Below are 50,940 nucleotides of genomic sequence, written 5' to 3'. Positions count from 1 at the left end.
CCCTGCGCGCAGAGCTCCGCGACCAGGCGCAGCGCGCTCGCCAGCCGGCGCTCGCCGATCGCATCGGTGAGCTCGTAGAGCGCCCGCGGCCGCACCTGCCCGACCAGCTCGCCGACCGCATCCACGTCGATGCTCCGGCTCTCTCCTGCATGCAGGCAGAGCTTCTCGATCTCGAGCGAGAGCCGGTCGAGATCCGGGCCCACCAGATCGAAGATCGCGGCGGCCACGCCGCCTCCGCAGCGCAGGCTCCGTTCGGCGAGGCGAGCGTCGATCCAGCGTCGCACGTCGGCCGGTCGGCTCGGTCCGGTACAGTCGATCACCTGCCCGATCTTGGCGATCCGCTTCACCCAACGCTGGCGCTTATCGACGCTCGCCGCCTCGAGCACGAGACAGGTGCTCTCGAGCGGCGCCTCCAGGTACTCGAGCAGCGCGCCCTCGGTGAAGGCCTGCGCACGCTTCTCGCCGATGCCGCGCACGAGCACCAGACGCGTCCGCGCCATCATGGGCAGCGTGCGCGCGGCGCCGACGATCGCGGCCGGCTCGGTCCCCGAGACGGTGAAGTCGAAGCGGTCCTCGTTGAAGTCGCGTGGCGCGTCGGCGAGAGCCCGCTCGCGAAGCTCGGCGAGCGCAGCATCGCGCAAGCTCGCCTCGGGACCCTCGATCAGCACGACCGGGGCGATCGGCGCTCGAGCCCCCGGAGGCTCGGCCCCAGGGGAGGACTTCGATTCAGAACCTCTGGAAGAGCTCATCGTGCACGCGCTCTGCGATCGAACTCGCGACCCGGCGCAGCGCCTGCTCCTTGTTGCTGGCGGAGACCTGCGGATCGGCGCTCGACTGAAAGATCTCGCGGAGACGGAAGTCCGGATGACGATAGACGACCTTCCCGGATTCCCGCTCGCGAACGCTCACGTCGAAGACCACCTCGACGCGCTGCTCGAGAGCGAGGCCCCCGGCCGAGTACGAGTTCGAGCGCACGTCCGCGCTGCGCAGCCGTCCGGTCATGATCAGGTCGGGGCGCACGACCTGGCCCTGGAGCACGGGCTCGAGCCAGGCCCGGCGCGCGAATTCCTCGACCATGGCGTCGGCGACCTGCTGCTCGAAGCCGGGCTCGCGCGAGGCGTTCTCGAAGGCGTAGAGCTCGATCGTGCGCACGCCCGGCCCGAAGGCGGATCTGCCGTCGAGCGGCCGATAGCCGCACGCGGAACTTGCGAGCAGACACGCGATCGACACGGCGATCGCACCGCCCGTTCTGTCCCACCTCGACCGCTCGCGCATCGCGGCGGATTCTAGCGGGAGTCGCGCGCGTCCCGCCCGCCCGGACTCAGGCCTTGCGCTGGGCCGCGCGCCGTTCGAGCTCCTCGCGCAGGAAGTCGCGGTTCTGGCGCACGATCGGCGAAACGCGCGAGTTGAAGTGCTGCCGCGCCTCTTCGAGCTCGGTCGCGAGCGCCTTCGCCGCGTTTCCAGCCTGCGCTGCGGCCGCGAACTTCTGCTCGTTGTAGAGGATCACGTCCGAGACGGCGATGCGCGCGAGTCGCTCGGCGGCCGCGATCTCGGGATCGCTCGAAGGTGCGGGACGCGTCGGCTTCGCCGGCGCGGGCGGCGCGGGCGCTGCGGCGGCCGCAGGCTGCGGAGCCGCGACGGCTACGGGCGCCGGCTTCAGCGGCGCCTCGACCGGCTTGGCGCCGATGCCGAGCCGCTCCAGAACGGCGGCCAGGCCCGCGGGCAGATCCGCGGGCTCGAGCATCGCGTCGGCTTCGAAGCCGGACACGGGCGGCTCCGAGGCCACCGCGACCTGGACCAGCTTCGGAGCCTCGGGAGTGCCGGATCGCCGCACGATCTCGCACAGCTTCTCGGCCGAGAACGACGGAAGCCCGGCGCCGAGCAGCGCGAGCTTGGGCGGGCTCCGGAAGATCGCGAGCAGCGCGTCTGCACCATCCTCGACGATTTCCGACGAGATGCGCCAGCGCGCGCAGAGATCGGCGATGCCTTTCGCGAGCTCCGCATCCGGCTCCGCGATCAGCGCGTGCGCGATCGGGGGCTGCGGTTTCGGGGGCGCAGGTGGTGCCGCCGGCGCGGGCGCGGCCGGCGCAGCGACCGGACTCGGCCGGGACTCGGCGGGGGTGAGCGGTCCTGCCGCATCGGGCGCCTGGACGCGGAACACCGTCTGGCACTGGCTGCAGCGGATGCGCGCGCCCTGCGGGCCGAGCTTCTCCCGCGCGAGTCGGAAACGTGTCTGACACTGGGGGCAGGCTGCGATCAAGCGCGACTCCTCGGTGCGCAAGTCCCAAGCGAATACGCCGCACCTATCGGACGCGGAGCCGAGGCGCTTTACGCACGGCCGGTGAGCGCGCTCTCGACTTCCTCCAGGAACCTCTGCTGGTCGCGCTCGCTGGCACCCTGGGGAGCGGGGCGGGCCACGACCGCAAAGCCGGGCGCAGCGACGCGCTCGCCCGACCGCGCGACGATGATCACGCGCGCCCGCGGGGCGATGCCGAGCACCCGTCCGGCGAAGCGCCGCCAGCCCAGCCCTCGGTGCGCCTCGAACGGATCGTCGATCATGCTTCCGACGATCAGAGCGGGCGTCTCTCCGCTGGCGAGATACTGCTTGAAGCGCTTCAGCGCGTCCGCCGCGCTCTGAAAGATGTGGATGCGCGTGCCGTCGGATTGCAGGCCGCGCTTCAGGCGTTCGAGCACGGGAAGCTCGGCATCGACACAGATCAGCGAGGACGGGCGCGCAGTCGGCGCCGAGACCGGCGAGCAGACCGCCTCGGGAGGTGTCGCGCGCTCGAGCTCGCGTGCGCTCGCCGCTGCGCTCGAGCTCTCGTCCTCGAGCCTCGCGCCCTCGAGCGCGAGGAAATCGGAGGAGAGGGGGCTGCGCAGGATCACGCCCGCCGGCCCGCGCCACGAAAGCGTGGGGTCGGCGAGCGGCTCGAACGTGAAGTCACCATCGGTCCATTCGAAGATGCGCAGGGTCGCGTGGACGGCCGCCTCCCAGAGCGCCGCCTCCACGAGATCCGAAGGCGCATCCTGCGCCAGACCGGCTCGCTTCAGGATGGGCTCGCGCTCGAGATCCCCCGAGCCGAGCGCCACCCGCACGATGCTGCCGGAGCGCACGCCCAGCCACGCCACGCCGCCGCGCTCGGAGCAAATCTCCAGCGCCCCTGTCTTGCGAGACATGGCGATCACCTGCAGCAGCTCGGGCAGGCTCAGATCGGAGAGATTCCCGGCAAGGCTCATCCCCGACTATCGATCGGATCGGACGGGCGGCGACCTTACGCCCGCTGCGGAATCGGCAGCTCCTCGCCATCCACGTCGACCCACGAGACGTTCACCGAGATACCCCAGCTGTGCGCACCGGGCACCACCTCCGAGAGCGCCGCCAGAAGCGCCCGTTCCTTGCTCGCACCCTGCGGAAGCACCAGGTGCAGCCCCGCCTCGGTCTGGTTCTCGGCCAGTCCGTGGACGAGGCCTCGAAGCAGGGGCACGGCCTCCTGGCAGAAGTCGACGGAGCCCGGACACGCCAGCAGCGCCACCGGGCTGCGCATCATCAGCAGCTTCGCCGCGGCGCTGCGCATCGCGCGGAGCACCGGGCGGCCGCCGCGCGCGGTCTGCGCGCCGGCGCCGACGAGCAGAATTCGCGCGGGTGAGAGCGGTCGATCGCCGGGAAGCAGAACGGCCTCGCCGAGCTGACCGGTGACGTAGCCGCTCCGGAGGTGCTTCGAGATCAGCCCGCAGAGGCGCCAGTCGACCAGGCCGGCGTCGCCGCGAAGCGGGCGCTCGTCCTCCGGGACCAGAGCCAGGATCGTGTTCGCGGGCGCCTCGGCGACCGAGCCGGGAAAGAGCGAGAGCTCCAGCCGACTCACGCGCGCGACTCTCGCGCGCCGTGAACCTGCCGCGCGATCACGTCGAGCACGCCGTTCACGAACGCCGGCGAGCGCTCGCCGCCGAAGCGGCGCGCGATCTCGACCGCCTCGTCGATCACGACCTCCGGCGGAGTCTCGGGCTCGTGGAGCAGCTCGTAGGTCGCGATGCGCAGCACGGCGCGGTCGACGGCGGCCAGGCGCTCGACCTTCCAATTCTCGCTCGCGCGGCCGATCGCCAGGTCGATGTCCTTTCGGTTGCGCGCGACGCCGACGGCCAGCTCGAGCGCGCGCACGTGCGTGCGACGCGGCAGCTTGAACTCCTCGCAGACCTCCTCGAACGCGCTTCGCGCGGCCTCGACTTCGAGCTCCGGGTGGACGTGGTCGGCCGCGAAGAGCACCTGCAGGGCTGCCTCGCGCGCCATGCGCCGCGGACCGTGCGTGCCCACGCCTAGCTCCTTCCGCCCAGCGCTCGACCCAGGCTCACCAGCTCGACCGCGACCTCGGCCGCTTCCGCGCCCTTGTTGCAGCCGGCTTCGCCGGGCTTCACCGCGCGCACGAGCGCCTGCTCGACCGTCTCGGTGGTGAGGACGCAGAACGCGATCGGCACGTTCTCGGAGAGCGCGACCCGGCCGACGCCGTCGGTCACACCCTGGCAGACGTACTCGAAATGGGGTGTGTCGCCCCTCACGACCACGCCGATCGCAACCAGAGCGTCGTAGCGTCCGCTGCGCGCGGCGCGCTGCGCGGTCCATGGGATCTCGAACGCGCCGGGCACCCAGAGCACGTCGACGCCATCGCTGCCGAGCTCGGCGAGCCGCGCCAGGCAGCCCTCGAGCAGGCGCAAGGTGATCAGGTGGTTGAAGCGCGCGACGATCACGCCGACGCGGACGCCGCGTCCATCCAGGCGTGTCTCGAGCGTTTGCATCATGGCCTTTCTACCACTCCGCGAGGCAGTAGAGATCCGGCCCGACTCGGCGCGCGCTGAAGCGCTTCGGGCGCAGCGCCTCGGAGAGCCGGCCGACCCCCAGGCCGGCCAGCACCGCGCGGCCGTCGGCCCCAATAAGTAACGGAGCGAGAAAGAAATGCATACGGTCGACCAGCCCGGCGCGAAGCAGCGCGGCCGCGAGTCCTCCGCCGCCCTCGACCAGGCACTCGTTCACGCCGAGCCGGCCGAGCTCCCGCCAGGCAGCACCGAGGTCGAGGTGGCCGCCGCTCCGGCGCACGTCGATCGTACGTGCTCCGGCGCGTTCGAGCCGTGCGCGCCGGCGAGCCGGCGCATCGCGAGCGCAGAGGATCCAGGCGCTCTCCGGCCGCTCCACGTCCAAGATGCGCGCCTGCGGCGGCGTGCGAAGGCGCGAGTCGACGACCACCCGAAGCGGGCGGTGGACCACGCCCCCTGCCCGCCGCGCGGCGAGCTCCGGGTCGTCGGCCAGGAGTGTTTCCGAGCCGACCACGATCGCGTCGGTGCGCGCGCGCAGGCGCTGCACGAGGGCGCGCGAGGCCCCGGAGCTGATCCAGCGCGACTCGCCGCTCGCGGTCGCGATCCGACCGTCCAGGCTCGCGGCGAGCTTCAGGCTCGTGAAGGGTCGGCCGCGAAGCACGCGCGAGACGAAGCCCTCGTGGTGGCGCGCGCACGCGTCGGCGAGTACGCCGGCGCTCACGTCGATTCCGGCGCGCGCCAGCGCCCGGATGCTCGCGCCGCGCGTGCGCGGATCGGGATCGACCAGCCCGATCACGACTCGCCTGGGGCGTGCCGCGATCACGGCCTCGACACACGGCGGTGTGCGCCCCCAGTGCGCGCACGGCTCGAGCGTGACGTAGAGCGTGGCGCCGCGCGCGGCGGAGCCTGCGCGGGCGAGCGCGATCGCCTCCGCATGCGCCTCGAGGCCCCGCGTCGCGCCCCGCGCGATCACGCGGCCGCCCCGGACCACGAGCGCCCCTACCGTCGGATTGGGCGCGGTTCGCAGGCGCGCGCGCGCGGCGACCGCGAGCGCCTCGCGCATGAAGCGCTCGTCCGCATCGGCGCTAATTGCCGTCCTCGGGATTGAGCTCGCCCATCGCCCTGCGGAAGTCCTCGATGGTGCGGAAGTTCAGGTACACCGACATGAAGCGCAGCCAGGCCACCGGGTCGAGCACGCGCAGCTCCGCCTGCACCTCGTCGCCGATCTTCGTGCTCGGGATCTCGCGCTCGCCCGAATCGAGCACGAAACGCTCGATCCGGACCACCGCCTGCTCGATCGCGTCGGCCGAGACGGGCCGCTTCTGACACGCCTTCTGCATTCCCGTGATGATCTTCAGGCGGTCGAAGAGCTCGCGGCGGCCATCGGTCTTCACCACCATCGGCAGCAGATCCTCGATGCGCTCGTAGGTCGTGAAGCGGCGCTGGCACTCGGAGCACTCGCGGCGGCGCCGCTTCACCGGCGTGTCGCGCTGGTTCCGGGCGTCGATCACCTTGGTGTCGGGGTGATCACAGAACGGGCAACGCATCGGCCCCTCGTCCCGTCAGGCCGGCGGCTGGTACGGCAGCGGGAAGCGCCGCCCGAGCTCCGCCACGCGCCCGAGGATCCGCGCGGCGAGCGCCTCGTCCTCGGGCCGCTCGAGCACGTCGGCGATCCAGCCGCCGATCTCGCGCATCTCCGGCTCGCGCATGCCTCGCGTGGTGACCGCGGGCGTGCCGACCCGGAGGCCGCTGGTGATCCAGGGCGAGCGCTTCTCGCCCGGCACCGTGCTCTTCGAGGTCGTGATGCCCGCGCGGTCCAGCGCGTCCTGCGCCTTCTTGCCGGTGATGTTGCGCTCGCTGAAGTCGATCACGAAGAGATGGTTGTCGGTGCCGCCCGAGACCAGCGTGAAGCCGCGCGCGAGCAGCGCTTCGGCGAGCGCCTGCGCATTGCGCACGATCTGCGCGGCGTAGTCCTTGAACTCCGGGCGCAGCGCCTCGGCGAAGGCCACCGCCTTGGCCGCGATCACGTGCTCGAGCGGGCCGCCCTGCGTCTGCGGGAAGACGGCCTTGTCGATCGCCTCGGCATGGCCGCGATCGCACAGGACCATGCCGCCACGCGGGCCGCGAAGCGTCTTGTGCGTGGTCGTCGCGACGACCCCGGCGTGTCCGACCGGCGAGGGGTGCACGCCCGCCGCGACCAGCCCCGCGATGTGCGCGATGTCCGCGAAGAGCACCGCGCCGACCTCGCGCGCGATCGCGCCGAAGGCCGCGAAGTCGATCGTGCGCGAGTAGGCGCTGTAGCCGGTCTGGATCAGCTTGGGCCGGTGCTCGCGCGCGAGCCGCCGCACCTGGTCGTAGTCGATGCGCTGGTCCGCGCCCACGACGCCGTAGCGCACGAACTCGAAGAAGCGGCCCGAGAAGTTCACCGGCGAGCCGTGCGTGAGGTGCCCGCCGTGCGAGAGCTCCATGCCCAGGATCCGGTCGCCGGGCTCGAGCAGCGCGAAGTACGCCGCCATGTTCGCGTTCGAGCCGGAGTGCGGCTGGACGTTCGCGTGCTCGGATCCGAACAGGCGCTTGGCGCGCTCGATCGCGATCGACTCGGCCTCGTCCACGAACTCGCAGCCGCCGTAGTAGCGCTTGCCCGGGTAGCCCTCGGCGTACTTGTTGGTGAGCGCGGTGCCCATCGCCTCGAGCACCGCGGGCGAGGTGAAGTTCTCGCTCGCGATCAGCTCGATCCCCGACTGCTGGCGCTCCACCTCGCGCGCGATCACCGCGGCGATCTCCGGATCCGAATGCAGAAGCTTCACGTTTCCCCCTACGGCTCCGCGTCCCAGCGCGCGATCGCGAGCGTGCCGTTCGTCCCGCCGAAGCCGAACGAGTTCGAGATCGCCACGCGCACCGGAGCCTCGCGCATGACGTTGGGCACGTAGTCGAGATCGCACTCGGGGTCGGGGTCGGTGTAGTTGATCGTCGGCGGGATCTTGCCCTGCGCCACGGTCAGCGCGCAGAAGATCGCCTCGATTCCGCCTGCTCCTCCGAGCGCGTGTCCGGTCATCGACTTCGTCGAGGATACCGCGAGCTTTGCCGCGTGAGCTCCGAAGACCTGCCGGATCGCGTGGCTCTCGATCTTGTCGTTCAGCTCGGTGCTGGTGCCGTGCGCGTTCACGTACGCGACGTCCTCGGGCCGAAGCCCCGCGTCGCGAAGCGCCGCTCGCATCGAGAGCTGCGCGCCGATCCCGTCTTCGGGCGGCGCGGTCATGTGGTTCGCGTCTCCGGACATTCCGTAGCCGACGACCTCGGCGTGGATCCGCGCGCCGCGCGCGAGCGCGTGCGCAAGGCTCTCGAGCACGACGACGCCCGCCGCCTCGGCGATCACGAAGCCGTCCCGGCCGCGGTCGAACGGGCGGCTGGCGCGCTGCGGATCGTCGTTTCGTGTCGAGAGCGCGCGCATGCTCGCGAAGCCCGCGAGTCCGAGCCGATTCACCGGCGCCTCGACGCCGCCCGCGATCATCACGTCCGCCTCGCCGCGCTGGATGATCCGGAAGGCGTCGCCGATCGCGTGCGTGCCCGTGGTGCAGGCCGTGACCACGCATGTGTTCGGGCCGCGCGCGCCGTAGCGCATCGAGACGATGCCCGAGGCCATGTTCGCGATCGTGTAGGGCACGAAGAACGGCGAGACCCGGCGCGGGCCGCGCGTCACCAGCGTCTCGCAGTCCTCGAGCATGGTCGCGAGCCCCGCGATTCCCGAGCCGATCAGCACGCCGGTCCGCTCGCAGCGCTCGGGTGGCACCACCCAGCCCGAGTCGGTCATCGCCTCGACGGCGGCCGCCATCGAGAACTGCAGGAACGGGTCGTATCGGCGCGCGTCCTTCTTCTCGAGCACGCTCTCGGGATCGAAGCCGCGGATCTGCCCGCCGAAGCGGACGGCCAGGTCGTCGACCTGGAAGCCCTCGAGCGGGCGGATGCCGGATACGCCCTTCAGAAGCGCGCTCCAGCTGGTCGGAACGTCGTTTCCGAGCGGATTCAGCGTTCCCATCCCCGTGATCACCACGCGGTTCAGATCGATCGTGCGCGAGGTGAGGCGCGGCATCGGCCTAGTCGTCCCGCTCCGCCGTGCGCTCCTCCACGTAGCTGATCGCGTCGCCGATGTTCTGCATGCGCTCGGCGTCCTCGTCCGGGATCTCGAGCCCGAACTCCTCCTCGATCGCCATCACCAGCTCGACGATGTCGAGCGAGTCGGCGCCGAGATCGTCGATGAACGACGCCTCGGGAACGACCTCCTCGGCGGCGACGCCGAGCTGCTCGATGATGATCTCCCGGATCTTGTCCTCGACCGCCATATCAGTCCAGCCCCCCGTTCACGTGGATTACCTGGCCGGTGATGTAGGCCGCCGCGTCACTCGCCAGGAAGTGGACGACGGCGGCGATCTCGGCGACCGAGCCGAGCCGGCCGAGCGGAATGCGTTCCAGCAGCGCGGACCGCACCTGCTCGGAAAGCTCGCTCGTCATGTCGGTTTCGATGAAGCCCGGAGCCACCGCGTTCACGGTGATCGCACGGCTGCCGATCTCGCGCGCGAGCGAGCGCGTGAGCGCCTCGAGCCCGCCCTTGCTCGCGGCGTAGTTGGTCTGGCCGGCGTTGCCCATCTCGGCGACCACCGACGAGAGATTGATGATCCGGCCGGCCCTGCGCTTCATCATCGGCCGCACCACCGCGCGACACACGCTCCACGCGCCGCGCAGATTCGTGGCCAGCACCGCGTCGAAGTCCTCCGGCTTCATGCGCAGGATCAGCTGATCGCGCGTGATGCCCGCGTTGTTGACCGCGATGTCGAGGCGATCGTGCTCCTGCACGACCTTCGCCACGAGCGCCTCGACGGCCTCGTGGTTCGAGACGTCGCAGAGGCTCCCGCGGGCGCGGCCGCCTGCCTCGGCGATCGCCTTCTCGGTCTCGGCCGCGGCGGCCGGATTCGAAACGTAGGTGAACTCGACGATCGCGCCGGCGCGCGCGAGCTCGCTCGCGATCGCGCGGCCGATGCCGCGCGAGCCGCCGGTCACGAGCGCGACCCTGCCGGCGAGCGAGAGATCGGTCATGCGCAGGCCTCAGCAGCGCGCGCGAGCGCCGGATCGAGATCCTCGAGCTTCTCCACGTTCGCGCGCGCGAAGCTGCGGTCGATCTTCGCGGCGAGCCCCGAGAGCACCTTTCCCGGACCGACCTCGAGTTCGAGCTTCGCACCGGCGGACATCAGCCGCTTCACGCAATCGACCCAGCGCACCGGCGCGCAGACCTGCTCGCGAAGCCTCGAGCGCGCGGTCGCCGCGTCCGCGTAGGGCTCGGCATCGACGTTGGAGACCACCGGAATCCGCAGCGCGGAGAAGCGCGCGGCCTCGAGCTCGGGCGCGAGCTTCTCCATCGCGGGCGCCATCAGCTCGCAGTGGAATGGCGCCGAGACGTCGAGCGCGACCACCCGCTTGGCACCGGCGGCCGTCATTCGCTCGCAGGCCGTCGACACCGCCGCGTGTCGGCCCGCGATCACGGTCTGGACCGGGGAATTGAAGTTCGCGGGCGCGACCACGCCGTCCACCTCGGCGCAGATCCGCGCGACCTCGGCCGGGTCCAGACCCACGACCGCGGCCATTGCGCCCTCGCCTGCGGGAACCGCTTCCTGCATCAGCGCCCCGCGCCGTCGCACCAGCCGGATCGCGTCCGCCAGCGGAAGCCCGCCCGAAGCGACCAGCGCCGAATACTCACCAAGGCTGTGCCCCGCGAAGAGCAGAGGCTGGCAGGGCAGGCGCGGCTCCACGACGCGCCAGATCGCGATCGACGCGGCGAGGATCGCGGGCTGCGTGATCTCGGTGCGGGCGAGCTCCGATTCCGGCCCGCTCTCGAGCAGCTGGCGCAGCCCGCCGCCGAAGGCCGCGTCGGCTTCGTCGATGGCGGCGCGCGCCTCGGCGTGCGCCCGCACGAAGTCCATCGCCATGCCGATGGCCTGTGACCCTTGCCCCGGGAAGACGACGGCCAGCATCCGCGCAGCTCGGGCCTGGACGGACCAGGCCTAAACCTCTTCCTCCGCCGCGACCTCGACGATCTGCCGGTCGCGGTAGTGACCGCACTCCTTGCAGACGCGGTGCGGCAGCTTCACGGCCCCGCACTTCGAGCAGGTCGAGCGCGCGGGCTCGCCGAGCGCGTCGTGTGCGCGCCGCTGGCGGGTCTGCGACTTGGACATCTTCTTCTTCGGTACGGCCATGAATCGATCTCCTACGTGCCCCTGCGGACCTTCTTCCCGGATTCCTCGAGCAGCCGGCCAAGGCCGGCGAAGGGCCGAGTCGTTTGGCGAGTCTCGCACGAGCAGACCTGCCGACTCCGCACTGCTCCGCAGATCGGACACAGCCCGGCGCAGTCCTCCGAACAGAGCGGCTGCACCGGCCAGGCGAGCGCCACGATCTCCTGAATGACGGGGGCGAAGTCTAGCTCGTCACCCGCATATCGCCCGAGCTCCAGGTCCTCCGCGTCCAGCTCGATTCCACCCTCTGGAATCGACGCGGGATTCTGCGCGGGCTCGAGCAGGAGTTCCAGCGGCTCCGAGAACGCGATCGCGATCGGCTCGCCGCAGCGGGAGCAGAGAAACCGCCCGGTGCCTGTGATCCTGCCGCGAAAGAGCAGCCGCATTCCCAGGCGGTAGGCCTCGACCTCGGCCACGAACGGCTCGACCAGCTCGGCCTCGCGGTCCCGGAAGGCCGTGCGCATGCCCTCCCAGAAAGCGGCGTCGGAGACGAGTTGGAACGGCCGCGGGGTCTCGTCGATGCTCTGGATCCGGATGTGGAGCCCGGCCATGCGGAAATCCCCCGCCCCGACGCGAACTTGTCGCAGGTCCGACGAGCTTCCGGGACGATTACGCCTCGCCTCCGGGCTTGTCAACGCGCGCCTGCGGCTGCGCGGGACTTCGCGTAGATTCCCGGCCCATGACGGTGGTCACCCGCTACGCTCCGAGCCCGACCGGCGCGCTCCACATCGGCGGCGCGCGCACGGCGCTGTTCAGCTGGGCGTTCGCGCGCCACCACGGCGGCCGTTTCCTGCTGCGCATCGAGGACACCGACCGCGAGCGCTCGACGCTCGAGTCCGAAAAGCTCGTGCTCGAGGCGCTGGCCTGGATCGGCCTGGACTGGGATCCGGTGCCCGGGTTCGCCGGGAACCCGCGCCAGTCCGAGCGCGGCGCTCGCTACCGCGAGGCGGTCGACGAGCTGCTCGCGAACGGCCACGCCTACCGCTGTACCTGCAGCGAGGCGGACGTCGAGGCGATGCGCGAGCGCGCGAAGGCGCAGGGCGCGAAGCCCCGCTACGACCGAAGCTGCCGCAGCCGGAACATCGGCGCCGACAGCGCCAGGCCCTTCTGCGTGCGGCTTCGCGTGCCCGACGTCGGCGGCCTCACGCGCTGGGACGACCTGATCTCGGGCCCCGCCGGCGAAGATGCGAGCGAGCTCGACGACTTCGTGATCGCACGGAGCGACGGGTCCGCGATCTACCACTTCGCGGTCGTCGTGGACGACCACGACATGGGCATCACGCACGTGATCCGCGGCCGCGAGCACATGACCAGCACGCCGCGGCAGCTGCTGCTCTACCAGGCGCTCGGCTGGGAAGCCCCGCTCTTCGCGCACGTGCCGCTCCTGGTCGAGCCGGGCGGGAAGAAGCTCTCCAAACGACAGGATTCTGTCTCGGTCCAGAGCTACCGCGACCGCGGCTTCACGCCCGAAGCGGTGCTGAACTACATCGCGCGCCTGGGCTGGTCGCACGGGGATCTGGAGATCTTCTCTCAGAAGGACCTCGTCGAGCTCTTCACGCTGGAGGGCGTGGGCTCGTCGCCTTCCCAGGTTCACGACGACAAGCTGCTCTGGCTCTCGCAGCACTACATCAAGACGCTCCCGCGCGAGGTGCTGCTCGGCCACCTGCAGCGCTTCCTCGACGCCGAGGCCGGCGCGCCCGTGACGGTCGACGAGGGGCTGCGAAGACTCGTCGACCTGCTGCGCGAGCGGAGCAAGACGCTGGTCGAGATGGCGCAGCTCGCGCGCTTCTATTTCGTGCACGAGCTCACGCGCGACGCGAAGGCCAGCGCGAAGTTCCTGCGCCCCGAGATCACAGCGGCGCTCGGCGAGCTTCGCGCGGCGCTCGCGGAAGTTCCGAGCTGGGAGCGCGGCGCGCTCGAGTCGGCCTTCCACGCCGTGATCGAGAAGCACGGCCTGCAGCTCGGCGCGCTCGCACAGCCGGTGCGCGTCGCGATTACGGGAGGGACCGTGAGCCCGCCGATCTTCGAGACGCTGGAGGTGCTCGGCCACGAGCGCTCGATCGCCCGCCTGGCCGACGCTCTCGCGGCGATCCATTGAGCCCGGGCAATCGCCCGGTATATTGCGAGCCGGCTCTGGCGGATCGTCTAACGGCAGGACGACGGGTTCTGGCCCCGTTAATCTAGGTTCGAATCCTAGTCCGCCAACCACGGCGCCCCGTCGGCGCCCCATCGAATAGGCCCCGCGGGGCCGGCGTCGTAACGATCGGCGACACGCACCCACCCGGGTCCGCGAGCCCGCAGAAGGCGCAAGCCGGACGCGGTAGGCCGGTCAGACTCCCACCCTCCTTACCGGTCGAAGCTCGCGGGCCCCCCGGGTACGGTCTTCCGATCTGACTCTCCCTCCAAAACACGAGAGCGGGAGATCCGGGGTTCATCCCGGGTCTCCCGCTTCTTGTGTTTCAAGGGTCCGTGCCGCGGAGGGCGTCGGGTCAGTAGCCCGAGGAGACCGCGACGCACTGCCCGAGCGGCCGCACGAACGCGAACTTCGCCGCGGGCACGACCATCATCGAGGCGAACTGCGGTGTGTCCTTGTTCACGACCGGCAGCCAGATCGGGGCGAAGGCGACCAGGCTCCCCGCACCGACGAGCATGGTCGCGAACGAGAGCGGCCGCATCACGAGCGCGTCGAAAACCTTCGGGTACGCGCAGTCGTCGAGCGAATCCTCGTAGCCGACGGCGCCCGCGTGGCTCGGAACCAGCCCGAGAGCGGCGACGAGTGCAACGGCTGCGAACGTAGAGCGGATCAGTTTGCGCATGGGGTCCTCCTGCGTCACCGACCCGATCGGCCTGCAGCCGCGCGCACTTGAACGCCCATTCGGTAGATCGCTTCGAGCTCGAGAGCGGGTCCGAGAACCAGCAGGTCCGCGTCCGCGCCCGCGAGAAGGCTGCCCTTCTTGTCCGAGAGCCCCAGCACCGCGGCTGGGGTGGCGCTGGCCATTCGCAGCGCGGTCGCGAGCGGAATACCCGCCAGCCGGACCGCCGCGCGAACGCAGTCGAGCAGCGTGACGACGCTTCCGGCCAGCGATTCACCGGTCGTCGCGTAGCCCTCGGCGCGAATCTCGGCGTCGAGCCCGCCCATCCGGTACCGGCCCGGGGGAAGCCCCGCGGCGGGAGTCGAGTCCGAGACCAGCGCCACGGCTTCCGGCCCGCGAAGCTCGACCAGCGCGCGCGCGAGCTCCGGGTGCAGGTGGTGGCCGTCGAGGATCACGCTGCCGCGAAGCCGGCGCTCGACCAGGAACGCGCCGACGACGTTCGGCTCGCTGCGCCTGAAACCCGCCTGCGCGTCGAAGGGCCGGCTCGGCCAGTCGCTCGCGTTTCCGACGTGGGTGACGAAGGAGAGGCCGCGCGGGATCGCCTCGCGAAGCTGCGCGAGCGTGGCCAGCGAGTGGCCGGCCGCGACCACCGCGCCGCTCGCGGCGAATTTCGAGATCGCCTCGAGCGCGCCCGCGCGCTCCGGCGCGAGCGTGACCATGCGCAGCGCGGGCCGGGCCGCGGCGATCACCCGCTCGACACGATCCGGTGTCGGATCGCAGAGGTCGGCGCCCGCGTGCGCACCGCGCTTGGGCTCGGCCAGGAACGGGCCCTCGAGGTGGATGCCGAGCACCGGCCCGTCCGCCGCTACGTCTGCGCGCAGCCGCGCGAGCGCTCGCTCCAGGTGCGCGAGCGGAGCGGTCACCAGCGTCGCGAGCAGGCCGGTCGTGCCGGAGCGCAGGTGGTAGGCGGTCGCGCGCGCGCGGGTCGCGGCGTCGGCGTCGTCGTAGCTCGCGCCGTCGCCGCCGTTCACCTGCAGGTCGACGAGGCCCGGCGCGAGCGTCGCATTCTCGTGTCGCACGTCGCCGGCGCGCGGATCGACGCCGGTCTCGATCGACGCGATCCGGCCCGCCTCGCAGCGCACGCGCACGCGCGCCCGCTCGCCCTCCGGCAGCAGCGCGGAGGCGGCCCAGAGCGAGACCGTCACGCGCCCTTCGCCAGCGCGATCATCGCGTCGGTCGCCACGCCGATGCACGCGTCCATGTTCTTGTCGATGTCGAGCTCGGCCGGCCCCGGCCACGGCGCGCGATCCGACACCACGCAGATCGATCCGGCCGAAAGCCCGAACAGCCCCGCCAGCGTCAGCAGGATCCCGCTCTCCATCTCGCAGTTCTGCACCCGCGCGGCGCGCATCTGCGAGATGCTCTCCGCGAGCCCCGGCGGCCGGTACCCCGCAAAGCTCATCGTCCCGATCGTCCCGTCCGCTTCGAGCACGCCGTTCCGCGCGTAGAACGCGTCGAGCGACCAGGTCACGCCGACTGCGTGTCGCACGCCGCGCGCGCGCGCCGCGGCGACGAGCGCCGCCACGACCGACCAGTCCGCCACCGCCGGATACTCCGGCTGCACGTAGCTGCGCGAGGTGCCGTCGTCGCGAACCGCGCCGGTCGTGATCACCAGGTCCCCGAGTCCAAGCTCCGGCTGCAGCCCGCCGCTGTTCCCGACCCGGATCATCCGCCGCACGCCGATCTTCGCCAGCTCCTCGACCAGGATCGCCGTGCTCGGCGCGCCGATCCCCGTCGACGCCGCCGCGAGCCGGACGCCGTCGCGCTCCCCCACGGCCACGCGGTACTCGCGCAGGTTCAGCACCTCGCGCACGTTCGACCACGACTTCGCGATCCGCGCCACGCGCGCCGGATCCCCGCAGAGGAACACGTTCTCGCCGACCGCCCCGCGCCGCAGCCCCGTGATCGGCTGCCCCACCTCGTCGCTCTCGCCCATCGCCCTCCCCTCTTCGCCTCTTCGGCCACCATGCTAGCCGCGCGAAGTCCGGGCTCCAGCGCGCGCGCAGCCGCCGGATCGGCGCCCCTCTGGTTGACGCCCGCCACCACCCCACCTAATCTGCGCGACCTCTGGTCGGTCCCTTCGTCTAGTGGCCTAGGATGTCAGGTTCTCACCCTGGAGACACGGGTTCGACTCCCGTAGGGACCACCAAGACTTACGCGATTCGGTGTCGCTGGGTCCGCTCGGGAATCGCGGCGACGGGGGCGAACCCCGACGCCGCGGGCCGCGGCTAGCCCGCGAGCGGACGCGCGTAGGGCGCGATGTAGGCGAAGGCCATGATCCAGTGGCTGGCGCTGCCGGCGACGACGAAGACGTGGAAGACTTCGTGGTAGGAGAAGACGCGCGGCCAGAGACGCGGGCGCTGCGTGGCATACGCGATCATGCCGACGGTGTAGAGCAGGCCGCCCGCGACGAGCAGCGCGAGGGCCGGGCCCGAGAGCCGGTCCGAGAGCGGCAGCAGCAGGGGAAGCGCGAGCCATCCCTGCAGCACCTGCAGCGACACCGAGCAGGCGTGCCCCAAACGGGGCCAGAAGAGCTTCTGCGCGGCGCCAAGTGCGGCGATGCCCCAGACGGCGGAGAGGGCGACGGTGCGCAGCGCGCCTTCGAGCACGATCACGGCCACCGGGGTGAAGGTGCCGGCGATCAGCAGGAAGATCATGGCGTGATCGAGGCGCTGCAGGCGCTGCTTCCAGAGCGGACGCCACGGCACGGAGTGGTACAGGCTGCTCGCGGTGTAGAGGCCCACGAGGGTCAGCCCGAGGACGAGCAGTGAGGTGCGCGTCGAGAGGTCGCCGGAGCTGTGCATCCACAACAGCGCCGCGCCCGCGATCGACACCAGCGCCGCCGCGCCGTGGAGCAAGCCCCGCACTGGGTTCTGCATGCGGCCGAGAGTCATTCGCGCGCCGGCTTCGGTCACGGCGGTCGAGGCTACGCGAACTGCGCGCCCGCGGGAATCCGAAGTCTGTCGAAGTTGTGTGAATACGAACGCTTCGACCCGGAGATGATCCGAGAACGCCGAGCGGACCCTGTTACGATGGCGAGTGAAGCACCGACGGAGGACTCCTTGGCCCTGTTTCTCTACGACCATCCGTTCAGCCCGTACGCGCAGAAGTGCAAGATCGCGCTGCACGAGAAGGGAGTGCCGTTCGAGGCGGGCATGCCGAACGCGATCGGCAGTGGACAGGCGGACGACGCGTTTCTCGCGGCGAATCCGCGCGCGGAAGTGCCCGCGCTGGTGGTGGACGGCGGCTTCACGCTCTTCGACTCCACGATCATCTGCGAGTTCATCGAGGAGCGCTGGCCGGATCCGGCGCTCCTGCCGAGCGATCCCTTCGCGCGCGCACGGGCGCGCACGCTCGAAGACGTGATGGACACGCAGTACGAGGCGATCACCTGGGCGATGGGCGAGGTCGGCGTGTTCCGGCGCGCTGAGGGCCGCAAGGCCGAAGAGCTGCAGGCGCGCGCGAGAGAGCAGCTCGACGGAATGCACACCTGGCTCGAGCGCCAGCTCGGCGACCGTCCCTGGTTTGGCGGCGACGCCTTCGGCTGGGGCGACCTCGCCGTCATCCCGTTCGTGAACGGCGCTAGCTCCTTCCACGGCCCGGCGAAGGGCTCGAAGCTCGAAGCGTGGCACGCGCGCGCGAACGAGCGGCCGAGCGTGCAGAGATGTGTCGAGGACATCCGCAACGTGAAGATCCCGATGACCGACGTGGCGGCGCTGGTGAAGCAGGGCCTGTTCAAACGCGAGTACCGCGACCACCGGCTGGAGTGGATGATGCGCTCCGGCGGCGCGGAGATCGTGCTCGACGGCATGAAGAACCGCTCGATCCGGTTCTCGTTCGAGTTCAAGTAGGGCGGCGCGATGTCGGAGATCATCTTCCACCACTACTGGACGTCGCCGTTCAGCGAGAAGGTGCGCAACGTCTTCGGCATGAAGGGCATCGCGTGGCGCTCCGTCGAGCAGCCGACCATCCTGCCCAAGCCGCACCTGATCCCGCTGACCGGCGGCTACCGCAAGATCCCCGTGCTGCAGATCGGCGCCGACGTGTACTGCGACAGCCAGCTCATTCTTCGCGAGATCGAGCGGCGCTTCCCCGGCCCGAAATCCGAAGCGAACGGCCTCTCGGCGCCGCTCGGCTTCTGGGCCGATCGCGCCTTCTTTGCGGCGGGAATCCCGCTGATCTTCTCGGCGCTGGAGGACTCGGTCGGCGAGGACTTCAAGAAGGACCGCGAGGCTCTGTCGGGCGCGCCGTTCGACACCGAGCGCATGGCGCGCGCCGTTCCGATCATGCGCGAGCAGTTCCGCGCCCACACCGGCTTCATCGAGGAGCAGCTCGCGAAAAACGGCGACTTCCTCACCGGAACGCCGAGCGTGCTCGACGCGCAGGCCCACATGAACATCTGGTTCCTCACGAGCTTCGTACCGCAGGTGGCGGAGCCGCTGCTCCGCGAGTTCGCACGCGTGCGCGCTTGGGCCGCGCGGATGAAGGCGCTCGGCTACGGCCGGCCCGAGCCGATGGCGCCGGAAGCCGCGATCGCGGTGGCCCTGGCCGCGACGCCGGCGACGCGCGAGCAGGTCGATCCGAACGAGCCCAACAACCTCGTGCCCGGGCAGAGAGTCAGCGTCGTTCCGGACGACTACGGCAAGGACCCGGTCTCGGGCGTGCTGGTCGCGTCCTCGGCTCACGAGATCGCGATCCGCCGCGAGCATCCCGACGTCGCCGAGGTCGTGGTGCACTTCCCGCGCGCCGGGTTCTGGGTCGTTCCCGCGTGATGCCGTCTTCGTGTGACGGGCGTCCTAAACCCGTCCCGCCCGGGCACCGATACTTCGAGGCATGGCGCGATATCTCGTGGCGCTGCTGGCCGTGGTCTGGGTCGGATACGCCGTCTGGGACGCGCGTCCCATCGCGCGGTCGCCGGGGGTGCTCGCGCCCGGCGAGCCGGTCCAGCAGAACCTGACCGAAGGACCACACTGGCGGCTCGGCGGGTACGACGTGCAGGCGCTCGCGCGCTTCGAGCTCGAGGCGCGGGTGCTGTCCGCGGAGCGCTACCGGTTCGACCGCGAGGCGGAGCTCGCGCCGGTGGACCTGGCGCTGGGCTGGGGGCCGATGTCGGCCAACGCCGTGATCGACACACTCGACATCTCGCAGGGCGGGCGCTTCTTCCACTGGTGGAGTCGCGAGCCGATGATCGCGCCGGGCGAGATCTCGCGGCACAGCGCGAACATGCACATGGTTCCGCTCGACGACGACGTGCGCGCGACGCTTCTGGACGCCCGGCGCGGCAACCTGGTGCGGCTCGCCGGTTGGCTGATCGAGGCGCGCGCGAGCGACGGTTGGAAGTGGCGCAGCTCACTCTCCCGCGGAGACTCCGGAGCCGGCGCGTGCGAGCTCGTGCTCGTGGAGCGAGTCGAGCTTGACTAGCCTGATTGCTCACGCCATGGGACGAGTCGGGATTGGAATCGCCGCAGCTCTGCTGCTCTTGCAGGCCGCGCGTCCGGCAGCGGCCGCCGAGCTCCACGTCGCGACGAACGGAGACGATCAAGCGCCGGGAGACGCCGCTGCGCCGTTCCGAACCATCCGCCGCGGCCTCGACGCGGCGCGCGCCGGCGACACCATCTACCTGCACGCGGGAGTGTACGCGGAGGGCGTGAGCACCGAGGACGGGCCGATCCAGGGCGGCACCTCCTGGGCGGACGCGCTCACGATCGCGGCCTGGCCCGGCGACACCGTCGTGCTCCGGCCTCGCAAGGGCACGCCGCGCGTGATCACGCTGGCCCGTCCGGAGGCGAGCTTCATCGTGTTTCGCGGGCTGGTGCTCGACGCGCGCAGTGTGAAGTTCGATGGCGTGAAGATCACCTGGTCGACGTTCGGCCCGAGCAACGCGTCCCACCACATCCGGATCGAGAACTCCGAGGTGATGAACGCGCGCCGCCAGGGAATCCTCGTCGGCGGCCACCACAACGAGTTCCTGCGCCTGCGCGTTCACGACAACGGACGCAGCGACTTCGACCACGGGCTGTACATCACCGGCGCCGACAACCTGATCGACGGTTGCGACGTGTACCGCAACGCCGGCTGGGGCGTGCACGTGTACGACGGCGACGCGAGCGACGCCGATCGCAACGTGGTGCGGAACAGCCGCATCTACGACAACGCGCGGATCGGCCGGCGCGGCGCGGGAGTGATCCTCTCGAGCGGCGAGGAGAACATCGCGCTCAACAACGTGATCTTCGGCAATCGCGTCGGTGTCCAGATCGGGCGAACCGCGCGTCGCGCGCGCGTCTACAACAACACCGTCTTCTCCCAGAAGGGCGCGGGCATCGACGTGAACGACGGCGCGGTCGACACCGAGATCCGCAACAACCTGGTCTTCGCGAATCCATCGGCGATCCTCGACGCGGGCGAGGCCACCGTGATCTCCTCGAATCTCGTGAACGTCGATCCCGGCGTGCTCGACGCCGCCACCTTCGACGTTCGGCTCATGGAGTCGAGCGCGGCGATCGACGCCGGCGAGCCGCTCGACGCGGCGCCGTTCGACCACGACGGAAACCCGCGGCCGCAGGGCGCCGGCTACGACGTCGGTGCGTACGAGCGGCGCTAGCCGCTACTTCGCGGCCGCCCTGCGCCGGACGCCGAGCACGTTCGGGATCGGCCAGGCCGTGGCTCGGGTCTTGCCCGACGCGGTCTCGCTCCCCTCGAAGAGCTCGAGCTCGACGTCGCCGAGCTTCAGGTAGAGCTGCGCCAGGCGCCCGCCTTCGAGGTGCTGCGCCGCGACGATCCCGATTCCGGAAGCGAGCAGCACGCGCACCAGATCCGGCATCGAGTGCTGCGTCTGCGCGTACACGAACAGGATCCGCCCCGCCTCGTCCTCGCCGAGCGCCGCCTCGCTCCACTTCTGGTCCTGCTCGCTCCAGCGGTTCACACCCGGGCGTTTGATCAGCCGCAGGTTCTGCAGCAGCGACGCGTAGTCCTTGCGGATGCTCGCGACGCTCACGCCCGGCTCGTCGAGGTCGAAGATCCGGAACGGCGGGTGCTTCGCCGGGTCGTGCGGGTCGAATGCCGCGACCGACTGGTATGGGTTGATCCGGCTGCTGTCGATCCTCCCGCGGTACTCCATGTACCCCACGTGCGTCGTGTAGTCCTGGCCGAACATCCCCGCGTTCGTCGCGATCGCGAGCTCGTGGCCCTGCGCCCACTCCCGCGCCGAGAGCCCGGTCGATTCACCCGTCGCGGCCTGGCCGACGAGCACGAGCTCGAACGAGCGCGGATCGACCCGGACCACGACGATCCGGGCTGCGCCGCGCGGATCGGACGGCTCGATCGAGATCCGCAATGACTCCACACCGGGAGCGATCGGCCGCCAATCGGCGCTAGCGGACGCCGGATCGCCGGCGACGAGCCCCAGAAGAACTGCAATCAGGAGCATCGCCTTCCCGTCTACAGGTAGCGACCGCTCGCGACCGGCAGCCGGCCGGTCGCCTTCTTGAAGCGCGCGACCTCGCTCATCAGATCCTCGGTCGTCACCACGCCGGGCTTGTCGTCGGCGGCGTCGCAGCGCGCCTTCCGGCGCAGCACCGCGTGCACCAGCCGCACCCAGTTCCCGATCGAGGACTCGCGATTCTGCTCGATCACGCGCGTCCAATCGACGCTCTCGAAGAGCTTGCGCCCGGCGCGCTTCTCGGCCGCCATCGAGTGGATCGCCATCGCCGCAATCACGTCGCCCGGCACGATCGGATTCACCGAGACGATCCGCTCGAACCGGCCCGGCTCGAAGTAGATCGGCGAGAGCGTGTCGGGCCGGCTGGTCGAGCCCAGCATCAGCGTCTCGGTCACGCCGATCGTGACGTCGATCAGCTCGAGCAGGAAATCGCCGAGCTGAGAGGCCGGCAGGTCGGGCCGCGGCGCACCGAGCGACGGGTCGTGCGCGAAGTCGAGCTCGTCGAAGTAGACGGTGATGCGCCGGATCTCGGCCAGCGTCTCCTGCCAGGCCTGGAGCAGGTCGCCGATCTTTCCGCCCGCGTGCAGGATCTGCAGCGCAAGTCGCGGGGCGCGAATCACCAGGAACGGTGTCTCGGTGCGCGTGGCGAGCGCCGCCGCGAGCAGCGTCTTGCCCGAGCCGTTCGGGCCGATCAGCAGCAGGCCCGATGGAGGGAACGTGCCCCAGCGCTCGTAGACGTCGGGGTCGGTCGCGGCGCAGGCGTAGGTGAGCAGCTCGTCCTTCGCCTCTTCCAAGCCGCCGATGTCGCCGAAGCCGATCTCCGGCGACGCGGTGAAATCGCAGGACTTCGCCACCGGCGGGAACTTCCGCACGAACGGCTCCCACAGGTTCGCCGCCCGCTTGCGCTCGATCTCGTTCATGGCTCGCATCCCCTCGCCGGCCCATTCTAGACGTTGTCGGCGAGCCTTGTGCCCCCGATCCGCCTGGGGCACGGTCCACGCATGACGGACAACTCGCAAGCCCTGGCCCTGCTCGTCGGTGGCGGACCGGCCCCCGGGATCAACGGCGTGATCTCGGCCGCCACGATCGAGGCGCGAAACCGGGGCGTCCGCGTGCTCGGCGTGCTCGACGGCTTCCAGCACCTGGCCGAGCTCGACACCTCCAAGGTGGCCCCGCTCGAGATCCGCGACGTCTCGCGCATCCACTTCCGCGGCGGGTCGATCCTGCGCACCTCGCGCTCGAATCCGACCAAGGACGCGCGAAAGCTCGACAACGTGGTCGCGTCGCTGCGCGAGCTCGGCGTGCGCTGGCTGGTGACGATCGGCGGCGACGACACGGCGTTCTCCGCCAGCCGCGTCGCGGCACAGGCCGGCGGCGGGCTCTCGGTCGTGCACGTGCCCAAGACGATCGACAACGACCTGCCTCTCCCGGGCGGGATCGTGACCTTCGGCTTCGAGACGGCGCGACACGTCGGTGTGTCGCTGGTCGAGACGATCATGGAGGACGCGCGCGCGACCAGCCGCTGGTACCTGCTGGTCGCGATGGGCCGCAAGGCCGGGCACCTGGCGCTGGGCATCGGCAAGGCCGCGGGTGCCACGCTGACTCTGATCCCCGAGGAGTTCGCCGGCGAGCGGCTGAAGCTCGCGCGCCTGGCCGACGTGATCGAGGGCTCGATCATCAAGCGCCGCGCGCTCGGCGACGAGAACGGCACGGTCGTGCTCGCGGAGGGCATCGCCGAGCTGCTCGACCCCGCCGACCTGGAGGGCATCGAGACGGCGGAGCGCGACGACCACGGCCACGTGCGGCTCTCCGAGCTGCCGCTCGGCAACGTGCTGAAGAACGAGCTTCGCGAGCGCTTTGCCGCGCGCGGCATCTCGGTCAAGCTCGTCGCCAAGGACATCGGCTACGAGCTGCGCTGCGCGGACCCGATCCCGTTCGACAGCGAGTACACGCGCGACCTCGGCTACGGCGCCGCGCGCACGATCCTCGAGGGCGGAAGCTCCTGCATGATCACGCGCCAGGACGGCAAGATCGTCGCGATGCCGTTCGCCGATCTGATGGACGCGAAGACCGGCCGCACGCGCGTGCGCCTGGTCGACATGCGCTCCGAGTCGTACGCCGTCGCGCGCCAGTACATGATCCGGCTCGGCCCCACGGACCTGGCCGACCCGCTCTGGCTGCAGACCCTCGCCGACGCGGGCAAGACGACGGCGGCCGATCTGCGCGCGCGCTTCGGGGGATGAAGCGAGGCCCGCACGTGCTCGGCATCGACGAGGGGCCGTTCGTGAAGGGCCAGAGCGAGCGCGTGCCGGTGGTGGGCGCGCTCTGCGAGGGCGCGAGCCTGCTCGAAGCGGTCGCGCGCAGCGACTTCCCGGTCGACGGCGCGGGCGCGACCGAGTTCCTGATCGAGTGGATCGGGGCCTTGCGCGCGGCGGCTTCGCTGCAGGCGATCGCGCTCGGCGGGATCACGTTCGCCGGGCTCGGGATCATCGACGTGCGCGCGCTGTCGGACGCGCTCGCGACGCCGGTCCTGGTCGTGACGCGGCGCCCGCCCGACAACGCCCGGCTGCAGCAGGCGCTCGCGGCCGCGAACCTGCTCGAGCGCTTTCCAATCGCGGAGCGATCGCCGGCGGCGCTGCGCACCGACGACGGGCTCTACCTGGCGCACGCGGGCTGCGATCCGGAGCAGGCGCTGGAGTTGCTGCGCGCGACCCAGGGCAAGGCCAAGCTCCCCGAGCCGCTTCGCATCGCGCACCTGATCGCGACCGCGTGGGTGCGCGGCGAGTCGCACGGCCGCGTCTAGGCCGGAGCGCGTGGCGCCTGGCGCTAGCGCGTCGCGATCGCGGCGCGCAGCCGATCCCACTCCTTCAGGTACCGCGCCAGGTGCGGCTTGCCGCCGGTCGTGCTCTCGCGCTCGATCAGCGCCTGCACGTGCTGCTGCTCGCGCGCGTACTGCTCGGCGGTGAAGAAGCCCGCGAAGTGCGCCATCCGCAGCCAGACCAGATAGGTCGTGAGCGCGTCGAACTCGTTGTACGCCACGATCTCGGCGAGCCGCCCGCGCAGCCACATCTCGGCGACGTCGTTTCCGTCGACGCCGAGCTTGCCGGGGATTCCCGCCTGCACGGCGATCTCGTTCAGCGACGGGACGGACTTGCCCCAGCCGCCGAGGATCTCCTTCAGGTCGACGTTCCAGTCGCTGCCGCGCGCGAAGTAGTCGATCCCCTCCCAGGGCTTCTCGGGCCGGCGCGCGAACCCCGCCGCCTGCACGCCCAGGATGACACCGCGCTGGATCAGGATCTTGAGGTCGGAGTCCTGCGAGTTGAAGCCGACCAGCTGCGGCCGGTGCTTTCCGACCGCCTCGAGGAAGGTCGCGACCAGGCTGGCCTCGCGCGCCTCGTCGTCGCTGCGCGGGTCGCGCGGCAGCGAGAGCAGCGCGAGCGTCGGCTCCTCGTCCTCGCCCTTCACGCGCCGCTCGACGACCGCGATCGACACGATCCGGCACAGCACGGTCTTCAGGAACGGCGTCGGGTCCTCGTCGCTCGCGCCGCCCGCGCGCCACATCGCCTGCATGATCTCGCGCGGCGACTCGACCGAGTCCGGAATGCCGTGAAGGAGGCGGCCGGCGAGCGGATCGGGGACCCACTCGAGGTCGAACGCCCAGACGCGCTCCTTCACGTTCTTGATCACGCCAGGATGGCCTCGATTCGCGCGAGCAGCTCCTTCTCTTCCTTGGTCACGCGGCCGAAGCCGAGAAAGCCCCCGGCGGAGCGCGCGACCTTGGTGGTGCGGTCGAGGATGTCCTTGCGCAGCGCCGCGTAGGCGGGCGCGGAGAGATTCGTTCGCAGCGCCCCGACGTAGCCCTTCCAGGCGGCGACGAGCTCGTCGCCCGGGCGCTCGTTCAGCCACTTCTCGAGCAGCTGGTACGCGGTGCCGGAGTGCGAGACGCCCTGCTCGTCGGCGGCGCGCAGGATCGCGTTCCGCTCGCGGTCCTCGAGCACGCCGTCGCGCCACGCCAGCAGGATCAGAGGCGCGAGCGCCAGCGCCGCCAGGGTTTCCGGCTCGACGCCAGCGCCGAGAAGATCGTCGAGCACCTTCTCGTCGCGGATGCCGGTCTTCTCGGCCAGCCCCTTCTTCCGCTGCGCTGCCGCTTCCTTGGCGCGCAGCTTCGCGAGCAGCTCGTCGTTGTACTTGTTGAAGAACGCCTCTTCGAGCGCGCGCCGGCGCCGCTCCAGCTCATCGGACATGCACAGATCTCCTTCCGTTCGCCCCAACCATGCCACGGGATCTCGCGACGGGCACCCCTGCCCGGCGTAACCTATCGTCGCCGGTCGGACGATGAAGAAATCCGTGCGAATCCTGGGATCGAGATCGAAGCGCGAGCGGGACCCGCTCGCGGAGCGGCGCAGTCGCCTGCAGGCCCGCGTGCCGTACCTGGCCTCGGTGCTGGCGCCCGGCGAGCCGCGCGAGAGCCCCGGCCCGAGCGACGTGCTCGAGGTGGCGACCTACAACGTCCACCGCTGGACCGGCCCGCGCGGGGGCACCGCATGGGCGCCAGAGATGGCTGCCGAGGTGATCGCGGAGCTCGACAGCGACGTGATCGCGCTCCAGGAGGCCCTGCGGCCGTTCGAGGCCGAGGATCCGCTGCCGCAGCTCGCGGACTCACTCGGGCTGTACCTGGCCTTCGTCTCCACGCGCGTGCACCGCCGAGGCGAGCTCGGCAACGCGATCCTCTCCCGTTGGCCGCTCACTTCGGTCTTCACGCTCGACCTCTCCGCCTCGCGCCTGGAGCGCCGCTCCGCGATCGCCGCGCAGTTCGCGCGCGACGAGAACCACGTGTCGGTGGTCGCCACCCACCTGGCGCTCGTCGACCGGACGCGCGAGCGGCAGGTCCACCAGCTCCTCGATCACCCTCAACTCCAGGGGCCGACCGTCCTGCTCGGCGACATGAACGCCTGGCGCCGCTGCCCCGCGACCCGCAGGCTCGAGGACGAGCTCACCCAGCGGCACCACAACGAGGCCTGGCCGCCGACCTGGCCCGCGGCGCGGCCGGTGCTCGCGCTCGACCGGATCTACGCTCGCGGCGTGCTGGTGACACACGTCCGCACGCACCAGAGCGCCGCGGCCCGACGCGCCTCCGACCACCTTCCGGTGGTCGCGAAGATCGAGATCAAGCCCGACTAGCGAAGGCTCTCCGCTGCGAGTGTGGCCGATCGCCACTCTCGCGCGCGTTCGCGAGTCCGCTACTACAACTCTCGGCAAGGGAGGGAGAGGGATGTCCATGAGAGTTTCTTCGCTGCTCCTCGCGCTCGCGATCTCGGCCCCGTCCGGCGCGCTCGCCGCGTCCGCCGCGGACGCCGAAGAGGCCGCCCGCCTGCGCGCGACGATGGGACAGGTTTTCGAGGCGCTCTCGCAGCTGCTCCCCATGAGCCTCGACGACGAGCGCTTCGCCTCCCCCGCGGCGCGGCCCCGGATCGAGGCCTGGCTCTCGACGCTGGCCGCGGCGTCGAGCGACGTCGAGCGGCACACGGGCGCGCGCGACCCGGGATTCGGACAGATCTCGCGCTCGCTCTCCCGCGACGTCGCCGAGATCCGCCAGCGCTTCGCGCTCGGGCGCATGGTCGAAGCCCAGTTCTACGTCTCGCAGCTGACCGAGAACTGTGTCGCCTGCCACTCCCGGCTGCCCAAGGCGCGCGACTTTCCGCTCGCGGAGAAGCTCACGGCCGATCCGGCCGTTGCGACGCTCGAGCCGCGCGCCCGGGCCCGCCTGTACGTCGCGACCCGGCAGTTCGATCCGGCCCTCTCGCTCTGGGAGTCGCGCTTCGCCGACCCGTCGCTCGCGCCCGCGGAGCTGGACCTCGACGGCGAGCTCCTCTCGTACCTGGTCGTCTGCATCCGCGTTCAGCGCGACTTCGAGCGGGCGCGCGGCACGCTCGCCAAGCTGGCCGCTCGTCCCGACATGCCGCGCTACCTCGCCAGCGACGTGCGCGCCTGGATCGCGCAGCTCGGAGAGATCGCCGGATCCGGAAAGGCGGAGCCGACGCTGGCCAGCGCGCGCGCGCAGCTCGAGCGCGGCCGCACGCTCTCCGAGTTCCCGGCCGATCGCGCGGCGCTGGTCTACGACCTCTCGGCCTCGAGCGACCTGCACCGCCTGGTCGCGCGCCATTCCTCCTCGCGCGCCGAGCTGGCCGAGGCCTACTACTTGTTGGGCGCGATCGAAGCGCGGCTCGAGCAGGGAAGCTGGGTGTCGGAGACCGAGCAGCACCTCGAGAGCTCGATCCGCACCGATCCCGGCGGGCCGTTCGCGGAGAAGGCCTACGTGGTGCTCGAGCAGTACACTGTGCTGGCGTTCGGCGGCGCATCGGGCGCAACCGTTCCGCCCGACGTCGAGCGGCGCCTCGGCGAGCTGCGCCAGCTCGTCGATGCGAGCCAGCCCGGGAGAGCCAGACCGTGAGCACGTTCCTGGTCGCGACGGATTTCTCCGAGCACGCCGAACGCGCTCTCGCGCACGCCTGTGCGCTGGCCAAGCTCCTCTCTGCGCGAATCGAGCTGTTCAGCTCGGCGTACATCCCTCCGTATCTCGTCGCCGCGGTCGCGACCGGAATGTCTCCGAACTGGCTCCAGGAAGCGCGCGACCAGGCTTCGCAGCAGCTCGAGGCGCTCGCCGCGCGACTCGGGGCCGAGGGCGTGTCGGTCACGACCTCGAGCTCGACCGAGGAGCCCGCGACCGCCATCTGCGCGCGTTCGGACGAGATCGCCGCGGATCTCGTCGCGACCGGCACCCGCGGCAGGACGGGCGTCGCGCACGCGGTCTTCGGCAGCGTCGCGGAGCGCGTTGCGCGCTGCGCACACAGTCCGGTGTTGACGGCGCACGCGGACTCGCCCGCGCCCGGCCTCTACCGCCGCGTGCTCGTGCCCAGCGACTTCTCGCCGGACGCCGACCTCGCGCTGGCCTGGGCGCGCCTGCTGGTGGAGAAGACCGGCGGGACCCTGATCGTCCAGCACAGCTGCGAGATCCCCCCGCTTCTGTCGGGCAGCGCAGAGCTCACGCGCGCGGCGATCGAGAAGGCGCTCGATCGCTCCGCGCGCGAGAAGCTCGAGCGGATCCGGAGCTCGATCGCGGGCTGCGCCGTCGAGACGATCGTGGCGAGCGGCCGCGCCGATACGGCGATTCTCGAGGCCGCGCAGACCGCCAGGGCCGAGCTGATCGTGATGGGCACGCGCGGGCGCACGGGCCTTGCGCACGTGCTCATGGGCAGCACCGCGGAGCGCGTCCTGCGCCGTTCGCAGCTGCCGGTCGTGACGCTGAAGACGCGCCCCGATCCCGCCTGAATCAGGCGAGCGCGGCGAACCAGGCCAGCGCGATCGCGCCGATCGCACCGAACGCGAGCGCCGCCTGCGCGGTCGCCGGCGGGCGCTCCGAGATCGCGCGCGCCGAGAGCAGGCCGAGCGCAGCGCCCGCGAGCAGACCCAGCGCGTGCGCGGTCAGGTCGCTGCCGGCGCCCGTGCCGAGCATCGCCAGCAGCCCTGTTCCGCCCGCGAGCGGCAGCCAGGCGCGGCTCCAGCCGAGCTTCTGGCGCCGCCGGCGCACCAGCTCGGTGGCGGCGAGCGCGCCGATCGCGCCGAAGAGCGCGGTCGACGCGCCGACCGATCGGTGCTGTGAGCCGTGCCAGAGCGCGGTCGCGAGATTTCCGAGCGTGCCCGAGCCGAGCAGGATCCAGGCGCCGACCCCCACGCCCCAGCGGCGCAGCAGCAGCGTTCCGAAGACCCCACACGAGAATGCGTTGCCCAGCACGTGCGCGGCGTCGGAGTGCAGCGTGAGCGCGGTGACGCTGCGCCAGAGCTCGCCGTTCACGATCCGCCGCGCGTCGGCGGTTCCGCGCGCGAAGTAGGGGCTGGTCTCGCTCCAGGCCCCCGTGACCGCGAAGAACGCGGCGAGCGCGAGCCCGATCCAGATTCCCGCGTTCGTCGGCAGGTCGGGCTCGGGCTCGGGCGCGGCTCGCGCGGGCGGCTCGTTCTCGCGGGTCCAGCTGGCGATCAGCGCCTCGGCGCGCGCGCCGAAGTCCACGTCGATCGCGACGGCGAAGCGCCCCTCGCTCGCGACCAGCGCGTGTGGAATGCCCTCGGCGGCGAGCACGAGCGCCCACGCCTCGGCCTGCGCGCGGCTCGCGGCCTCCAGCCGGAGCTCGGGGCCGCTAGCCTCCACCGGGCTCGCCCGCGACGCCGCGCAGCTCGCCGCGCAGCACGGCCATCGCCAGCATGTCGATCGGCGCGCCGTTGCGCAGCCGGTGGGCGCGAAGCACGCCCTCGTGGCGGAAGCCGCACTTCTCGTAGCAGCGGATGCCGCGGGCGTTGTCGGCATCGGTGATCAGCATCACGCGGCGCAGGCCGAGCTCGGCGAAGGCGAAGCCGACCAGACACCGGATCGCGTCGGCGCCGAGACCGCGAGACCAGTACTCGCGCTCGCCGATCAGGATCGAGAGCTCCGCGCGACCGTGCGGATGGATGCCGAGCAGCGCCACCTGGCCGATCGGAACGCCTTCGGCGGTCTCGATCAGGAAGCGCAGATCGAGCGGGCTCGCGAGCCCCTCCGCGATCTTGCGCGCCACGGAGGTCCGGGTCCGTTGCTCGGGGCCGTCCTCGGAGCGGTGCAGCCAGTGACGCACCTCTGCGTCGGAGAGCCAGCCCGCCTCGAGCTCGGCGTGCTCGACGCGGAGCGGCCGCAGCCGCACCGACCGCCCCTCGAGGCTTCGCGCCGCGATCAACCGGATCTCACTTCCAGCCGCTCCGCGCGCCTTCCACCATCGCGAACGGGCCGACCGGCCAGCGAAAGCAGTCCACCATGAGCGCGTTCACCTGCTCGCGCGTCGCGACGCCCTCGTCGACGACCCGCTGCGCCTCGCGAATCATCGCGAAATAGACACGGTTGGCGACGAAGCCCCAGGCCATCGGCGTGTCCTTCACGACCACCGGGTTCTTGCCGCAGGCGTTCGCGACCTCGACGACGGTCTCGATCGTGGTCTGGCTGGTGTGCTCGGCCGCGACGATCTCCGCGAACTTCATCACGGACGGCGGCGAGGCCCAGTGCCAGCCCACCACGCGCTCGGCGCGATCCGTCGCGGCCGCCAGCGCCGCGATCGGGAAGCCGGAGGTGTTCGAGGCCAGGATCGCGGTCGGCTTGGCGAGCCGATCGAGCTCGCGGAAGATCCGGATCTTCAGCTCCAGACGCTCCGGGACGCACTCGATGATCAGGTCGGCGACCGCCGCCATCGCGAGCGAGTCACTCCAGGTGAGCCGCGAGAGCGCCGCATCCATCGCCTCGCGCGAGAGCTTCCCGCGCGCGACCGCCGACTCCATCCCGAAGCGCCCCGAGACGACGCCGAGCTTCGCGCGTTCCAGCGCGGCCGGCGCCGAATCGCAGCAGACCGTCTCGTAGCCCGCGACCGCCAGCGTCTGCGCGATGCCGCTTCCCATCACGCCCGCCCCGATCACACCGACGTGCAGCTCCGTCATGCCCCGTCCTCCGCTCAAGGTCGTTCGCTGCGAGAATATCAGCGCGGCAGCCGCGTCATCAGGAAGCGGTCGTGCTCGCGAAATCCCGCTCGCAGGTACAGGTTCCGCGCGCGCTCGTTCACCCGGTCGACCTCGAGGTGCAGCGCGCGGACTCCGAGCTCGGCGCAAGCCGCCTCGACCGTCGCGAGCAGATGCACGCCGTGGCCGTGATTCCGATACGCGGGAGCGACGTAGAGCTCGTCGATGAAGGCGTCCCGGCCGAAGAACTCCAGGCTGTAGCCGAAGCAGAGCGCGAGGTAGCCCACCGCGCGCCCGGCGTCCTCGGAGATCCAGACCCGGCCGAGATTCGCGTCGCCGAGCAGCCGCAACAACGCCTCCGGTGTGCGCTGCTCGTGCCATTCCATGTGCTCGTGCTTCCAGAGCTCGCGCACCAGCGGAAGCAGCACGTCGAGGTCCGCAGGCGTGGCGATGCGCGCGCTGAACGACACGCCCGATCGTGGCATGATGGGCGCGCACCGACAAGGAGGACGCAGATGAACCGCCTGCAGGGGAAGATCGCGCTGGTCACCGGAGCGGCGCGCGGAATCGGGCTCGCGATCGCAAAGCGCTTCGTCGAGGAGGGAGCGAGCGTCGTGATCAACGATCTCGATCCGGTCCTGGCCGAGAAGGCCGCCGCGCCGCTGGGCGGGATCGCGATCGCCGCGGACGTCTCGGACTCGGGCGCGGTCGCGCGGATGTTCGAGCAGGTCGCCCGGCGCTGCGGCCGGCTCGACGTGCTCGTGAACAACGCCGGCATCAACGGCGTCGAGAGCGATCCCGCGCGCGCCGCGCTGTTCCGCGACCGTCAGCTCGCGCAGGGCATGGAGATGGCCGCGGGCGGGCCGATCGCGACGCACCTCGACTCGACCGTGACCCTGACCGACGAGGACTGGCACCGCATGCTCGGCGTTCACCTCGACGGCACGTTCTTCTGCTCGCGCGAGGCGCTCAAGATCATGAACCCGCAGCTCTCGGGCGCGATCATCAACATGGGCTCGATCATGGGCACCGCGGGCGGCGCGGGCGCCGCGTCCTACTGCGCTGCCAAGGCGGGCATCCTCGGCTTCACGCGCTCGCTCGCGCGCGAGGTCGTGACGCGGAACATCCGCGTGAACGCGATCGCGCCGGGCTGGATCGACACCGACCTGACCGCGTTCCTGGGCGACATGAAGCGGCTGATCGCGATGCAGACGCCGATGCACCGGCTCGGCGAGTCCGACGACATCGCCTGGGCCGCCGTCTACCTGGCGAGCGAGGAGGCGAAGTTCGTGACCGGCCAGGTGCTCTCGCCGAACGGCGGCTGGCACATGAGCCAGTGAGTCAGGGCTGCGCGCCGAGCTGGGCGAGCGCGCTTCGCGCTCCGTCGAGCGACGCGTCGAGCTCGAGCGCGCGCCGGAGTTCCGTCTCTGCGTCGCCCGCGCGTCCGAGTCGCACCAGCGCGATGCCGAGCCGGAAGCGCGCGATCGCGTAGTCGGGGCGCGCATCGACCGCGCGCTCCAGGTAGGGGAGAGCGCGCGCGTCGTCGCCCGCGTCGACGAGGAGCATGCCGAGGTTGAAACACGCCCCTGCGTGACCGGGACGCGCGGCGAGCACCTGCTCGAGCTCCGCGATCGCCGTCGCACGGTCCCCCGCGCGCGCGTGCACCAGCGCCAGATTGATCCGCGCGCTGGTGTGATCGCCGCGTCCGGCGAGCGCGGCCTCGAACTCGGCCTCGGAGCGCGCGAGCTCGCCGCGCCCCAGGTAGAGCACGCCCAGGTCGTTGTGCGCGGCGCCGTTTGCGGGATCGAGCTCGATCGCGCGCGCGAAGTGCTGCTCCGCCAGGTCGATCCGACCCAGGGCCTCCTGCGCCAGACCCAGGCCATTGTGCGCATCCGCGAGCTCGGGTGAACGCGCCAGCGCGGCCTCGAAGTGCGCGATCGCTGCCGCCCAGTCCCCGGCCCGGTAGGCGAGCTTGCCGAGCGAGAGGTGCGGCTGCGCGCGCTCGGGATCGCTCTCGATCCAGCGCGCCAGGAACGCCGCGTCGTCGGCGAAGGCGCTCGCTCGCTCGATGCTCACGGTCGCGGCAGTCGCGATCCCGGCGGCGAGCCCGACGGCCGTGATCGCGCGCCCCGTGCGCGCCCGGCCGAGCGGCTCGAGCGCGGTGAGCGCGAGCGCGACGAGCCCGAGAGACGAGAAGAACACGTAGCGCTCGTCGAAGCGCGCGTCCTGGACGAAGACGTTGGCGGTCGGGAGCAGCCCGAGCGCGATCCAGGCCAGCCAGAAGAGACCACGGCGCTGCGCGTCCGGATCGCGCGCGGCGATTCCGAGGCCGATCGCGGCGCTCGCGGCGAGCGCCAGCGCGAGCCGAACCGGCGAGATCCAGACCGCGGCGATCGGCTCGTAGACCAGATCGCGCGTCGGAGCGAAGAAGACCTGCAGCGCGTAGCCGAACGAGAGCAGCGGCCCGAACGGCTGCGAGAGCAGCGCGAGCTCGGCGCGAGGCTCGCCCGCGAAGATCAGCTGGCGAACGCCGAAGTAGCCGAGCACGAGCAGCGCGAACCGCGCGTGGCGGCGCAGCCACGCCAACGGTTCGCGCCGTGGCGCGCGCGACAAGCCCAGGAGATCCGCCGCCACGAAGACCAGCGGCAGAACCACCGCGTGCTCCTTCGAGAGCAGCGCGGCCCCGGTCGCGGCGAGACAGAGGCCAAGCGAAGGCCCGCGCGGCCGCAAGTACGCGATCACCGCCAGGATCTCGAAGAACGTCGGCCAGAGTGTCTCGCGACCCGACGCGATCGGGTAGACGCACGAGGACGCGATCGGGTGCAGCGCGAAGAGCGAGGCGCCCGCGAGCGCGAGCGGCCACGTGAGCCCGAACGCCGCGGTTCGCAGCAGCGCGAGCGCCGCGAGCGCAACCGCGGCAGCGAGCAACACGTTGGCCACATGGTACGGCGCGGGGTCGTCGCCGTGCACGGCCTTCTGCGCCAGCATGCTGGCGCGCGGAATCGGCCGGTAGTACGGCAGCGTCGGCCAGTGCCGCTCCGCGAAGACCCGCGCGATCTCGAGGCCGCGCGGCGCCTCGCGGTCCACGATCAGCTCGTGGTCGTCGTAGACGAAGCCGAGACGCGCAGCCGGCGCGAACGACACCGCCACCAGCGCGAGGAGCGCTGCTGCAGCGAGCGTGCCCTGCCATCGCATCTCCGCCAGGGTACCCGCGCGGACCGGCTTGGCGCTATGCTTCTCTCACCCCTGGCGTTCGGTCCCGTGAGTGGCGTGAGGTGCGCGTGGAAATCGGGACCGTTGCGCGCAGATGAGCATAGCGGTCGTCGCTGAGAAGCCCTCGGTCGCGCGCGACATCGCGCGAGTGCTGGGCGCCGGAACGCGCGGCGACGGCTGCCTGCGCGGAAACGGCTACGTCGTCACCTGGGCGATCGGGCACCTGGTGGCGCTCGCGCAGCCGCACGAGATCCGACCCGAGTGGCGCGCCTGGCGCCAGACGCTGCTGCCGATGATCCCGGAGCGCTGGCCGCTCGTGGTCTACGAGAAGACGAAGAGCCAGTTCGAGATCGTGCGGCGGATCCTGGCCGACCCCGAGGTCGAGCGCGTGATCTGCGCGACGGACGCAGGCCGAGAGGGCGAGCTGATCTTCCGCTACATCTGGGAGGCCGCGGGGCTGGCCGCGCCGCGCGCGGCCAAGCCGGTCGAGCGGCTCTGGATCTCCTCGCTCACGCCCGACGCGATCCGCGCGGGGCTGGCCGGACTGCGCCCGCAGTCGGAGGTCGACGGCCTGGCCGATGCCGCGCGCGGGCGCAGCCGCGCCGACTGGCTGGTCGGCATGAACCTCTCGCGCGCCTACACGCTGTTGCGTCGCTCGTCGTCGCACGGCGAGCTGCTCTCGGTCGGGCGCGTGCAGACGCCGACGCTGGCGATCCTGGTCGAGCGCGAGCTCGCGATCCGGTCCTTCGTTCCCGAGGACTACGTCGAGGTGGTCGCCGACTTCCGAGCGCACGGAGCGCCCGAGACGGCGCCGGGCCACCGCGGCACCTGGTTCCGCCCCGGCGCGCCCGGCGCCGAGCCCGAGACCCTTGAGCTCGCGCGGCGTCTGCCCGCCGACGGCGAGGAGGCGGAGCGGATCGTCGCGCGCGCGCGTTCGGGTCGCGCCGCGATCGAATCGGTCGAGGCCCAGCGGCGCAGGCTCCCGCCGCCCCAGCTCTACGACCTGACCGAGCTGCAGCGCGCGGCGAACCGGATCTTCGGCTGGAGCGCGACGCGCACGCTCGAGGTCGCGCAGAGCCTGTACGAGTCGAAGAAGCTGCTCTCCTACCCGCGCACGGACAGCCGGCACCTCTCGAAGTCGGTCGCGGCTACGCTGCCGAGGATCGCGAGCGCCATCTCCGGACCGTATCGCGAGCAGCTCGCGCCCGGAGCCGGCGAGCGGCCGCTCGGCCCGCGCTTCGTCGACGACGCCCGGGTGAGCGACCACCACGCGATCATCCCGACCGGGCAATCGCCCGAGAAGGCCGGCCTCTCCGCCGACGAGGCGCGGCTCTTCGATCTGGTCGCGCGGCGCCTGCTCGCGGCCTGGCACGCGGATCACGTCTACGCGACCACGACCGTCGTCACCGCGATCACGAGCTCGGAGCCGACGCCGATCGTCGACCGCTATCGCAGCCAGGGAAGCGCCGTCGTGACGCTCGGCTGGCGCGCGCTCGAGGGCGCGCAGAGCGCGGACTCCGAGCCGCTCCTGCCCCCGGGGCTCGCGCCGGGACAGCCGCAGGACGTCGTCGACGCCCGGGCCGAGCGCAAGCGCACGCGCCCTCCCCGGCGCCTGACCGAGGCGACGCTGCTCACGGCGATGGAGACCGCGGGCCGCACGCTCGAAGACCGCGAGCTCTCCGAGGCGATGCGCGAGACCGGCCTGGGGACGCCGGCGACGCGCGCTTCGATCATCGAGACGCTGCTCGAGCGCAAGTACATCACGCGCGACGGAAAGTCCCTCGCGGCGACGGACAAGGGCGTGGAGCTGATCGAGATCGTGCATCCCGACGTGAAGAGCCCGCTGATGACCGGGCAGTGGGAGGCGCGGCTCGAGCGCATCCAGCGCGGCTCGGGCGATCTCGACAGCTTCATGCGCGACATCGAGACGTACGTGAGCGACGTGGTGAAGCGCGTGCGGACCGAACGGCCGGCGGCCGCGGCGCCGCAGCTTCCGTTCGCCTTCGAGCGCGAGCGCGACGCGCCGCAGACGGCGACCGCGCCCGACCAGCTGCTCGGCTTGCTCGGGCGCCGCTTCGGCTTCGAGAGCTTCCGCCCGTTCCAGGAAGAGGTCTGCCGGTCGGTGACACTCGGCGGTGACGCCCTGCTCGTGATGCCGACCGGCGCGGGAAAGTCGCTCTGCTACCAGCTTCCCGGGCTCGCGCGCGGCGGCACGACGCTGGTCGTCTCTCCGCTGATCGCGCTGATGGACGACCAGGTCGCCAAGCTGCAGGCGCAGGGGCTTCGCGCCGAGCGGATCCACTCCGGACGCGCGCGCGCCGAGTCGCAGGCGGTGCTCCGCGCGTACCTCGACGGGAAGCTCGACTACCTGTTCATCGCGCCGGAGCGGCTGGCGGTGCCTGGCTTCCCCGAGAAGCTGGCGCAGCGCACGCCGGCGCTGGTCGCGGTCGACGAGGCGCACTGCATCTCGCAGTGGGGGCACGACTTCCGGCCCGAGTACCGCATGCTGCGCGAGCGCCTGCCGGCGCTGCGGCCCGCGCCGATCATCGCGCTGACCGCGACGGCCACGCCGCTGGTGCAGCGCGACATCGTCGCGCAGCTCGGGATCGACAAGGCGCATCGCTACATCCACGGCTTCCGGCGCACGAACATCGCGATCGAGCTCGTCGAGGCGAAGCCGTCTGCGCGGGACGCCGCCTGCGAGCGGCTGCTGCGCTCGCCCGCTCGCCGGCCCGCGATCGTCTACGCGCCGACGCGCAAGAAGGCCGAGCTTCTCGCGTCCCGGCTCGACCGCAGCTTCCGCGCCGCCGCGTATCACGCGGGAATGCCCGCGCGCGAGCGCGACGAGGTGCAGCGCCGCTTCATGGCCGGCTCGCTCGAGGTGATCGTCGCCACGATCGCCTTCGGCATGGGGATCGACAAGGCGGACGTGCGCACGGTCGTGCACACGGCGCTGCCGAGCAGCGTCGAGAGCTACTACCAGGAGATCGGCCGCGCCGGGCGCGACGGCGCGCTCTCGCGCGCGGTTCTCTTCCACGGCTTCGTCGACCTGCGCACGCACGAGCACTTCTTCGCGCGCGACTATCCCGACGTCGCGGTGCTCGAGCGCGTCTACCGCGCGCTCGGCGCCGCGCCCGCGCCGCGCGCCGAGCTGCAGCGCAGCCTGCGCATGGACCCCGACGAGCTCGAGCGCGTGCTCGACAAGCTCTGGGTGCACGGAGGCGCGCTGGTCGACGCGGACGAGAACGCCTCGCGCGGGCGCGACGGTTGGCGCGAGCCGTACCTGGCGCAGCAGCGCCACAAGAAGGCGCAGCTCGAGCAGATCCACCGCTACGCCGGAAGCCGCGCCTGCCGCATGCTCCAGCTCGTGCGCCACTTCGGCGACGAGGCGGACTCCGGCGTCGAGTGCGGGATCTGCGACATCTGCAACGCCGAGGGCAGCGAGGCGCTCGGCTTCGCCGCGCTCGACCCGGGCCAGCGCGATGCGCTCGAGCGGATCGTCGCCGCGCTCCGGGCGCGGAACGGCCAGCCCTCGGGAAAGCTACACCGAGAGGTGTTCGGCGAGGCGCTGGACCGAAGCGAGTTCGGGCGGCTGGTTTCGGGGCTGGTGCGCGCAGGGCTCGCGGTGGAGGAGAGCGCGGAGTTCGAGCGCGACGGCGAGACGATCGCGTTCTCGCGCCTGCGGCTGACGCGAGCCGGTCTCGAAGCCGGGGCCGAGGCGCTCGCGGCCGTGCGCGTCGAGCGCGAGAGCGAGGCGGAGCGCGCGCCGCGCAAGCGCCGCGCCCGGAGCCGCGCTGGCGCGCGCGATGCCGCGGCCGTCCCGGCGCGGACGAGGCGCGCGCGCGGCAGCGCAGGCGCCAGCGCGCCCGGGTCCGACGCCGATCAGAGCCTGGACGGCGCGCTCCTCGGGGCGCTGATGCGCTGGCGCGGCGCCGAGGCGAAGCGCCGCCGGATTCCCGCGTTCCGCGTCATGACCAACGCGGCTCTGCAGGGCATCGCGGCCTCGCGGCCTCGCGACGAGCGCGCGCTGCTCGCGGTGAAGGGCATCGGCCCGGCGCTCGCCGCGAAATACGGCCCTGCCCTGCTCGAGATCGTTCGGAGCGGCTAGGCGCGCGCGACCGCGGCCTTGTGGGTGTGGCTCGAGATCGCGTCCACGAGCCGCGCGAAGATCGCGCGCGGCATGTCGTGGCCCATTCCGGGAATCAGCAGCAGCTCGGCGCCCGGAATCGAGGCCGCCGTGTCCTGGCCGCCTTCGACCGGCACGAGCGGATCGTCTGTTCCATGGATCACGAGCGCGGGCGCGCGGACGTCGGCGAGCCGGGGCGCGCGATTGCCGTGCGCCAGGATCGCGGCGAGCTGGCGCGCTTGCCCCGCGGGGTGATTCGCGCGGTCGTAGAGCAGAGCGCTTCGCGTGCGGATCAGCGCTTCGTCGAACGGGAAGCCGGGGCTGCCGATCTTCCGCCACATCTCGACCGAGGCGTCGATCGCGGCCTCGCGTCCGACCGGAGGCGGGCTCATCAGCAGCGCGAGGATCTCCGGCCGCGCCGGCGGGAGCGCGGGATTTCCGGTCGTGGACATGATCGAGACCAGGCTGCGCACGCGCGCGGGATGCCGGATCGCGACGGTCTGCACGATCATCCCGCCCATCGAAGCGCCGACGAAGTGGGCGTCGCGGATCCCGAGCGCGTCGCAGAGCCCGACCGCGTCGTCGGCCATGTCGTCGAGCGTGTACGGCACCGACACCGGCTCTCCGCTCGCCGCCGCGGTCATCAGCGCGATCGGGTCGGGGATTCCGTGCGAATCGAAGTGGGTCGAGAGCCCGATGTCGCGGTTGTCGAAGCGGACCACGAAGTGACCGCGCTCGGCGAGCGCCGCGCAGAACGAGTCCTCCCAGAGCAGCATCTGCCCGCCCAGGCCCATCACCAGGAGCAGCGGCTCGGCGCCGCGATCCCCGAAGCTGTCGTACTCGATCCGGATCCCGTTCGCGTCGATTTTCGGCATGCGGCAAGTGTCTGCGCCGCCACCCCGTCGGGTCAAGCGCGGAGATTCGCAGCGGCGGCTAGAAGTCGCGCTCCATCACCGTGCGCCGGCCGTCGCGCATCGCGCTCTGGATCGCGTCGTCGCAGAGGTCGCGGAGCTTGTCGGAGAGCAGCTCGATCACGGCGTCGGAGGTGCTCATTCCCGAGCGCTCGCGCACGTAGGCCTTGAGCTTGGACACGACGACCAGCACCTCGCGCGGCGGCCGGGGCGCGGGCGCGCGCGCCGCGGACGCGATGCGGCGCTGCGGCTCGCGCGCGGGCGGGCTCGCGGCGGCCGGCGCGGACGACGACGCGCTCGCCGCCTCTTCCGCCTGCTCGCGAAGCCAGGCCTCGCGCGTCGGCGCGCGCCGCTCCTCGGCCCACGCCTCGCGGTGGTTCATCAGCGGCAGGTGGACGTCCCAGCACGACGTCGTGCAGAACACGAGACCCGTGCGCTTGCGATTGCAGGTCGAGACGCTGCAGACCCAGAAGGTCCGCGTGAAGCCGATCTCCTTCTTGCAGCTGCTGCAGCGTCGCCAGAAGCTCGCGCTCGCCTCGCTCATGCCGTGCCTCCGCGTCCAGTGGAATTCGCGCGGCGAGGATACTGCGATCGGCAGCGCGCCGGCAGGTCAGGCGCAAGCGCGCCCGCTCGTCGTGCACGGGCGCGCGATCAAGTGCCATCCGGGGGCTTCCGATACCACTCGCGACATGATCGGGATCACCATCGGCAGCTACGAGATCGCCGAGAAGATCGGCTCTGGGGGCGTGGCCGACGTCTACCGGGCGAGCGATCCGCTGCTCGGACGCAATGTGGCGATCAAGTTCCTGCGCGAGGGGCTCGGCGATCGCCCCGAGGTGGTCGAGCGCTTCCAGTCGGAGGCGCGCACCCTGGCCAAGCTGATCCACCCCAACGTCGCGCTTCTGTACTGCCTGCTCCGCGAGGAGCGGCACCTGGGAATGGTGATGGAGTACGTAGAGGGGCGGACCTTCGCGCAGATCCTCGCCAGCTCCGGGCGGCTCGAGCCCGAGCGCGCGCTTCCGCTCGTGCAGCAGGCGATCGCCGGGATCGACCACGCGCACCAGGCGGGGATCGTGCACCGCGACATCAAGGCGTCGAATCTGATGCTCGCGACGAACGGCGGCGTGAAGGTGATGGACTTCGGAATCGCGCGCTGCCTCGGCACGGATCGCGCGACGCGCCAGGGCCACATGGTCGGAACCATGCAGTACATGTCGCCCGAGCAGGGGTGCGGCGACGAGACCGACGCGCGCTCGGACGTGTACGCGCTCGGCGTCCTGCTCTACGAGCTGCTCGGCGGCGAGCTCCCGTTCGACTCCGAGAACGACTACCAGCTCTGCCGCGCGCAGATCGAGGACGCGCCGCGCCCGCTGCGAGCGCTCGTCCCTGATCTTTCCGCGCCTCTCGAGGACGTCGTGCTGCGCGCGCTCGCGAAGGACCCGAGCCAGCGCTTCCCCGGGGTGCGCGAACTCGGAGACGCGCTCCAGGACGCGTGGCGCCGCGGCGCGCTGGCGCGCAGGAGTGCGGAGCGCGAGGCCCCGGTGACGCGCGAGCTCGCGCTCGAAGAGGCCGAGCAGATCGCGCTCGCCAGCACGCGGAGCATCACGCCGGCGACCTCGGTGCGAAGCGTCGACGCGCACGCGCTCACGCGCGAGCTCCGCAGCCCGGCGTCTGAATGCGAGCCCGCGCGGCCGGAGCGCGGCCGCGGCCGGATCGCGCTCGCCGCCTGCGGGCTGCTCCTGATTGCGTTCCTGTTCGGGGTGCGGCTGGTGCGGCACGAGAAGCGAGTCGAGACCGCGGCGTCGACGCGACCGAGCGCGGCGCAGCCCGCAGCGGCCGTGGCCGCGCCCGTCGTGGCCGCGCCCAGCGCCGGCGGCGCGAAGACGGCCAGCGCGGCTCCGATCCGGAAGGCGGCGCCCGCACCCCGCGCAGCGGCCGCGCCGAGCAAGTCGACGGAGCCCGCGGCAGAGTCGCCGCGAGGAGAAGCGAGTTGGGTGATCCGAAGGCGCTAGTCGCGCTTCTGCTCGCGCTCGCCTGCACGGCGTGTGCGTCGCTGCCCGCGCCGCTCGACCGGCCGTTCCGCACGCCCGGACAGAAGCTCGAAGACTTCCCCGAGGAGGTCGCGGCGGAGTTCCTCTGCGCCGAGCAGAAGCTCCCCTGGTTCAAGCTCGAGCGGGTCGAGGTCTGGCCCAAGCGCGTGCGGCCCGGCGGCGAGGTCGGTCACCGAATGGTGTACGCGCTCTGCACCACCGCCCCGACCGAGGTGGTGACGGGCCGGCTCGAGATGAAGATCCTGCACCGCGGCAAGGCGATCGGCACGGTTCCCGAGCCGCAGTACGACCTGCGCCCGGGACGCTGGGTGGTCGACGTGTTCGTGGCCGTGCCGCCCGACGCAGGCGACGGCGTCTACGCGCTCGAGCTCGACTTCGACGCTGGCCCGGTCCACTTCGCGCAGAGTGAGACGTTCGCGGTCGAGGCCGTCGCGAAGTAGCCGGCTCGCGCGGACTGCGGCTCAGGCCGACGTGCTCCTCGCGCCCTCCCGACCGCCCGTGACCACGAGCGCCGGCCGGGCGCTCGCCAGGCTCATCAGCTCGTCGAACGAGCCCTCGACCGCGGTCACGAAGTTGCGCAGATCGGGAACCAGGTCGTAGTCGGCGTTGAAGCCCCAGCAGAGCTTTCCGTTGTAGCTCATCAGCGCGATGCCGAGCCCGAGCCGGTCGGTGAGGGGAACGTTCGGGAAGCACTCGAGCATCTCGGCGCCGAGCATGTACATCGGCGCCTGCGGGCCGGGAACGTTCGTGACCACCAGGTTGAACGGGAGCAGGCGCGTCATGTTCCGCGCGCCGAGCGCGAGCAGCGTCGACGGCGTGTACTCCGCGGCCTGCGTCAGCACCTCCGCGCCGACCGCGCTCTTGGAGTCCTTGAGCCAGGTCGTGCGCTCGGTGATCCGTTCCAGCTGCACGCGGCGGTCGGCCGTCCCGATCGGCAGCGGCACGATCCAAGCGGAAACGCGGTTGCCGAGCGCCCCGTGCTCGTTCTCGCTGCGCACCGACACCGGCGCCATCACGCGGAAGTCGAGCTTGTCTGGATTCACGTGCCGCGCGCGCAGGAAGTCGCGCACCGCGCCGGTCACGATCGCGAGCACGATGTCGTTCAGCGATCCGCCCAGGCTCTTGCGCAGCTTCTTGATGTCGGCGAGGTCCATCGTCAGCCACTCGAAGCGGCGGTGCGGGCCGATCTCGCGGTTGAACGGCGTCTCCGACGGCAGGCGCAAGCTGCCGCCCATCGCCTCGGTCAGCGCCCGCACCCGAGTCATCACGTCGAATCTCACGCTCTCCGCGGTGCGCATCGCGCTCACCGCGCCGCGCAGGATCTCGAGCGGCAGGCCCGCGCGGCGCAGGAACTCGTGGCGCATCAGCTCGAATCCCGACGGCGCGGGGCGCGGCACCCAGGAGGGCTCGTCGGGCGTGCGCGTGTCGGGCTCGGGCGACATCAGGACGCGCATGATGTCGACGCCGGAGGCGCCGTCGATCATGCAGTGGTGCGTCTTGGAGATGATCGCGAAGCGGTCGTCCTCGAGCCCCTCGACGATCCACATCTCCCAGAGCGGGCGGTTGCGGTCGAGGTGCTGCTGGAGGATTCGCGCCGACAGGCGCTTCAGCTGCTCGTCGGTGCCGGGACGCGGCAGCCCCGTGTGGCGCAGGTGGAAGTCGAGGTTGAAGTTGTCGTCGTCCACCCAGACCGGATGGTTCTCGAACGGGATCCAGGCCAGCTTCTGGCGGTAGCGCGGAATGCGGTGCAGGAGCGCGGCGAGTAGCTTGCGGATCCGAGCCGCGTCGACGCCGCCTCCCTCGGTGCGCAGCGGGCCGGTCTTGTGGATCTGCGTCGAGCCCACGTGCATGTACGAGTTGGGCTTCTCGAGCATGAGAAACGAGTTGTCGAGCGCAGTGAGTCGGTCGTAGGCGTAGCGTGGCATGGGGGGCTCATTCTCCTGGTGTGTCTCGACCCGGGGTAGTCGGCGGGTCGCGGTCTGTCAATCGATTCGACGAATTCATGCGTTCGGCGAGGACTCCTCGATCCGTTCGAGGAGCAGGCCGGCGGCGCGCGTCGCGTAGTGCTGCAGGCCGAGCGGACGCAGCAGCGCGATCGCCTGCTTCGCGTGACCGATCTTCGCCGCCTCGTCACCTCGCGCGCGGGCGACCTCGGCCAGGCCGAGCCTGGCTCGGCCTTCGACCTGTCGGAGTCCGCACTCGCGCGCGCGAGAGACGGCCTCTCCGAAGCGACGCTCGGCGGTGTCGAGCTCGTCGGGGCCGGAAGCCAGCGCGACCATGCCCAGCGAGAGGGCGGCCTTCGCCTGGCGAAGCCGTCCGCCGGCACGCGCCACGCGCGCCTCGGCCAGGCGCCGGGCGCGCGAGACCTCGCCGTTCTCGAGCAGCGCCTCGACGATCGTCTCCGAGCCGGAGCCGAGATCCCCGCTGGAGAGAAGGCCGCGTTCGAGCCGGTCGATCTCGGCGCCGGAGACGCCCCGCTCGCCGCGCTGCGCGCGCACGAGCAGAAGCGTCGCGCTCGCGGAGCGCAGCGCCGCCAGGCTCTCGATCGCCTCGGCGATCGGCAGCGCGAGCTTCGCCCAGCGCTCGGCCTCGGCGTACTCGCCGCGCAGGAAGGCGATCCAGGCCAGCATCGACGCCGAGGCGGCCTTCACCGTGCGGTTCCCGAAGCGATCGGCGAGCGCGAACGACTCCGCGACCCAGGGCACGGCCGTCGCGAAGTCGTCGCTGTCGACGAGCAGTCGGGCGCGGAAGAAGCGCGCGCCCATGTAGGGATCGGTTCCGCGCCGGGCGTCGCCGCTGCGCTCCAGTGCGGCGAGGATCTCGTCGGCCAGCCGGCCCGCCTCGGCAAAGCGCGCGTCGAGCACGCAGGCGAAGATCATCCCGCGAACCGCTCGAAGCAGAGAGGTCGGCGAGCCCGCGCGGCGCGCGATCTCGACGCTGCGCTCGACCATCGCCATGCCCTCGTCGAATCGCTCCAGCGGGCCGTTCAGGGTCAACAGACCGTAGGCGGCGAGCAGATTCGAGTGCAGCTCGAGATCGCCGATCTCTTCCGCGAGCGAGATGCCGCGGCTCGCCGCGCGCTGGTCCGCGTCGGATTCGGAGTCGCCGTAGATCGCCGCGGCCGAGCACAGCCCCACCGCGGCCTCGAGCGCGACGCGCTTCAGCTCGGGCGTGGGGCTGCGCGACTCGTCGAGCGTTCCCTCGGCCAGACGCCACGCCTCGCGGTAGAGCCGCATCGCGTCCCCGTACGAGGGCAGCGCCTGCGCCTGCTGCCCCGCCGCGAGCAGCGCGCGGATTCCCCCCACGCGGTCGTCGCCGCGGGCCAGGTGATGCGCCGCCAGCGCCAGCCCGCCGCGGGCGTCACCGACCTGTGTCGGATCGCGGCCTTCGGCGTCGAGCAGGGCCGCGGCGCGATCGTGCAGCGAGCGCCGCTCGCGCAGCAGCAGGCCCTCGTAGGCGACCTCCTGGGTCAGGCTCTCGCCGAAGAGGAACTCGTCGTGCGCCATACCGCCGTTCCGGTGCAGCACGCCGCGCCGCTCGAGCTCGCCGAGCTCCGACTCGACGTCGATCGCCTCGCCCGCGAGCAGCGCTTCGAGATGCCGCAGGCGGAACTGCCGGCCGAGCACGGCGGCGACCTGCGCCACCCGCTTCGCGGCGGGCCGCAGGCGGTCGATGCGCGCGCCGAGCACCTCGCCGATCGTGTCGGGAATGCGGATCTCTTCGGCGCGGCGCGTCGCGACGACCCGCCCGTCGCGCGCGACCAGGGTGCCGTCCTCGACCAGCGAGCGCGTGAGCTCCTCGAGATAGAAGGGATTCCCTTCGGCCTTGCGCAGGATCAGGCTCTCGACCTCGCGCGGAACCGGGCCGCCCGCGCGCGCGCGCACGATGCGCGCCGCGTCGGCTTCGGCGAGCGGCCGCAGCCGCAGCTGCGTGAGCGCGGCGTTCGACTGCCAGTTCGGCCGGTGATCTGGGCGGTGCGTCGTCACGATCATCACGCGCGCGGTGTCGGTGCGCGCGACGGCCATCTCGAGCACCTCGCGCGAGGCGTCGTCGAGCCAGTGCAGATCCTCGATGATCATCACCACGGGCACACGCAGGGAGGTGCTCTCGATCAGCCGCGAGACGGCCTCGAAGCCGCGCTGGTGCGCCGGCCCGTCCGGCGTGGCTTCTCGCCCCTCCGCCGGGAGCGAGAGCAGCCAGCACAGATCTGCGTAGCCCTCGTCCACCTGGCCGTCCGGATCCCGGAGCCGCGACGAGATCTTCTCGCAGGCGCAAGCGCGGTCGTCGTCGGGCGCGACGTCGAACCAGCGCTTCAGCATCGCCGCCCAGGGCGCGTACGGCACCGAGCGCGTGAGCGAGGAGCAGCGCGTCTCGAGCAGCTCGAGCTCGCGGCCGGCGAGGCGCTTCTTCAGCTCGTGCACGAGCCGCGACTTGCCGATCCCCGCCTCGCCGACGATCGAGACGACCTGCGCGAGCCCCGCCTGGAGTCGATCGAAGCAGGCCTCGAGCTGCGCGAGCTCGGCCTCGCGCCCGAACAGCGGCGTGAGCTCGCCGCGCTCGCCGCTGAACGTCGGCTCGCGCGCGGCCAATCCGAGCACCTGGTGCGCGCTCACCGGCTCGCTCTTGCCCTTCACCTCGAACGGGCCCGCCGGCTCGGTCGCGAACGCCCCGCGCAGCAGCGCGAGCGTCGCCTCCGAGATCAGGATCGTTCCCGGCGTGGCCAGGGACTGCAGCCGCGCCGCAAGGTTCGTCGTGTCGCCGATCGCGGTGTAGTCCATCTTCTGGTCGTTGCCGACGGTTCCGGCGACGACGATCCCGGTGTGGATGCCGATGCGCGCGCGGAGCTCGACGCCGCGCTCGGCGAGCAGGCGATCGGAGAGATCCGCGAGCGACGCCTGGATCGCCAGCGCGGCGCGGACGGCGCGCTCCGGCGCGTCCTCGTGGGCGATCGGCGCGCCGAAGAGCGCCATCAACCCGTCGCCGGCGAGCTGATTCACGATCCCCTCGAAGCGATAGATCTGGGCGAAGGCGAGCTCGAGATAGCGGTCGAGCAGCTCGCGGTAGATCTCGGGATCGAGGCGCTCCGCGAGCGCGGTCGAATCGACCAGATCGCAGAAGAAGACGGTCGCGCGCTTGCGCTCCCCGGCCACCGCTTGCGAGGCGCGGATTCGCGTCGCGAGCGTCTCCGGAATCCGCCGCGCGGGCCTCTCTTCGCGGGCCGCCGGCGCCGGCGCATCTTGCGCGCGCCCGCACTCGGGACAGAAGCGCCAGCCGGGCTCGACCCTGGCGCCACAGAACGCGCACGCGGTCGCCGCCGGGGCGCCACACGCATGGCAGAACTTCTTTCCGGGCAGGAGCTCCGTCCCGCAGCTCGCGCAGAGCATGCAATCACCTTCGGCCCGTGTTCCGGACCCGTCAAGCGGGGTTCTTGGCTACGATGCCCGCCAGCGTGAAGCTGGTTACCTGGAACGTGAACTCGATCCGGCAGCGACTGGAGCGGCTGATCGCCCTGCTCGCTCGCCACGCGCCCGACGTCGTCTGCCTCCAGGAGACGAAGGTCACCGACGCCGACTTTCCGGTCGCCGCGCTCCGCGAAGCCGGCTACGCGACCGCGTTCGCGGGACAGAAGTCCTACAACGGTGTGGCGATCCTGGCCAGGAGCGAGCCCGCCGAGGTCACGTGCGGCTTTCGCGACGGAGCGGACGACGGCCAGGCGCGCCTGATCGCGGCGACGGTCGCGGACGTGCGGGTGATCTGCGCCTACGTGCCCAACGGCCAGGCGGTGGGAACGGAGAAGTACGCCTACAAGCTCGAGTGGCTCGAACGGCTGCGCCGGATGCTCGAGCGCGAGGCCGACGCGTCGCAGCCGCTCGCGCTGGCCGGCGACTTCAACGTCGCGCCGGCCGACGCCGACGTGCACGACCCCGAGGCCTGGCGCGGCCAGGTGCTCTGCTCCGAGCCCGAGCGCGCCGCGCTGGCCCGGGTGCTCGACTGGGGGCTCGTCGACGCGTTCCGGGCGCGCTATCCCGAGCGTGTCGCGTTCACCTGGTGGGACTACCGGGAGCTCGGCTTCCCGAAGAACCGCGGCCTGCGAATCGACCACGTGCTGCTTTCGCGACCGCTGATCGAGAGACTGGAGGACGTCGTGATCGATCGAGACGAGCGCAAGGGAAAGGGAGCGAGCGACCACGCGCCGGTGCTGGCGGTGCTGCGATGAGGCCGATCCTCGCGCTCGCAGCCGTCGCCCTGGCCTGCGCCTGCTCGTCTCCGCTCGATCCGATCGTCGACTGCGCGCCGGTCGGAAACGCGCGGCCGGTCTGCGGCTTCCAGAACCCCGAGGACCTCGCCCTGCTCCCCGGCGGGCGCAGCCTGGTGATCAGCCAGATGGGCGAGATGGACGGCTCCAAGTCCGGAAGCCTGGTCTTCTTCGAGCTCGCGAGCGACGCCATATCGCCCGCCTTCGCCGGCACGCCCGCGGAGCGCCGCGCGGCCGCTCCGGGCTGGGGCGAGGCGAGCTGCACCGCCGCGCCCGACGCCGCGTTCAGCCCGCACGGCCTCGCGCTCTCCACGCGCCCCGACGGGACTCATCAGCTGCTGGTCGTGAATCACGGCGGGCGGGAGTCGATCGAGTTCTTCGAAGTCAGTGACTCGGAAGCCGGCCCGGCGCTCAGCTGGCGCGGCTGCGCGATCGCACCGGAGAAGACCTGGCTGAACGACGTCGCAGCGCTGCCGGACGGCGGCTTCGTGGCCACGAACATGATGCCCAGGGGCGGCGGCCTGGTCGCGATGCTGAAGGGAGCGCTCGGCCTGGCGACCGGCTGGGTGATCGAATGGCACCCGGACGCGGGCTTCTCGAAGCTGCCCGGTACCGACGCTGCGATGCCGAACGGGATCGAGGTGTCGGCGGACGGCGAGAGCCTGTACGTGGACCTCTACCTGGCCGACGAGGTGCGCAAGCTGTCGCGGAAGACCGGCGAGACGCTCGCCTCGGTCGAGATCGCAAGCCCCGACAACATACTCTGGAGCCCCGACGGAAGCCTGCTGGTCGCCTCGCACAACGCGCCGCTCAACGAGATGCTCGCCTGCGGCGATATCGAACGCGGCGCCTGTCCGTTCCATTTCTCGATCCTCGCGCTCGACCCCGAGTCACTCGCTCCGCGCTCGCTCTACGAGAATCGCGGCGCGCCGATGGGCGCCGGAACGGCGGCGCTGCGAATCGGCGACGAGCTCGTGATCGGCAGCTTCAAGGGCGACCGGATCGTCCGCGTGACGCTGGCGAAGTAGCGGGCGGTGGCAGATGTTCGATCGCCGGGCACCCGACGCCGCGGGCCGAAGCGGCCGTGACCTGCTGCTTCACACGGAAGCGCGCGGACAAGCGCACGCTCGCCGGAAGTGCACCCGCGACCGAGGGGGAGGGGAAGAACGGGACGACCATGAGCGCGACTGCGAGAAGCAACCGCGCGACGGCGAGCCCATACTCGCGACGGCTCCAAGTCTCGCCGGTCTTCGGATCGCTCACCGGATGCCCACCCCATGGCCTGAAGAGCGTCTAGACACCGATCGGCGTCGCTTGGAGCCGATCGTGCTCGGCGCTGTGCCTCCCGCCAACCCCGCACCGCCCCTCGCGATCCCAGCGAATCCTCCCACTGTTATCTTGCACTACGACCGAGGAGACCGGCGATCACGTCGGGGGCCATTGAGAACTGGACGCTGCGGTAGCCCGGAATCGGCTGCATCGACCTCCGTTCAGCGTCGAAGAGAAAGACCGTGATGTTGTCGACGGAGTAGCCAGCCTTGGTCGCCATCGACACGAGGAGTCCTAGGGTGCCAATCGGAACGTCCTCGCGAATCAGAATCGCCAAGGGCTGGCTCTCCAGCGTCAATCGCTCACCGCCGGGTCGGGCAAGTCCGTTCAGGATCGTAAGCGCGTTCGTCAGCTCCGATTCTCCGAGTGAGACCGAGAAGCCGAGTTCGCCTGACTCGGAACCCTTCGCGTGCGGCTCGACCACGGCGACGACAACCCCGGGAGCTTCGGCGGGGACCGCGGAGGCGCAGACAACGAACTGAAGCGCTAGCGACCCGACCACAGCCGCCGCGCCGACGACAACTCGCATCTCAGTCTCCTGTGTATCGCCTGTAGCGAGGGTTCGAGGGGTGGTCAGCTCCGGGGGGACCGACTCGGTTGGCATGCGCACCTTGCGTAGTCGTGCCGCCCGAGCCGTCGGGCACCACGACAGCCGCATGCCCCGTCACACCCGGTACGCCGCCGGTGAATGGGTCCGCCATGATGTCACCGGCCTCCGGTGATTCGCCGGGACCAAGCAACCTCCAATCCGGAACGCTTCCTCTCCCCAACTCTGCTGCAGTGGGGCAACGATCTTTGGTGCCGCCCTCTCCGTCGGGCACGGTGACCGTCGTGTCAGCACCTGAGCTAGCAGCTGCGGCGCACGTGAACCCGCTGCACTTGTTGGACCCCGCCGGGTACTGTGGCGACAGGTTGGCGTCGTAGGAGAAGTCCGTGCTCCCGTTCTGATCGAGGGCCCACTGAGCAACCGCCTTCCTCTTCTTCACATTGGAAGCGCTGCCTTCCTCCAAGCCGAAGGGATCGAAGAAGCGAAGCGGGTTGTTCCGCGCGTAGCGATAGACGTTGATCCCGCCTGCCTGCCCGATGGGATCGGCGGAGACGTAGCGTCCCGTGCCCGGGTCATACGTTCTGAAGAAGTTGTAGTGCAGCGATGACTCCGCATCGAGATACTGCCCCGGCAGGCGGACGTTGAGCGGGGTCGAGAGTCCGGTCGCGAGATGCGCCTGGCCGTACGCTTCGTACGCGGCCTGCCAGACCACCGCGCCGGCGGACGACGTCATCACCCGCGGCGTGTCCAAGCGATCCGCGTGCACGTCGTAGATCAGCTCGCTTCCGCCGCTCGGCACCGCCATCTGCGCCGGCGCGAAGCCGTCGAGCGGCGTGTAGCGCGTGGTGCGCGTGCCCGCGCCGCTGTACTCCGCCAGCAGCCGATCCCCCGACCACAGGTACCACGTCGTCGTCGAGCCGACGGACTTCCTCAGCCGCCGCGCGAACGGATCCTGCGTGTACGCCGCGCTCGTCGCCCCGCTCGCGTAGGCCGTGAGCCGGTTCTCCAGGTCCCACGTGTAGCTCGCCTGGCCGCTCGTCCCGGGGTCCCGCACCTTCGTGTTCCCGTCGTCGTCGTAGTCGTAGCTGTGCCCCGGGCTCGTCCGCATCCGGTGGTTGGCATCGTGCGCGTAGCCGCTCATCGTCCGGTTCCCCACCCCGTCGTACGCGAAGGTCTCCAGGTCCGGCAGCGTGTCCAGCGGCGGCGGCAGCGTCGGGTGATCGGCCGAGGTGAGCCGGTCCAGGCTGTCGTAGCCGTAGGTCGTCAAGCGGCTCGCGGAGTCGGTCAGCGTCGCCACGTTCAGGACGTCCGTGTACGTGTACGCCCACTTCTCGATCAAGGGCGTCCCCGCGGGCGGCTTGATCCGGATCTCCGACACCGGGCCGCGCACGTCGTAGTCCACCTCCCGCGTCACCCCGCCAGGGTACGTCACGACCTTCTCTCCGTCGTGCGGCCAGGGTCCTGCGGCATAGAGTGTGTATGAGCGAGGGTGAAAGGAGAGCGGCGTACACTCCTGGTTGATGAAAACCAGAACGCTCGTCGAACGTCGACGGGCGCAGGAGGACGCCGCTCGTGATCAGCATA

General features: G+C 71.3%; 49 protein-coding genes, 2 tRNA genes and 1 pseudogene. 17 read left to right on the top strand and 35 right to left on the bottom strand.

Annotated features, from left to right (window positions below; all coding sequences use genetic code 11):
• The 16 genes from holA to FJ108_07345 form a co-directional block, all read right to left on the bottom strand.
• On the bottom strand, positions 1-749 hold a 749-nt coding region (gene holA, locus FJ108_07420; protein ID MBM4335725.1), incomplete at its 3' end, for a DNA polymerase III subunit delta.
• Positions 727-1,275: a hypothetical protein gene (locus FJ108_07415; protein MBM4335724.1), complete on the bottom strand. Its 549-nt coding sequence runs from the start codon at positions 1,273-1,275 to the stop codon at positions 727-729. The genes FJ108_07415 and holA, both read right to left, overlap by 23 nt.
• Positions 1,276-1,321: 46 nt before the next feature.
• Positions 1,322-2,905: a hypothetical protein gene (locus FJ108_07410; protein MBM4335723.1), complete on the bottom strand. Its 1,584-nt coding sequence runs from the start codon at positions 2,903-2,905 to the stop codon at positions 1,322-1,324.
• Positions 2,329-3,237 carry a DUF4388 domain-containing protein gene (locus FJ108_07405; protein MBM4335722.1) on the bottom strand — a complete coding sequence of 303 codons (909 nt, stop codon included), beginning with the start codon at positions 3,235-3,237 and terminating at the stop codon, positions 2,329-2,331. Before FJ108_07405 ends, FJ108_07410 begins: the two co-directional genes overlap by 577 nt.
• A gap of 35 nt (positions 3,238-3,272) precedes the next feature.
• Complete coding sequence (locus FJ108_07400; GenBank protein ID MBM4335721.1) at positions 3,273-3,863, bottom strand: hypothetical protein; 591 nt, start codon at positions 3,861-3,863, stop codon at positions 3,273-3,275.
• Complete coding sequence (nusB, locus tag FJ108_07395) at positions 3,860-4,309, bottom strand: transcription antitermination factor NusB (protein ID MBM4335720.1); 450 nt, start codon at positions 4,307-4,309, stop codon at positions 3,860-3,862. The genes FJ108_07400 and nusB overlap by 4 nt, the downstream gene beginning before the upstream one ends.
• Positions 4,310-4,311: 2 nt before the next feature.
• Positions 4,312-4,788, bottom strand: coding sequence for a 6,7-dimethyl-8-ribityllumazine synthase (locus FJ108_07390; protein ID MBM4335719.1), 477 nt, complete (start codon positions 4,786-4,788; stop codon positions 4,312-4,314).
• Between the two features lie 10 nt (positions 4,789-4,798).
• Positions 4,799-5,866, bottom strand: a complete 1,068-nt coding sequence (gene ribD / locus FJ108_07385) for a bifunctional diaminohydroxyphosphoribosylaminopyrimidine deaminase/5-amino-6-(5-phosphoribosylamino)uracil reductase RibD (GenBank protein MBM4335718.1) — start codon at positions 5,864-5,866, stop codon at positions 4,799-4,801.
• 22 nt (positions 5,867-5,888) lie between these two features.
• Entirely contained in the window at positions 5,889-6,350 is a 462-nt protein-coding gene (nrdR, locus tag FJ108_07380) for a transcriptional repressor NrdR (protein MBM4335717.1), read from the bottom strand.
• A 15-nt stretch (positions 6,351-6,365) separates the two neighbouring features.
• Positions 6,366-7,610: a serine hydroxymethyltransferase gene (locus tag FJ108_07375; GenBank protein MBM4335716.1), complete on the bottom strand. Its 1,245-nt coding sequence runs from the start codon at positions 7,608-7,610 to the stop codon at positions 6,366-6,368.
• A gap of 8 nt (positions 7,611-7,618) precedes the next feature.
• On the bottom strand, positions 7,619-8,863 hold the full coding sequence (gene fabF, locus FJ108_07370; GenBank protein MBM4335715.1) for a beta-ketoacyl-ACP synthase II: 1,245 nt from the start codon (positions 8,861-8,863) through the stop codon (positions 7,619-7,621).
• A gap of 34 nt (positions 8,864-8,897) precedes the next feature.
• On the bottom strand, positions 8,898-9,143 hold the full coding sequence (locus tag FJ108_07365) for an acyl carrier protein (protein MBM4335714.1): 246 nt from the start codon (positions 9,141-9,143) through the stop codon (positions 8,898-8,900).
• A gap of 1 nt (position 9,144) precedes the next feature.
• Complete coding sequence (gene fabG / locus FJ108_07360) at positions 9,145-9,894, bottom strand: 3-oxoacyl-ACP reductase FabG (GenBank protein MBM4335713.1); 750 nt, start codon at positions 9,892-9,894, stop codon at positions 9,145-9,147.
• Positions 9,891-10,826 carry an ACP S-malonyltransferase gene (gene fabD, locus FJ108_07355; protein ID MBM4335712.1) on the bottom strand — a complete coding sequence of 312 codons (936 nt, stop codon included), beginning with the start codon at positions 10,824-10,826 and terminating at the stop codon, positions 9,891-9,893. Before fabD ends, fabG begins: the two co-directional genes overlap by 4 nt.
• Positions 10,827-10,856: 30 nt before the next feature.
• A complete protein-coding gene (locus FJ108_07350) occupies positions 10,857-11,048 on the bottom strand; it encodes a 50S ribosomal protein L32 (GenBank protein MBM4335711.1) in 192 nt (63 codons plus the stop codon).
• Positions 11,049-11,059: 11 nt separating this feature from the next.
• Entirely contained in the window at positions 11,060-11,635 is a 576-nt protein-coding gene (locus tag FJ108_07345) for a DUF177 domain-containing protein (protein ID MBM4335710.1), read from the bottom strand.
• Between the two features lie 128 nt (positions 11,636-11,763).
• Between FJ108_07345 and FJ108_07340 the strand changes: the two genes are divergently transcribed.
• Positions 11,764-13,182: a glutamate--tRNA ligase gene (locus FJ108_07340; protein ID MBM4335709.1), complete on the top strand. Its 1,419-nt coding sequence runs from the start codon at positions 11,764-11,766 to the stop codon at positions 13,180-13,182.
• A 36-nt stretch (positions 13,183-13,218) separates the two neighbouring features.
• Positions 13,219-13,292: transfer RNA gene (locus tag FJ108_07335), tRNA-Gln, on the top strand.
• Between the two features lie 281 nt (positions 13,293-13,573).
• On the opposite strand, the gene FJ108_07330 is transcribed toward FJ108_07335, so the two are convergent.
• Positions 13,574-13,900 (bottom strand): hypothetical protein, encoded by a 327-nt coding sequence (locus FJ108_07330; GenBank protein ID MBM4335708.1) that lies wholly within the window; start codon positions 13,898-13,900, stop codon positions 13,574-13,576.
• A 14-nt stretch (positions 13,901-13,914) separates the two neighbouring features.
• Entirely contained in the window at positions 13,915-15,780 is a 1,866-nt protein-coding gene (locus FJ108_07325; GenBank protein ID MBM4335707.1) for an amidohydrolase family protein, read from the bottom strand.
• 250 nt (positions 15,781-16,030) lie between these two features.
• On the opposite strand from FJ108_07325, the gene FJ108_07320 reads away from it, so the two are divergent.
• Positions 16,031-16,106, top strand: a tRNA-Glu gene (locus FJ108_07320).
• 79 nt (positions 16,107-16,185) lie between these two features.
• Here FJ108_07320 and FJ108_07315 read toward each other — a convergent pair.
• Entirely contained in the window at positions 16,186-17,043 is an 858-nt protein-coding gene (locus FJ108_07315; GenBank protein ID MBM4335706.1) for a hypothetical protein, read from the bottom strand.
• Here FJ108_07315 and FJ108_07310 point away from each other — a divergent pair.
• The 4 genes from FJ108_07310 to FJ108_07295 all read left to right on the top strand — a co-directional run bounded on the left by FJ108_07310 (position 16,990) and on the right by FJ108_07295 (position 20,558).
• Positions 16,990-17,808, top strand: a complete 819-nt coding sequence (locus tag FJ108_07310) for a glutathione S-transferase family protein (protein ID MBM4335705.1) — start codon at positions 16,990-16,992, stop codon at positions 17,806-17,808. The two genes, FJ108_07315 and FJ108_07310, sit on opposite strands and share 54 nt — an antisense overlap.
• A 9-nt stretch (positions 17,809-17,817) precedes the next feature.
• Positions 17,818-18,729, top strand: coding sequence for a glutathione S-transferase (locus FJ108_07305; GenBank protein ID MBM4335704.1), 912 nt, complete (start codon positions 17,818-17,820; stop codon positions 18,727-18,729).
• A 61-nt stretch (positions 18,730-18,790) separates the two neighbouring features.
• Positions 18,791-19,378, top strand: a complete 588-nt coding sequence (locus FJ108_07300; protein ID MBM4335703.1) for a hypothetical protein — start codon at positions 18,791-18,793, stop codon at positions 19,376-19,378.
• Between the two features lie 16 nt (positions 19,379-19,394).
• Positions 19,395-20,558: a right-handed parallel beta-helix repeat-containing protein gene (locus tag FJ108_07295; protein MBM4335702.1), complete on the top strand. Its 1,164-nt coding sequence runs from the start codon at positions 19,395-19,397 to the stop codon at positions 20,556-20,558.
• Positions 20,559-20,561: 3 nt separating this feature from the next.
• Here FJ108_07295 and FJ108_07290 read toward each other — a convergent pair whose 3' ends face one another.
• Together FJ108_07290 and FJ108_07285 are read right to left on the bottom strand one after the other, a co-directional pair.
• Positions 20,562-21,383 (bottom strand): hypothetical protein, encoded by an 822-nt coding sequence (locus FJ108_07290; protein ID MBM4335701.1) that lies wholly within the window; start codon positions 21,381-21,383, stop codon positions 20,562-20,564.
• Positions 21,384-21,394: 11 nt separating this feature from the next.
• Positions 21,395-22,324, bottom strand: coding sequence for an AAA family ATPase (locus tag FJ108_07285; GenBank protein ID MBM4335700.1), 930 nt, complete (start codon positions 22,322-22,324; stop codon positions 21,395-21,397).
• A gap of 72 nt (positions 22,325-22,396) precedes the next feature.
• On the opposite strand from FJ108_07285, the gene FJ108_07280 reads away from it, so the two are divergent.
• Complete coding sequence (locus FJ108_07280; protein MBM4335699.1) at positions 22,397-23,638, top strand: 6-phosphofructokinase; 1,242 nt, start codon at positions 22,397-22,399, stop codon at positions 23,636-23,638.
• Positions 23,635-24,198 carry a DUF99 family protein gene (locus FJ108_07275; GenBank protein ID MBM4335698.1) on the top strand — a complete coding sequence of 188 codons (564 nt, stop codon included), beginning with the start codon at positions 23,635-23,637 and terminating at the stop codon, positions 24,196-24,198. The genes FJ108_07280 and FJ108_07275 overlap by 4 nt, the downstream gene beginning before the upstream one ends.
• 23 nt (positions 24,199-24,221) lie before the next feature.
• On the opposite strand, the gene FJ108_07270 is transcribed toward FJ108_07275, so the two are convergent.
• Both FJ108_07270 and FJ108_07265 read right to left on the bottom strand, forming a co-directional pair.
• Complete coding sequence (locus tag FJ108_07270; protein ID MBM4335697.1) at positions 24,222-25,082, bottom strand: hypothetical protein; 861 nt, start codon at positions 25,080-25,082, stop codon at positions 24,222-24,224.
• Positions 25,079-25,639: a hypothetical protein gene (locus FJ108_07265; protein ID MBM4335696.1), complete on the bottom strand. Its 561-nt coding sequence runs from the start codon at positions 25,637-25,639 to the stop codon at positions 25,079-25,081. Before FJ108_07265 ends, FJ108_07270 begins: the two co-directional genes overlap by 4 nt.
• A gap of 91 nt (positions 25,640-25,730) precedes the next feature.
• Here FJ108_07265 and FJ108_07260 point away from each other — a divergent pair, with 91 nt between their 5' ends.
• Both FJ108_07260 and FJ108_07255 read left to right on the top strand, forming a co-directional pair.
• Positions 25,731-26,576 carry an endonuclease gene (locus FJ108_07260; protein MBM4335695.1) on the top strand — a complete coding sequence of 282 codons (846 nt, stop codon included), beginning with the start codon at positions 25,731-25,733 and terminating at the stop codon, positions 26,574-26,576.
• 21 nt (positions 26,577-26,597) lie between these two features.
• A pseudogene (locus FJ108_07255) lies at positions 26,598-28,256 on the top strand (universal stress protein).
• Positions 28,257-28,288: 32 nt separating this feature from the next.
• Here the strand turns inward: FJ108_07255 and FJ108_07250 are convergent.
• The 5 genes from FJ108_07250 to FJ108_07230 form a co-directional block, all read right to left on the bottom strand.
• Entirely contained in the window at positions 28,289-28,645 is a 357-nt protein-coding gene (locus FJ108_07250; protein MBM4335694.1) for a hypothetical protein, read from the bottom strand.
• A gap of 80 nt (positions 28,646-28,725) precedes the next feature.
• On the bottom strand, positions 28,726-29,598 hold the full coding sequence (locus tag FJ108_07245; GenBank protein MBM4335693.1) for a rhomboid family intramembrane serine protease: 873 nt from the start codon (positions 29,596-29,598) through the stop codon (positions 28,726-28,728).
• Positions 29,588-30,163 carry a GNAT family N-acetyltransferase gene (locus FJ108_07240; protein MBM4335692.1) on the bottom strand — a complete coding sequence of 192 codons (576 nt, stop codon included), beginning with the start codon at positions 30,161-30,163 and terminating at the stop codon, positions 29,588-29,590. Before FJ108_07240 ends, FJ108_07245 begins: the two co-directional genes overlap by 11 nt.
• A 1-nt stretch (position 30,164) precedes the next feature.
• The gene (locus tag FJ108_07235; GenBank protein MBM4335691.1) at positions 30,165-30,905 is read right to left on the bottom strand and encodes a 3-hydroxyacyl-CoA dehydrogenase family protein; all 741 of its coding nucleotides are present in this window, start codon (positions 30,903-30,905) and stop codon (positions 30,165-30,167) included.
• 38 nt (positions 30,906-30,943) lie between these two features.
• Positions 30,944-31,393 (bottom strand): GNAT family N-acetyltransferase, encoded by a 450-nt coding sequence (locus FJ108_07230; GenBank protein ID MBM4335690.1) that lies wholly within the window; start codon positions 31,391-31,393, stop codon positions 30,944-30,946.
• 45 nt (positions 31,394-31,438) lie between these two features.
• Here FJ108_07230 and FJ108_07225 point away from each other — a divergent pair, with 45 nt between their 5' ends.
• Positions 31,439-32,263 (top strand): SDR family oxidoreductase, encoded by an 825-nt coding sequence (locus FJ108_07225; GenBank protein ID MBM4335689.1) that lies wholly within the window; start codon positions 31,439-31,441, stop codon positions 32,261-32,263.
• A gap of 1 nt (position 32,264) precedes the next feature.
• Here FJ108_07225 and FJ108_07220 read toward each other — a convergent pair whose 3' ends face one another.
• Positions 32,265-34,118, bottom strand: coding sequence for a tetratricopeptide repeat protein (locus FJ108_07220; protein ID MBM4335688.1), 1,854 nt, complete (start codon positions 34,116-34,118; stop codon positions 32,265-32,267).
• A gap of 112 nt (positions 34,119-34,230) precedes the next feature.
• Between FJ108_07220 and topB the strand changes: the two genes are divergently transcribed.
• A complete protein-coding gene (topB, locus tag FJ108_07215) occupies positions 34,231-38,244 on the top strand; it encodes a DNA topoisomerase III (protein MBM4335687.1) in 4,014 nt (1,337 codons plus the stop codon).
• Here topB and FJ108_07210 read toward each other — a convergent pair.
• Both FJ108_07210 and FJ108_07205 read right to left on the bottom strand, forming a co-directional pair.
• Entirely contained in the window at positions 38,241-39,137 is an 897-nt protein-coding gene (locus tag FJ108_07210; GenBank protein ID MBM4335686.1) for an alpha/beta fold hydrolase, read from the bottom strand. The genes topB and FJ108_07210 overlap by 4 nt on opposite strands.
• Before the next feature lie 58 nt (positions 39,138-39,195).
• A complete protein-coding gene (locus FJ108_07205; GenBank protein MBM4335685.1) occupies positions 39,196-39,411 on the bottom strand; it encodes a hypothetical protein in 216 nt (71 codons plus the stop codon).
• Positions 39,412-39,715: 304 nt separating this feature from the next.
• Here FJ108_07205 and FJ108_07200 point away from each other — a divergent pair, with 304 nt between their 5' ends.
• Positions 39,716-41,185, top strand: a complete 1,470-nt coding sequence (locus tag FJ108_07200) for a serine/threonine protein kinase (protein ID MBM4335684.1) — start codon at positions 39,716-39,718, stop codon at positions 41,183-41,185.
• Complete coding sequence (locus tag FJ108_07195) at positions 41,164-41,664, top strand: hypothetical protein (GenBank protein ID MBM4335683.1); 501 nt, start codon at positions 41,164-41,166, stop codon at positions 41,662-41,664. Before FJ108_07200 ends, FJ108_07195 begins: the two co-directional genes overlap by 22 nt.
• 21 nt (positions 41,665-41,685) lie before the next feature.
• Here the strand turns inward: FJ108_07195 and FJ108_07190 are convergent, their stop codons facing one another.
• Positions 41,686-43,149: a wax ester/triacylglycerol synthase family O-acyltransferase gene (locus tag FJ108_07190; GenBank protein MBM4335682.1), complete on the bottom strand. Its 1,464-nt coding sequence runs from the start codon at positions 43,147-43,149 to the stop codon at positions 41,686-41,688.
• 75 nt (positions 43,150-43,224) lie between these two features.
• Positions 43,225-46,608 (bottom strand): hypothetical protein, encoded by a 3,384-nt coding sequence (locus FJ108_07185; GenBank protein ID MBM4335681.1) that lies wholly within the window; start codon positions 46,606-46,608, stop codon positions 43,225-43,227.
• Positions 46,609-46,673: 65 nt separating this feature from the next.
• Here FJ108_07185 and xth point away from each other — a divergent pair, with 65 nt between their 5' ends.
• Together xth and FJ108_07175 are read left to right on the top strand one after the other, a co-directional pair.
• Positions 46,674-47,441 carry an exodeoxyribonuclease III gene (xth, locus tag FJ108_07180; protein MBM4335680.1) on the top strand — a complete coding sequence of 256 codons (768 nt, stop codon included), beginning with the start codon at positions 46,674-46,676 and terminating at the stop codon, positions 47,439-47,441.
• Positions 47,438-48,508 (top strand): hypothetical protein, encoded by a 1,071-nt coding sequence (locus FJ108_07175; protein MBM4335679.1) that lies wholly within the window; start codon positions 47,438-47,440, stop codon positions 48,506-48,508. The genes xth and FJ108_07175 overlap by 4 nt, the downstream gene beginning before the upstream one ends.
• 365 nt (positions 48,509-48,873) lie before the next feature.
• On the opposite strand, the gene FJ108_07170 is transcribed toward FJ108_07175, so the two are convergent.
• Complete coding sequence (locus FJ108_07170) at positions 48,874-49,338, bottom strand: hypothetical protein (GenBank protein ID MBM4335678.1); 465 nt, start codon at positions 49,336-49,338, stop codon at positions 48,874-48,876.
• 1 nt (position 49,339) lies between these two features.
• Positions 49,340-50,770, bottom strand: a complete 1,431-nt coding sequence (locus tag FJ108_07165; GenBank protein MBM4335677.1) for an RHS repeat-associated core domain-containing protein — start codon at positions 50,768-50,770, stop codon at positions 49,340-49,342.
• Between the last annotated feature and the right edge of the window lie 170 nt (positions 50,771-50,940).

Source organism: Deltaproteobacteria bacterium (assembly GCA_016875225.1).
Classification (GTDB): domain Bacteria; phylum Myxococcota_A; class UBA9160; order SZUA-336; family SZUA-336; genus VGRW01.
Note: the sequence above shows the minus strand (reverse complement) of the source record. Positions and strands in the feature narration are given on the sequence as shown.

What these genes read in the sequence shown, in the direction of transcription:
- FJ108_07415 (MBM4335724.1), bottom strand. Translation starts at nt 1,275, where the DNA reads ATGCGCGAGCGGTCGAGGTGGGACAGAACGGGCGGTGCGATCGCCGTG.
- FJ108_07405 (MBM4335722.1), bottom strand. Translation starts at nt 3,237, where the DNA reads ATGAGCCTTGCCGGGAATCTCTCCGATCTGAGCCTGCCCGAGCTGCTG.
- FJ108_07390 (MBM4335719.1), bottom strand. Translation starts at nt 4,788, where the DNA reads ATGCAAACGCTCGAGACACGCCTGGATGGACGCGGCGTCCGCGTCGGC.
- ribD (MBM4335718.1), bottom strand. Translation starts at nt 5,866, where the DNA reads ATGCGCGAGGCGCTCGCGGTCGCCGCGCGCGCGCGCCTGCGAACCGCG.
- nrdR (MBM4335717.1), bottom strand. Translation starts at nt 6,350, where the DNA reads ATGCGTTGCCCGTTCTGTGATCACCCCGACACCAAGGTGATCGACGCC.
- FJ108_07365 (MBM4335714.1), bottom strand. Translation starts at nt 9,143, where the DNA reads ATGGCGGTCGAGGACAAGATCCGGGAGATCATCATCGAGCAGCTCGGC.
- fabG (MBM4335713.1), bottom strand. Translation starts at nt 9,894, where the DNA reads ATGACCGATCTCTCGCTCGCCGGCAGGGTCGCGCTCGTGACCGGCGGC.
- fabD (MBM4335712.1), bottom strand. Translation starts at nt 10,826, where the DNA reads ATGCTGGCCGTCGTCTTCCCGGGGCAAGGGTCACAGGCCATCGGCATG.
- FJ108_07350 (MBM4335711.1), bottom strand. Translation starts at nt 11,048, where the DNA reads ATGGCCGTACCGAAGAAGAAGATGTCCAAGTCGCAGACCCGCCAGCGG.
- FJ108_07345 (MBM4335710.1), bottom strand. Translation starts at nt 11,635, where the DNA reads ATGGCCGGGCTCCACATCCGGATCCAGAGCATCGACGAGACCCCGCGG.
- FJ108_07340 (MBM4335709.1), top strand. Translation starts at nt 11,764, where the DNA reads ATGACGGTGGTCACCCGCTACGCTCCGAGCCCGACCGGCGCGCTCCAC.
- FJ108_07330 (MBM4335708.1), bottom strand. Translation starts at nt 13,900, where the DNA reads ATGCGCAAACTGATCCGCTCTACGTTCGCAGCCGTTGCACTCGTCGCC.
- FJ108_07310 (MBM4335705.1), top strand. Translation starts at nt 16,990, where the DNA reads ATGGCGAGTGAAGCACCGACGGAGGACTCCTTGGCCCTGTTTCTCTAC.
- FJ108_07315 (MBM4335706.1), bottom strand. Translation starts at nt 17,043, where the DNA reads ATGGTCGTAGAGAAACAGGGCCAAGGAGTCCTCCGTCGGTGCTTCACT.
- FJ108_07305 (MBM4335704.1), top strand. Translation starts at nt 17,818, where the DNA reads ATGTCGGAGATCATCTTCCACCACTACTGGACGTCGCCGTTCAGCGAG.
- FJ108_07300 (MBM4335703.1), top strand. Translation starts at nt 18,791, where the DNA reads ATGGCGCGATATCTCGTGGCGCTGCTGGCCGTGGTCTGGGTCGGATAC.
- FJ108_07295 (MBM4335702.1), top strand. Translation starts at nt 19,395, where the DNA reads ATGGGACGAGTCGGGATTGGAATCGCCGCAGCTCTGCTGCTCTTGCAG.
- FJ108_07290 (MBM4335701.1), bottom strand. Translation starts at nt 21,383, where the DNA reads ATGCTCCTGATTGCAGTTCTTCTGGGGCTCGTCGCCGGCGATCCGGCG.
- FJ108_07285 (MBM4335700.1), bottom strand. Translation starts at nt 22,324, where the DNA reads ATGCGAGCCATGAACGAGATCGAGCGCAAGCGGGCGGCGAACCTGTGG.
- FJ108_07280 (MBM4335699.1), top strand. Translation starts at nt 22,397, where the DNA reads ATGACGGACAACTCGCAAGCCCTGGCCCTGCTCGTCGGTGGCGGACCG.
- FJ108_07275 (MBM4335698.1), top strand. Translation starts at nt 23,635, where the DNA reads ATGAAGCGAGGCCCGCACGTGCTCGGCATCGACGAGGGGCCGTTCGTG.
- FJ108_07265 (MBM4335696.1), bottom strand. Translation starts at nt 25,639, where the DNA reads ATGTCCGATGAGCTGGAGCGGCGCCGGCGCGCGCTCGAAGAGGCGTTC.
- FJ108_07260 (MBM4335695.1), top strand. Translation starts at nt 25,731, where the DNA reads ATGAAGAAATCCGTGCGAATCCTGGGATCGAGATCGAAGCGCGAGCGG.
- FJ108_07250 (MBM4335694.1), bottom strand. Translation starts at nt 28,645, where the DNA reads ATGAGCACGTGCGCAAGGCCCGTGCGCCCGCGCGTGCCCATCACGATC.
- FJ108_07235 (MBM4335691.1), bottom strand. Translation starts at nt 30,905, where the DNA reads ATGACGGAGCTGCACGTCGGTGTGATCGGGGCGGGCGTGATGGGAAGC.
- FJ108_07225 (MBM4335689.1), top strand. Translation starts at nt 31,439, where the DNA reads ATGAACCGCCTGCAGGGGAAGATCGCGCTGGTCACCGGAGCGGCGCGC.
- FJ108_07220 (MBM4335688.1), bottom strand. Translation starts at nt 34,118, where the DNA reads ATGCGATGGCAGGGCACGCTCGCTGCAGCAGCGCTCCTCGCGCTGGTG.
- topB (MBM4335687.1), top strand. Translation starts at nt 34,231, where the DNA reads ATGAGCATAGCGGTCGTCGCTGAGAAGCCCTCGGTCGCGCGCGACATC.
- FJ108_07210 (MBM4335686.1), bottom strand. Translation starts at nt 39,137, where the DNA reads ATGCCGAAAATCGACGCGAACGGGATCCGGATCGAGTACGACAGCTTC.
- FJ108_07200 (MBM4335684.1), top strand. Translation starts at nt 39,716, where the DNA reads ATGCCGTGCCTCCGCGTCCAGTGGAATTCGCGCGGCGAGGATACTGCG.
- FJ108_07190 (MBM4335682.1), bottom strand. Translation starts at nt 43,149, where the DNA reads ATGCCACGCTACGCCTACGACCGACTCACTGCGCTCGACAACTCGTTT.
- FJ108_07185 (MBM4335681.1), bottom strand. Translation starts at nt 46,608, where the DNA reads ATGCTCTGCGCGAGCTGCGGGACGGAGCTCCTGCCCGGAAAGAAGTTC.
- FJ108_07175 (MBM4335679.1), top strand. Translation starts at nt 47,438, where the DNA reads ATGAGGCCGATCCTCGCGCTCGCAGCCGTCGCCCTGGCCTGCGCCTGC.
- FJ108_07170 (MBM4335678.1), bottom strand. Translation starts at nt 49,338, where the DNA reads ATGCGAGTTGTCGTCGGCGCGGCGGCTGTGGTCGGGTCGCTAGCGCTT.